This window comes from Armatimonadota bacterium (assembly GCA_031459855.1).
Lineage (GTDB): Bacteria > Sysuimicrobiota > Sysuimicrobiia > Sysuimicrobiales > Humicultoraceae > Fervidifonticultor > Fervidifonticultor primus.
In genome coordinates, this window is record JAVKHP010000001.1 from 1,937,415 (window position 1) to 1,995,085 (window position 57,671).

Below are 57,671 nucleotides of genomic sequence, written 5' to 3' on the forward strand. Positions count from 1 at the left end.
GTCAGCCGGCGAGGTCGGTGTCGGGACGACCCGGGCGGGTTATGCCCAGAACGACGGCGATTCAGTCGCGCTGACCTTCCCGGGGAGCGGGGAACGGGTTACGCGAGGGGTCCTGTGTACTCCATGGGGTAAGGGCGCAGGGTTGAGATCGTACGGGCACCACCTTTCGCCTACTCGAACACGCCGGGTTCCCACCACCGGTACACCGCGACTCCGGACGATCCCTGGAAGAACGATTGGAAGCCCGGTGGCATGCGGCCGGGATACCGCAACTCGGGAACAGGGAAGATCTCAGGGTTGTTGTCCCAGTCGAGGAGGTGTGCGATGAACAGCCCGTACCATCGTTGCCCGGCGGCGTCGTTCTTGACCGTGCCGTGGGCGACGACGACCAGGTTGACCTCGTTGCCGGCGCCGGGAATGTAGACGCTCCCTTCGTTGATGGTACCGGCACAGTTCGGCGTGAACACTGCTTGCGGGCATCCGGGTCCTACGGCAAAGGCGAGGGTGTTGCCGCCTTGGGTGGGATCCGCACCGAAGGCCGTGTTGGGACACCGGGTGGGATCGGCGAGCGACTGGCTGGCCGGACACAGGGGCGTGAACGACCCCCGAATCTCGATGGCCGGATTTGGAAGATTGCCGGCGTGCTCCACGAGCACGGTCGCAAACCCGGCGTAACGCACGTTCCCGTCGAACACAAGCCGCGTCTTCGTGTGAATGAAGGCGTTGCGCTGGACGGACAGGTTTGTCCCGGTGCTTGCGAACCCGTTGAAGACGACGCTGAAGTCAGTGGTCGCTGCCGAGGCGTTGTTGCAGGCATCAGCACCAGCAGCGCTCCTGCAGTTGACCACCGGACTCCCGTTGGTGTTGCGAGCAGGAATGACGATCCGGGTCCGCGTGTTCTGATTGGGAGTGCGCCGCCATGCCCAACCCGGCGTCGCGCACCCCGAGGAGCAGAAGTAGAGGGTTTCGTTGGAACGGTCCAGGTCTATCTCCTGCCACTCGCTGCTGGAGCACCCTGACGCGTCCAGACACACGTAGGCCTTGAGGGCATTGGCCGGCACGAGGCGGCCCGGGTCTCCGGTTGGCAGGTAGAGCCGGTTGATCAGACAGCGTTGCTGGTCGGCTGGGGTGTTTTCCTGGCAGGCACGCGACGGATCGGGGTACTCGAGCAAAGGTACGCTCGTGCCCGTGCTGAAGCCGTGGACCTGATTGCTGTACTGCGGCGACCACCCGCCCGTGGCGTGGACCGCCATCATCGGCTGGTTGGCGAGCCCGATCGTCCAAGAGTTGCCCTGACCGGTGATGGCGCCGTTGACGTACACCCGGTTGTTGTAGGGAGGGACGTCGCAGGGCACGCTTGGAGGACTGCAGGCCTCGTCGACCGTCGGGTGCGGACGGTCGTTCAGGATCTGCCCGTCGCCCTGCATCTGCAGCCCCACGCATACCCCGTCCTCCACGGTGCAGCTGGCCACGTAGAGGGAGCCGTGGAGACGGAACGTGCCGTTGCCACCGCCGCCCGCCCCCAGGTTGATGGCGGTGTTGGAGAAGTTGATCAGGTCGGTGCCGGGGTTGAACTGCCCCAGCAGCGCCTCGATCCGGCGGGATGCTCCCGGCACCCTGCCCGTGGCGCGAATCCAGATGCAGGACCTGTCGTCGCAGCCGGCGGCGGTCGGGTTGGGCACGCCGCAGGCCTGTCCGTCGGAGTACCGGCAGAGCTCCACCGTGATCGTCGACGACGTGCTGCCGGGAGGAAACCCGCGACCCTCGACGTCTCCGTTGTCCTGGAGGAAGAACCAGGGAGCCGTCGATGGGCTGCCGCCCGTGGCGCCACTGGCGTCGCTCCAGTCGGCGTCCTGGCGCAGCCTGGCGATCCCGATCTCGATCCCGCTCTCGGCCAGCCGGAACGCCTGCGCCGACGCCTCGGAGGCTCCGGCCACCTGGTACTCGTTCATGGCGATGGCGACCAGCGTGCCCGAGATGATGAGGACCAGGACGATCGTCACCAGCACCATCGCCAGGGCCACCCCGCGCTGGCCGGATCGCCGTGGGTCGGCACCGCGTGGAACAGGCATGGGAGGACCTCCTTGCGCGTCTACCGTCAGAATCTGTACTTGCGGACGACCGCGTCCATGGTGAACCGGAGCGGTGTACCGGGTGCGTCGGGCCCGCGGGCCACGTCGAGCACGATGCGCACGCGACGGATCTTGGCGCGGTCCGTCGGCGAGGCACTCAACGCCTCGTACGGGAGCTCGGTGTTGCCGGCGTCGAAGTACCTGAAGGTCAAGCCGGTGACGGTGATCGCCCGCAGCCCGCGGGACGAGAGCGGATCGCCCGCGCAGGCGCCGGTGGGCTGGACGCTGGCCCCGTCCACGACGAGCACCGTCCCATCTGCGCGGCAAAACCGGTTGTACTCCGGCATGTCGTCGTCGCTGGTCCGGTCCGTGCGGAACGTCACGGCGTCGGGGGCGGCTTCGACGAACAGCTCGGTCTCGTTGGCGCTCAGGCCAAATCCCGCCATCCGAATGCGCCGGACCATCCACTCCAGGACCAGCCGGGCGTTCTGATTCGTGTCCTGGATGTCCTTGCCCGCGAGCATACCCTGGAACGCGGTGTTGAACAGCGAGAACGACGCCAGGAGCAACACGCCCAGCAACGAGAGGGCGATCAGCACCTCGAGGATGGTGTAGCCGGCGCAGCGCCGCGACGCTGGTGGCACGTGGGCCCGTGGGACGGTCACTCTGGACTCCTCGCGACGTCGGCCCGGAGGAAGAACGCTCCGGGCGGTTCGCCCGGGGTTGCGGGCGCGTCGGCGGGCCTTCGGTACACGTAGATGGTGATCCTCCGCACGCCGCAGCCCGATGCGGCCTCGTAGTCCCGGATGACGATGTCCGCCGCCGCGAACAGGCCCGGCAAAGGCGGTTCGTCCGGTTCGCCCCCGCCCGCGGGGGTAATGCGCCGGGTGGCGGGCAGCGGCGGGGGCGCTCCCGGCACCGTGCAGGTCGCTGCGTCGCGCAGCCGATGGTAGGGAAGACCGCGGAGGTACTCCATCTCGGCCTGCGCGTACTCGATGGCGAGGGTGCGCGCCCGGGCAGGGCGCTCGTATCGCCCTGGGGCGAACTGGGTGATGCCCAGGACACCCAGCGCCTTCGTCAGGCCGCCGATGATCAGTGCCACGACCGTGACCAGCAACATCGCGACCAGCAGCTCCACGAGGCTGAGTCCGCGCTCCGTGTGGGTCGTCATGGCGACACGATCTGCACCCGTCCGGTGACCGGGTGGACCTCCACCCTGCGCGTCCGGTCCGCCGACGTCACGAGAATGCTGGTAGGGCTGCCTTGTTGCAGCCTGCCGGCGCCGGTGAACACCACCGTCTGTTGCTCCACGGCAACGTCCGGCGGGAACGGATCGCTGACTCGCACGAGCGTCTCCCCCACGCCGGTGCACTGGGGGATGAGACGCACTTCTGCCCGGGAGGGCGTGGTGATGAGCTGGACACAGCTGCCGCTGCCCGACTCGGCCACCGCCTTCTGTTGCGCGAAGCGGAGCAGGCCCGCCAGGTCCTCTGCCACGCGCACCACCCTGCGGTCACGCACCGCCCTGGTGTAGAGTGGGAACGCCAGGGCCAGCACCAGCCCCACGATGGCCAGGGCGATCGTCGCCTCGAGCACGGTCATGCCCGCGACGCCCCGTGGGATCGCACGGGGGGCGCGCAGGGTGGATTCGGTACCGCCACTGCCACATCGTCTCATCGGCCACACGCTGCGGGTACGGCAACGCCAGGAGTACTGCCGACACGCCCGGAAACCCTCTTCGGCGATCCAGCCGGCCCGGGTGCGGGCCCTGAGACTTTGCGCCCCCGAATTGCTTCGGGTTAGCCGTTGTCGGAGGGACGACTATGATGCCACCGTATGGAATAATGCCCGCCGCGTCCGCCCGTCAGTCGGCTTTCATGCCTGCCTCCTCTCCCGGCATTCCTGTCTGTACCTTCCGGGTCCCGCGGAAGAGGTCCGCGTACGGCCAGTCTGCTCTCGGGTGCCACACCTGGTAGACTGGATGGCGTGCTGCCACGCAGCGCGCCGTGACGCCCCGACGGTTGTGGCGAGGGTTTGGAGAAGTTTTCGGGAGGTGATGGTCATGGCGAACAGAGCCGCCGGCGGTGCCAAGCGCCAGCGCCGTGAGGCTGCCCGCGAGGCGCGACGCCGGGCCCACTCATAGGCGCCTACCGAAACAAGGGGCCCGAGAAGGTGCCCGACTGACCTCCGTCCGGAGACCAAGCGCCCCTCGGCCTACCCTCCCCGCCGTGTGCGCGCATACCGCAGCAGCCCCTGGGCGCTCTGCTGCGAGGCCATGATGAGCTCCAGGCGGTCGGCGTCGCTGTCCGCCCGCGTCAGCGCGCCGGTGGCCGACAGCGTCCGCGCGCCGCCAGCCCCTGCCGCCGCCCCATCGGCACCCTCCGCGGGCGGTGCCTCGCGGCCGCCGGCCGCCACGGCCTGCGCGAGCCGGGCCAGGATGGTCGCATCGTCCAGCCCGGCGTCCACGGCGTCGAGGGCCAGGCGCTCGAGCGTCTGCAGTTGCGCGGCCAGCGCGGCCAGCAGGTCGTCGGCCCAGTCGTGGGGGCCGAAGTGGGTGAGCAGCAGGCGCCCGGGCCGCAGGCCGCGGAGCCGGGCGATGGTCGTAAGCCACGCGGGGATGTCGAGTTCCGGGGGCGGGGTGGGCGCGCGCACGCTGCGTGCCCCGGGCAGGGCCACGCCTGCCGCATCGCCGGTGAACATCTCGCCCCGAGCCCGGTCGTGGTAGACGAGGTGGTGGCGCGCGTGTCCGGGCGACTCGATCGCGACCAGCTGGCGCGTGCCCAGCATCACCGTCGCGCCGTCGCGCAAAGGACGGATGCGGTCGGCGGGCACGGGCACGACCTCGCCGAAGAGGGGGCCGAGCAGCGCGCCGTACAGCCTGCCGGCGCTCGCCAGCAGCCGCGAGGGCTCGGCGAGGTGCGGGGCGCCCACGGGATGAACGTAGACCTCGAGGTGCGGGTAGCGCTGCACCAGTGCCCCGACCGCGCCCGCGTGGTCGAGGTGGATGTGCGTGACGGCCACCGCCTGCAGGGCTGCCGGGTCGAGGCCGGCCGCCCGCACGCCGGCCAGCAACGTCTCGAGACGCGAGGCGGGCCCGGTTTCGATGAGCGCGGGGCGCGGGCCCAGCAGCAGGTAGGACCCGACGGCCTGGGCCGTGTCCTGGTACAGCGTGTCGATGAGGACGAGGTCGTCGGCGAGCCACTGCACCGGTGTCATGATTTCACCATAGCACATCAGCACGTCGCGTTGGCAGGAACGTCGCGTCGCATGCGCGACCCGGGCCATGGGTGCACCACCGCCCGTCAGCACCTCCCGTGAGCCAGCTCACATGCGTCGGCGTCCCCGGGGATCGCCGCACGGTCCATGTGCACCAGCGCACGGCGGCAGCTCCCGTGAGCCCGGGGCCGCAGCGGCGCCGCGCTATTTCCGTTGCGGGCAGAATTCCCCATGCTATAATGGCCTGGAGTGTGGGCCCCGGTGGTCGGGGCCCGTTGCGTGTTGGAGGGAGCCGGGCATGGAACGGGTTGCGCTGAAGGCGCAGGTGCGGGACGGCGTGGGCAAAGGGGCCGCCCGCGCGCTCCGTCGCCAGGGCATGGTGCCGGGTGTGCTCTACGGGCAGGGCCGCGCCCCCCGGCCCGTGGCGGTCGACGCCAGGGCGCTGGAGGCTGTGTTGCACACCCACGCGGGGCGGAACGTGCTGATCGACCTGGAGCTGGTCGGCAACGGCGGCGAGCCCACCACCGTCATGGTGAAGGAAGTGCAGCGCGGCCTGTTCCGGCACGAGCCGATCCACGTCGACTTCCACGCGGTGTCGCTCACCGAGACCCTCCAGACACACGTGCCGGTGGTGCTGAAGGGCACGCCGAAGGGCGTGGCCGAGGGAGGGACCATCGAGCACCACCTGCGCGAGGTGCTCGTTGAGTGCCTCCCGACCCAGATCCCGGACAGCATCGAGGTGGACGTCAGCGCGCTGGGCGTCGGACGGTCCCTGCACGTGCGCGATCTCACCCCGCCCGAGGGCGTCAGGCTGCTGACCCCGGCCGACGAAGTGGTGATCACCGTCGTCGCGCCGCGCGTGCACGAAGAGGCGCCGGCGGCTGCCGAGGCAGCTGCGGCGCCCGGAGGGCCGGCGCCGACCCCAGCGGAGGCCCCTGCGGAGAAGGGACCCGAGGCGGGGCGGTAGCCGTTCTCACGCGGCCTGCAGCGGCCCGGGCCGGGCGCGCACCCGGTGCCCGGACCAACGGGGCCCACGGCGGGCCGCGGTGGCGCGACGCCATCTTGCGGTGCCTCGCCAGCGTCGCCGTCGCGGTGCGGTCCTGAACGCATGCGGCTCATCGTTGGGCTGGGGAACCCTGGACGCCGCTACCGCGGCACGCGGCACAACATGGGCCGCGAGGTCGTCGAGCGTCTGGCCGCGACGTGCGCGATCCGCGTGGACATGGAGGAGGGCTGGGCGACGACCGGTCGGGGGACGATCGACGGCCAGCGCGTACTCCTGGCGTGGCCGGAGACGTACATGAACGTCAGCGGGCAGGCCGTCGCCGACCTGCGCCGCCGCCACCGGATCCCCGTGGACCACCTGCTGATCGTCTGCGACGACCTCGACCTGCCGCCTGGCACCATCCGCTTACGCGAGCGGGGGAGTGCAGGTGGGCACAACGGGCTGCAATCGGTGATCGACGCGCTGGGGACTGCGGCCTTCCCGCGCTTGCGCGTGGGTATCGGCCGGCCGCCGGCGGAGGTGGATCCTGCCGACTACGTCCTCCAGCGGCCGACGCCGCAGGAGCGCGCGCTGCTCGACGATGCGGTGGCGCGCGCCGTGCAGGGCATCGTGCTGTGGGTGCGCGACGGCCCACAGGCCGCCATGCGGTTTTGCAACGTGCGCCGCAGCGCGGTGCCGTCGCCGGGTGCGGGCGGACGAGCGGGATAGTGGCGCGAACGTTGTGGCGGCGAACTGCGACCGTCCCCGGTGCGCGGGGATCAGCGGGGCACGGCCTCGGGGCTGGAACCTGGCGGCGTCCCCGTCCCGGGTACCCGGGGTAAGCGGCGGGTGCGTGCGCGGCCGGGATCGTGGCGCGCACGGTAACGAGGAGGTCTGCTGATGCGCCAGCACGCCGGGCGTCTCCCGCCCGGACAGTACGTGACCGAGAAGTGGCCGGTGCTGCACTACGGCAGCGTGCCGCGTGTCGATCTGGCCCGGTGGGACTTCCGGATCTTCGGCCTCGTGGAGCGGCCGGTCACCCTGTCCTACGAGGAGTTCCGGGCGTTGCCGACCACCGCGGTGACGTGCGACATCCACTGCGTGACCGCGTGGAGCCGGCTGGGCGTGACCTTCGAGGGCGTGGCCGCCAGGACGGTGCTCGGGCTGGCCACGGTGCGGCCCGAGGCCCGCTTCGTGATGGTGCACGCCGAACAGGGCTACGAGACCAACCTGCCCCTGGAGTACCTGCTGGCCGACGACGCCCTGTTCGCGTGGCGGGCCGATGGGCAGGATCTGACCCCCGAGCACGGGTGGCCGCTGCGCCTGGTGGTGCCGCGGCTGTACTTCTGGAAGAGCGCCAAGTGGGTGCGCGGGCTGGAACTGCTGGCCACCGACCGCGCGGGCTTCTGGGAGCGCAACGGGTACCACATGCGGGGTGATCCGTGGCAGGAAGAGCGCTACGGGTCGCCCTGGTAGACGCGCGCCCCGGCAGCTCCCCGCGCCGATCGCGCACCGGTCCGTAGGACAGCCCGGCCGCGCCACGTGGGCCTCGTGCCCGTGGGCGCGGTCGGCGCCGCAGGCGGGTGCGCGTATCGAGGCTGGGTTCCAGCCTGTGGATACCACGGATGTGGGCACCGCCGTGCGATGACTGACAGCGACCTGGCACCCGCCGTCGCGTCTGCCCCGCCGGGTGCGGCTGCACCGGCAGACGCCCCGCCCAGGGGTCGGCGCGACCCTCGCGCGGCGTTTGCGGTGCTGCGGCTGCGCGACTTCCGGCTGCTGTGGAGCGGCCTGTTCATCTCCCACGTGGGCTCGTGGATGCAGTTCACGGCCCTGGGGTACCTGATCGACGACCTCACGCGTGCGCCGGTCTACCTGGGGCTGCTGGGGCTCGTGCAGGCCGTGCCCCGGCTCCTGTTCGCCTTCCTGGGCGGGGTGGTCGCCGACCGCCTCGACCGGCGCGCGGTGCTCCTGGTCACCAACGCCGCCCTGATGCTCTCGGCCGCGTTGCTGGGCGTGCTGGCCGTGACGGACCGCATCCAGGTCTGGCACGTGCTGGTGATCGGCGCGTTCAACTCCTTCGCCAACTCGTTCGACATGCCCGCGCGACAGTCGATGGTGCCCAGCCTGGTCGGCGAGCGCGACCTCATGGCCGCGGTGAGCCTCAACTCCATGGCGTTCAACGGCTCGGGCATCGTCGGGCCGTCCATCGCGGGGGTGGTCATCGCCGCCGTGGGCGTGGCCGGGTGCTTCTTCGCCAACGCGCTCTCGTACGTTGCGGTGCTGGTGGCGTTGCTGCGCATGCGGGTGCCCCCACAGCGCAGCCAGGCGCGTGCGTCGGTCGGCCGCGACATCCGCGAAGGCCTGGCCCTGCTGGTGCGTCACCGCCACGTGCTGACGGTGCTGGGCCTGGTGGCGGCGGTGAGTTTCTTCGGCCGGCCCTACATTCGGCTGATGCCCGCGCTGGCCCGCGAGGTGCTGGGCGTGGGCCCCCAGGGGCTCGGGGTGCTGCAGGCTGCGCCGGGCCTGGGGACCGTGCTGGCGGTGCTCGTGATCGGCGCGCTGGGCGATGCGCCGCGGGGCCGGCTGCTCCTGCGCGCCGGCGCGGCCATGGGCGCGCTCGTGGTGCTGTTTGGCCTCTCGCGATGGTTCCTGCTGTCGGTCGTCCTGCTGGTGGCCGTGGGCACCGCCCAGGCGGTGGCCCTGGCCGCCGCCAACACCGTGCTGCAGACCACGGTACGGCCCGAACAGCGGGGCCGCATCATGGGCCTCTACGGCATGGTCACCTTCGGGATGTTCGCGCTGGGCACGCTGCCGGTGGGCGCGCTGGCAGGCGCGGTCGGGGTCGGCGCGGCGCTGGCGCTGGGCGGGCTCGTGGTCGTGGGGGTGGTGGGGCTCGTGGCCCTCCTCACGCCGCAGGTGGCGCGGCTGTAGCCGTCGGGGGCGTGGATCGCGGAGGTCATTGTGAGGCGGTCCTCCTCACGCCTCACGTGGTGCAGCTGTAGCGGTCGGGGGCGCCGCGCGGTCGTCGGCGGCGTGCTCGTCGCTGGCCTGCGCGGGCGTCCACACCCGGTTTGGCTCGATGATGTGCACCACCCGCCATCCGCGCGCCTCCAGGGCCCGGGCGATGAAGCGCCGGTGGCACCGCCAGGGCAGCCGCTCGCTGCAGACGACCGCGGTGGGCGCCGCGCGGGCCAGGCGTTCGAGGTCGGCCAGGCCTGCGGCAAATGCCGGGGTGGCCGCGTAGGCCTCGTACCCGCCGGGCCGGTAGCCGCCGAGCGCGGGGCCCAGGTGGACGTAGGCGATGCCCGCCTCCCGCAGGAAGGCGGCAAACGCCTCGCGCACGAACTGCGGGAACCTCCGGCTGGTGGGGAACCGCCGCACGTCGGCGATGCAGCGCACACCGAACGCGCGGCAGCATGCGACGAACTCCTCGGGCGTGCGGGTGCTGGTGCCGAGGGTGAAGATCACGGGGGCGCGGCCGGGGCCCGCGCACCGGTCAGCGCGCTGCCGAGGCGCCTGCAACTGTGATGCCATGCGTGTCACCTCACCGTGCCTGACGGCACCGGCAGACGCCGCGGTGTCACCGCCTTGATCCCACGGATCGATGAGTTATACTAAGTTATACCATGGCACAGCGGGTCACGAAAATCCTCGGGGTGTCCCTCTCGCCCAGGCTGTACGCGGAAGTTGTGCGGACAGCGCGCAGGCTCCAGAAGACGAGGAGTGAGTTGTTCCGGGAGGCGTGGGAGGCGTACAAGCGTTCCCTGCTGGAGCAAGAGTTCCGCAGGCTCCAACGGGTGGCCCGGCGTCGGGCTCGGGCACTCGGCTACGAGATCCGCACCGAGGACGACGTCGACCGCATCCTGCATGGCGGGTAGACCGAGCCGGGCGGTCCTCGACACCAACGTCTACATCTCCGCGCTCTTTGGCGGCAATCCCGAGGATGTCTACCTGGCGGCCCTCCGGGGGCAGTTTCGCTTGGTCACGTCGCCGGCGATCCTCGTCGAACTCGCGCGGAAGCTGCGGGAAAAGTTCAGGCTCCCCGAGTCGGACATCCGCAGCTACATTACGCAGATCGGGCGCCACGCGGACGTGGTGCGACCCAGGGAACGTCTGCGGATCCTCGACGATGGACCGGACAACCGTGTCCTGGAATGCGCCCTCGAAGGGAAGGCGGACGTGATCGTCTCCGGTGATCGACATCTCCTGTCCTTGGGAACCTATCGCGGCATCCGCATCCTCCGCCCGGCAGAGTTCCTCCGCCGCCTGGAGAGCCACGCCGCAGACGTTTCACCTGGGGACACCCCGGAGCAGGGGACGCGTTAGGCCTCCACCCGTCCGCATACCAGCACCGCGTTGATGCCGCCGAAGCCGAAGGAGGTGCTCATGACGTAGCGCACGCGCTGCCAGCGGCCGTGGTGGGGGACGTAGTCGAGGTCGCACGCGGGGTCGGGGTCGTCCAGGTTGATCGTGGGCGGCAGGTAGTCGCGGGCGAGGGTCAGCATGCAGATGGCCGCCTCGATGGCGCCGGCAGCGCCCAGGGCGTGGCCGTGCATGGACTTGGTGCCGCTGATGGGCAGGCGGGTGGCGTGCGGGCCGAAGACCGCCTTGATGGCCCGGGTCTCGGTGGGGTCGTTGAGCGGCGTCGAGGACGCGTGGGCGTTGATGTGCTCGATCTGCGCGGGGGCCAGCCCGGCGTCCTGCAGCGCCAGGCGCATGGCGCGGATCGCCTGGACGCCGTCGGGCAGCGGCGCGGTCATGTGGTAGGCGTCGTTGGTCGAGGCGTAGCCCAGCACCTCGCCGTAGATGCGGGCGCCCCGGGCCAGGGCGTGCTCCAGACGCTCGAGCACCAGCACGGCGGCGCCCTCGCCCATCACGAAGCCGTCGCGGCCTCGGTCGAACGGCCGGCAGGCCGCCGCCGGCGCATCGTTGCGGGTGGACATGGCGCGGATCAGGTCGAAGGCGCCGAAGATCATCGGGGTGAGGGGGACTTCCACGCCGCCGGCCAGCATCACGTCCACCTCGCCGCTGCGCACGAGCCGCGCCGCCTCGCCGATGGCGATGGTCCCCGAGGCGCACGAGTCGCTGTTGGCGCTGCTGGGGCCACACAGGCCGAGGTCGATGGCGATGTTGCACGACGCTGCCCCGCCAAACACCGACAGCGCCAGGGTGGGCCGCACCCGCCGGATGCCTTCCCGCAGGTAGACGTGGTGCTGCTCCTCGGCGAAGGCCGCCCCGCCCAGCGCCGTGCCGATGAAGACGCCGGCGCGGTCGCGGTCCAGGCACGCTAGGTCCAGGCCGGCGTCGGCGACGGCCTGCCGGCCGCAGACCACCGCGAACTGCGCGAAGCGATCCAGGCGGCGCGCCTGGCGGGCATCCAGGTGCTGGAGCGGGTCGAAGTCGACGACCTCGGCGGCCACGCGGCAGTGGAAGGGCGAGGCGTCGAAGCGCTCGATCAGGCGCACGCCCGACCGGCCTGCCACGATGCCGTCGAACAGCCCGTCGGCCCCGTGTCCGATCGGGGTGATGGCGCCGATGCCGGTGACGGCCACGCGGTGGGGCATGGCCCTACTCCCCCGTCGAGCCCACCACCCCGGGCGGTGGCGAGGGCGGCCCGTCGGCTGCCGCGGACGGGTTGTGGCCTGCGTGAGCAGCCATGGCTTCCGCCCGTGCCTTGACGGCAGCCAGCGTCTTGCGCGCGATGTGGTCGATGAAGATGGGGCCGACGATCAGGTCGCTGACCCAGCGGCCGATCACCGGCCACCGCAGCACGAGGTCGTGGACGATCTCGACCTCGACCGTGCTGCCGACGCGCGCCAGCCGCCAGACGACGTGCATGCCGGTGGTGAGCCCGCCGATGTGGCGGAAGGTGATGCGTCCGTGCGCGGGGTCGGCGTCCTGCACGGCCACCCAGCGTGCCGGCCAGCCACGGATCCGTCCGCCCATGGCGAAGACCAGCCGTCCCGGCGTGCGCTCCAGCACACGGCACCACCGGTAGTCGGACAGCAGGCGGGGCCACCCCTCCACGTCGCGGGCCAGCGCGAAGACGGTCTCGACCGGGGCGGCGATCACGGCGCGGTGCACGGTGTGCATCAGGGCCGCACCGCCTCCAGCAGCCAGCGCGGGGACAGCAGATCGGCGGGCGGCCGCAGTTCGCTCACGACCGCCAGCACCCGGGCGGCCAGCGGCGGGCGCGCGGCCAGCCGGCGGACGAGCCCGGGGAGCAGGCGCGGGCGGCGCACCACCCACTGGAGCAGGCGGCTCGTGCGCCAGACGTCGCCGAAGGCGCGCAGGCGCGCCTGGTCGTAGGGCGCCAGCGCCTGACGTGTCGCGGGACCGACGCTCAGGGCCTGTACCGCCGCGGCAGCCGCCAGCTCCGCGCCCCGCAGGGCCAGCGCGATGCCTTCTCCGGTCATCGGATCGATGGTGCCGGCGGCGTCGCCCACCAGCAGCAGCCCGTCGGCGACCGCATCCCGATGTGCAAAGCCCAGAGGACCGACGGCCACGAACGGCGAGACCCTGCGGGCACCCACCACCAGGGGCGCCAGCGCGGGCAGCCTGGCCACGGCGGCGGCGAAGGCCGCCTCGGCTGTGCGGTGCGCGCGTAACCAGCCGGCCGGCACTGCGGCGACGACGTTGGCCGTTCCGCCGCCGTAGATCGCAGCGCCAGCGTACCAGGTGGCCCCGAGGTGGAGGTCACCCCGCGGCCCGTCGACGCCCACCCTCTCGAAGTATGCGCCCACCGTGTACCGCGCGCCCGCAGGCGGCGTGAGCGGGCCTGCCCACCGGGCGGCAACCGACCGGAGGCCGTCGGCGCCGACCACCAGGCGGGCCGCAAGCCGCACGCGACGGCCGCGGTAGCGGCCGCATGCCGTTGGTGTCGGACCCGGGTGCACCGCGTCGATCCGGCATCCCTCCATTACGTGGGCGCCCGCCCGCGCGGCCGCTGCCAGCAGCAGCGCATCGAGCCGCGCCCGTGGCACCAGCAACCCGCGCCCTGCAGCGAACGGTGCCCAAAACGCCGTCCCGTCCGGGCCGGCGACGAACATCCCCGAGAGCGTCACGCCAGCAGCCGCGACGTCTGCGGCCAGGCCCAGCCGGTCGAGCGCGGCCACGGCCGCCGGGTTGAGGTATTCGCCGCAGGGCTTGAACCGCGGGAAGACCGCGCGGTCCACGAGGGTGACGCGCAGCCCCGCCCGCGCGAGCTGCAGCGCGGTGGCGCTGCCCGCAGGCCCGGCGCCGACGACGACCACGTCGGTGTCCACGGCTCAGCCCCCGTCCTGTCCGCCCGCGGCGGCATGCGCCGCAGCAGGCCACCGCACCAGCACCGCCCGCTGCAGGCGGTGCCGGCGGATCTCGACGCCGCGCACCCCGGCGGCCGCCACCAGCGCGTGGAGTTCCGGCCAGGTGAACGCCCGCAGCACCGACAGCGGGCCGTCGTGCCGGGCCAGCCGGTTGCGCGACAGCAGCCAGACGTCGGCCAGGGCGCCCAGGTACGCGGGCCACGAGCGCAGCACGTCGTTGACCACGAAGCCGCCCCGCGCGACGCGCGCGATCTCGCGCAGCACGCGTACCGCCTCCTCGAACGTGAAGTGGTGGAGGGCCAGGGCACACGTCACGATGTCGACGCTGCGGTCGGCGCACGGCAGGGCCAGGGCATCGCCGCGCACCAGCGCGACCTCGGGCCAGGCGCGCACGAGCTGGCGCGCGACGGCCAGGACCGCCGGGCTGCGGTCGAGGGCGACCACACGCAGCGCCACCTGTCGCCGGCGGGCCCACGCGGCCATCACGGCCGGCACGTCGGCGGAGCAGGTGGCCACGTCGAGGACTGTCAGGGGGCGCCGGGGCAGCAGCGCCACGAACCGGTCCAGGTAGCGGGCGATCAGGGCGTAGCCACCGTACCAGCGGTTGGTGCGCCGCACGGCCGCCAGCAGCCCCGCGAACTCGTGCGGGTCCTGTCCGGGGGTATCCAGGAACTCTGGGGTCTCGCGCTTGGGCGGATAACGCACGCGCTCGGTGGCCCTCCGGCACGACGACCGTGCAGCCGTCAGTGCGCCGCGCGGGCCCGCGGGGGCACGGTGCGCGAACCCGCGCGCTGGCTCCTACACTAGCAGGCGTGTTGCAACGGTTGCGTAACGTGCTCGTCTTCGGCGACGGGCAGCCACGCAGGGTGCCTCCACTAGCAGCCGTTGCGTAACGGGGCCTCGGTGCGCGCGGGCGACGCGGGAGGCGGTCAGGGTTCGTCCGGCCGCAGCGCCACCAGCACCGACGAGACCGTGCGCTCGCCGCCGCGGGGCAGCGCGCTCACCACGCGCCCGCCCACGACCAGCGTCGCAGAGCCGCCGCCGTCCAGGTTCATGGCGTCGCGCGCTCCCAGGCGCACCAGGAGCGTCGCCAGTCCCGGCAGGTCCATGCCGGCGCTGTCGCGTCCGGGGCGGTCGACCGTCACGAACAGGACCTTGCCGGTGCCCGTGATCGCCACCGCCGAGCGCGCGGTGCGGACGCGGACGAAGGCCGCCGAGAAGCGCTCCCAGGCGTAGGGGATGTGCACGCGGCCGTCGCGCACCAAGCGCGGCCCGCCCTGCAGCCCGTGCACGATCCCTTCGGGACTGAGGCGGAGGTCGAGGGTGAGGGGTTGTCCGATGCGGATGTCCTGGAGCACCGTCTGCTGTGATTCCGCGGCGGCCAGGGCGTAGCCGTCCGGTGGGATGACCGGGCGCCCGCGTGTGAACGTGACGACCCGTCCCTCCCGGACGATGGCCAGCAGGGCCTGCGGGGGGGTCAGCGGCCCGAACTCCGGTGTGTAGAGCGCCGGACCCCACCAGCGGGGCGGTCGGTTGATGGCGGAGATGGGCACGGCCAGCCCGGTGTCGGTCACCACGCGGCCGCTGAACGCCACCTCGCCGATCCAGGGCCGGCCCGCGCGGTCAACGGCGAAGACCGACCGGCGGTCCAGCGGCGCCGACAGGATGCGACCATCGATGACGATCAGCCCCAGGGGCAGGCCCGCAGACGAGTAGAACGACCCGTTGATCGCGGCCACGGCGGCCAGGCGCGTGGCCGCGAGGCTGGTCGGCTCGGTGGCCTTGATGGCCGCCCCGCCCAGCGCCGGGCGGATCTCCAGGGCCTGCGGGTCCAACGTCACGACATGCACGGTGGCGTGGCGCCGGCCCGCGGGGACGCGGAGGCGCGCGTACGCCGCGCTCTGGGGCACCGGCACGCTGCTCCAGGCTGGCGGAAAGACCGCGACGGTCAGCCGGTCGGTGCCGGTGTAGACCCTGTAGCGGGCAGGCTGGCGCAGCCCGATCTCGAGTCGGACGACCTCGGGCGTGAGGCGGCGTACCAGCACCCGGTCCACGGCGCCGTGGCCGACGGTCACGAGGCGTTCGGCGTCGCCCTCCACGGCCCAGAGGTCGACTGCCACCATGTCGGCGGTGGCCGCCGTGCGGTAGCGTACGGCACCAGAAAGCCGGGTGACGACGTAGACCGCCTGCCCGTTCGACGACCACGCCACGTCGAGCAGGCGCGCGAGGCTTGCGGCGTGGACGGGGCGCGGGCAGAGGAGGACCGCCAGACCGACCAGCGGCCCCAGGACAGCCAGAGCGCGTCGCGCGGTGCGACGAATCGCCACGGTCAGGTATGCGGCGCTGTCGGGCCCACGGCCATGACGGCCCGTGTGCGCCGTGATACGCGGTGCGGCGTCCAGACTCCTGCCGGCAGCCTGCACGTCCTCGCGCCGGCGTGGCGTGCGGCGGCCCGCGCCCCGGATCGGGGCTTGCGGCGGCAGCAGGCCAGCGCAGCAGGCCAAAAGAAAAGCGCCCCGGCCCACCGAGCCAGGACGCTTCCCGCGCATCGCGCGGTGTGTTACCGGGACATCCTCCACGGGTGGGCCGGGGACATCGGTTGCATCGTCGGCCTCACCTCCTTTCTGGTCAGCCACCTGGACACGGTGGATGATGGGTGGAGCATAGCACGGGCGCTCCAGCATGGCAACACCGGCGGTAGCCCGGCAGCCGCGAGTGCCGTCGTCTGGCAGGCGGGGTCACAGGGTGCACCCGTGGCACCCGCCCGGGAGCGTTCGAAGGGTGTCGCCCACCGTCGCCCTACCGGTGTGTAGCGGATCGCGCGGCACGCGTCGCTGAAGACGTAGGGCCCCACCATCGCGCGGGCCGTGTCGGAGGACGTGGTGGGTCTCCCCGAGAGGGCGTGAGCCCCAGACGCTCACGGTCGGTGCTCACCGCGCCCCCGCCGCAACACGATCGCCACGTCGCCCGTCCGCTGGCGCTCCTCCACGACCACGACGTAGAACCGCTGGCGCCGGCCGTCGACGAGGTAGCGCGTGTAGAGTCGACCGTCGCTCTTGCGCGACTCGCTCTCGAACGCGCTGGTCCACCCCGCGATCTGCAGCGTCTGGTAGAACGCGCGCACCTGTTCGTAGCGCGCCTGGGAGCGCAGCTCGACCTGCTCCCACAGCGCGCGGGGAAAGCCGTGGGCTTCCCCGACGAACGCCGCCGTGCCGACGACCGTGGCGCCCGGGAAGAACCGCAGGTCGCCCAGCGCCTGTCCCCGTCCGCGGCCGCACGCCGCCAGGACGACCGCCAGGAGGAGGATGCCAGCGGTCGACGGCGCACGCGACACACGCAGGACGTGGGCGGGACATCCTGTCCGCTGCGTCACGGCACGGTTGCTGGCGACACCGGCCCCGGGCGGCTGCGCACGCAGGACGTGGGAGGGACGTCCTGTCCGCGCCGCCTTTCCCGTGTGCCGCACCGAGGGACGGGCGTCCGACGTGCCTCGGTCACGGACCGAACCGGAACTCGATCTGGTCGCCGTCTTTGGGCACGTACGCGTGGGCGTCGTCGATGGGGTTTCCGTTGACCAGCACCGCCACGCGGCCCGTCCGGCCGTCAGGGCAGCGGTCGCCGGTCGTGTAGGTCTTCCCGCGCACGGTGAGGGAGGTGTTGGTCACCTCCATCCCGACGCTGCGCAGGAAGGCGCCTAGGGTGGCGTTGCGGCCGGCTTCCTCCGGGGTGGCCGGGTGAATGTGGATCACGTCGTCGCCGTGGGTGTGGACGTTGCCCGGTGACGGGGGCAGCGGAGGCGTGCGCTCGCCGCACAGCACGATCCGGAACGGCGCGTGCCAGTGGTCGCCGACGCGCGGCAGGCGCGCACCCGGCCGACTGCCCAGCGCGATGAGGACGCCGACGACGGCGACCAGCGCCACGGCGGCTGCGGCCCACGGCGCCGGGCTGCGGCGCGGGGCCACCAGGGGCTTCTTCGCCTGCCTGGGCCGGCCCCTGCCCGGCCGCGGATGGTCAGGCACCGCCGTCTCCTGCCGCGCGGGTAGGGGCCGCGGCGACCGTGCGCGTGCAGATGGGGACGTTGGTGGAGACCAAGTGTGCCACGACCACGCTACAGCGTCCCTTGGCTACACGGGAATGCCCATCATCTGCAGCTGCAGCCGGCCGTCCTCGGTGACCCGATCGGGCGTCCACGGCGGCGTCCACACGAACTCCACGGACACTGACTCCGCCCCGATCGCCTGTAACTTGTTCTCGATCTCGGCGGCGATCATGGGACCCACCGGGCAGCCCGGTGCGGTCAGGGTCATGGTGATGCGGACCTGTTCGCCCTCGACCTGGAGGTCGTAGACGAGCCCCAGGTCCCAGACGTTGACCGGGATCTCAGGATCGAAGACCGTCTTCAAGACGTCGATGACGCGTTCGCGGGTGATCGCGTCGTCCATCGCGCATTCCTCCGCACGGGCCCGGCAGGCCGCGGAACTTGGTTCATTGTACCGGCCTGGCGCGGGCGGGGTCAAACGGCGAGGGGGATAAGAGCCTAACCCTGCCGGGAGTTCCCCCTACAGTTCGCTCGTCGGGGGTTTGTGCAAGGGGTGGCTTCATGCCTCCCCTGGTGGGAGTGTGGGGTGACGTGGGTGTGGTGGGGCGTGTGGTCTGGTGGCGCGGGTGGCCTCTGCCGTGGGGGTGTGACGTGGTGACGTGGCAAGGCGCACGTGGGGTGGTCTCTGCCCTCTCCCCCTGGTGGGTCACTGTGCGGTCGCGCCAAGCGTGCCCCGTGGAGGTCGCGGTCTATTGGGCCTCCCCCCTGGGCCGGCGCGGGGGGGCTTGGCGGGACGCGGCGTCCTCGGGGCGCCACCCCCTCGGGAGGCCGACCGTGGGTCGGGCTGCCCGCGACCCGCACTAGCCGGCTGGGCTTGGCCGGAACGAACAAAATTGCGTGTCTCGTCGCTTCAAATGTCGACATCGACTGTGTAATTGATCCGTCCTCCGTTGGGAATCACGTAGGAAAACACTCGCTCTTGCCGCACGAAGTTCTCCAGGGTTCCAAACATCCGGCGGATATTGGTCAAGGTATACTGAGTAGGATTGCGACGCCCCTCGATGAGTTTGTAGGGGGGCGTAGGTATCGTCATTCGCGGCCAGCAGAAAGCATCAGCGATCAAGTCGGCAAGCGCTTGAAGATTATCACGGCATTGATTAGGGTCCGGAAACTGGCACTGATACCCACCTAGCCCCAAGTGGCGCGAGGTGACTTGCCCCCTTCCACGTGTAAACCCTACCCGTTCGATAGCGGGGAAGACTCGATCGCGCATGGTTTCCTCAAAGGATTCTGTATCGATGCGGCTCAGCGTTGCCACAAGTTGCGGATGGGGAATCCAGTTTCTAACCCAATCGTGGACGTTCCTTGGATATCTCTGACCGTTGATCCACGAAGAATCAGGGAGCCAGAGAAATGCCTCTTGGAACGGATCGCAGACGGGTCCAAGGTCAACATTGTGTAGCCAAAGCAAGAAATGAATCGTCCCCAACGGATACTTGTGCGGGAATGTTCTGCCATCGCAAAGACTACAGGCTTCTCCGTGATCTCGGGCACGACCGCCTCCGGCACGTCCAGTGACACCTCGAAAGAGGTTGGGGTTCACCGATTCGCGATGTTCGAGGATGTTGCCAGTAGCGGACTCTAGCAAAATATGGTGACCTATGCTTCTAATTTCGGCGCGACTAACGTCGAGGTCGAGCCAAACTGCGTTGCGCAGGCACCTCGGACTGATCTGGTGCGAATACCAGACTTTGTGATAATCGACGTAGAAACCAGCGACATCCCACGCGAACAAATGGTGCATCAGAACGCCGCACATTACCGAGTCCAAGTCGTCGCCGAGAACCATCTGGAGGCCTTGCTTTGTCAGCCACGGGTGTCGCTCAAGGATTGACCCGCGCGAGAACTTGTCAAGGACATAGGGTTGGGTCAACAGCGTGACCTCCTGGCATTTCTAAGAGTGTTACCCTTCAGACTGAGTTTTCTCCTCGCCTTCGACTTGACTCTGGCGGGAAGAGGCGATAAACTACAAAAAAATGCGAAAAGAAGCAAATCACTCAATTAGCCAGCAGACAGAGGGAGGAGACCTCCTGACGTTAGAGGAGGCAGCACGATTTCTCAGGCTGTCGCGGCATACTTTGTACAAGATGGTTTCCGCAGGTCGCATTCCTGCCCTACGCGCCGGGCGCCAATGGCGTTTCAGCAAACGACATCTTGAGGACTGGCTTAGAGACAACGCGAAAAGGCGGAGGGACTAATGAACAAGATTTTTCTCAAGAGCTGCGAGAGAATGGATGAATTGCCAGATGGGAGCATCGCTCTTACGGTGACCAGCCCACCTTACTGGAACGCTATCGACTACGACGTTCACACAAAGAGCAAGGGCGCCAACTATCGCTACCGCCAGAACGTGCCATACGAAGAGTATCTTGGATTTCTGCGACGATGCTTCACGGAGGTCAAGCGGGTCACGAAAGACGGAGGCTATTTGGCCATTGTGGTGGGTACCGTCCTCCTAAATGGCAAGCACACGCCTCTACCTTTCCACCTTGTGGGTCTTCTGGAGGAAATCGGTTGGGAATTCCATCAGGATATCATTTGGCACAAGTGCACTGCAGGTGTGAAGCGTGCGGGCTCTGTTATCCAGAAACCATACCCCGGTTATTATTACCCCAACATCATGACAGAGTACATCCTGATTTTCCGGAAACCTGGCGAGTCCAAGATCTACAACGCGATCTCTACGGAAAGGAAGGAAGAGAGCAAGATTCAAATTGATTCAGTCTTCACAATGGACACGGCAAACAACGTGTGGCACATTGCACCTGTGCCGCCAGGTCAATACAACCACCCTTGCCCGTTCCCCGAGGAGATTCCTTATCGACTCATTACCTTGTACTCCTACAAAGGCGACACTGTTCTCGACCCCTTCGTTGGGGTGGGCACCACTCTCAAGGTTGCCCATAACCTAGGCAGGAGATGGATTGGCTACGAGATTATTGAGGAGTATGTAGAGGAGTCCTACCGCCGCATCAACCAGCCTTTGCGCTTACGCAAGCAATTGATTGTGTCATTTGATAAGATCTCGCACGGCGTCAAGATACCCGCCAAGAACCCACCTAGGACCCCGTTCACTCGACCATGGCGGAAGAAACGGCAAAAGGGTCTTGAACCCATACGGCTCTTCTAACTGGCCCCGGGCTTGACCGAGCCCCCATCACAGCCAACAATAGAGGATGTGAAGTGAAGTGAAGTGAAGTGAAGTGAAGTGAAGTGAAAGTGGGCGAAACCTGTCACCGGCGCTACATGGCGGTGGGCCTGATCATCGCACGGGGGCGAGGCCATGTTGTCCACCGCAGGATTGCTGCTCTCGCTGATAACACCGTTTGTCGTTGCGATTCCTTCTCAAGTACTCCTCGCCCAGGAGCTGGAGTGTCGGGTATCAGAATGGCTACCTATTGGTTTGGCGAGGCAAGGTGGATACGCTTTCAATTACCAGTCGGGCAGAGGTCCAAACTGCAGGGTGTATCGCTTGCGTAATATGCCCGGCGGCCTCCTCACCCCGGTTCGGTGGAGGGACCGCGGAGAGATTTTCATCGATCAAAACCTCGCTGCTTGTACAAAGGAGACGCGCACGTGCCCCTGGATGGAGGCCATAAAGATATCATCGCGGGCGGTGACCGGGCGGACGACAATATCCTACGGCGTCAACAAGGACGAATACAGTGACTATCCTGACGCTTATCGACGCGGGGAACTTGCGGCGTTCGCACCTCTCGTGACCATTCTGCGGGGGATAACCGCTAGCGCAGCAGGGGAGCCAGTGGAGATCGAGATCCGCGTAGTTTCGACTGTGCAAGCGGGGGCTGTTCTGAGGCTGCAGTATGAAATCATGCTCATTCGCAGTTCGGTGGGTGCCTTCGAGTATGTAGCGCCAGGGAAAAGGCCGGAAGGGTTCGGTATTGTATGGGAATCCCCCACCAGCTCATGGTTTCTTGATTACATAGGATCCGTCAGACGATTGGCTATAGGTTCTCCACGTTCGGTCGCAACTTCCACTACTGCCCCTCTACTCGTTGATTCGTCCCGACTCGTGGTCATGCAAAGGGACAGGGAGATTCTCGCCACTACTGCGCCCGCGTACAAACCTCGGGAATGAAGCGTACGATCTGGGATGAGGTAAGGAGAGTCTTCAGTCTCGTCGAGTGGATATACAACTTGGTCAATGTCCTGACCAGTTTGTCGATGATCACGCTCCTCCCTTTCACCCTTACGACTTCGCGAACGCTGCGGATTTACATAGTGTCGTTCGGTCTGTTGGGCGGCGCGCTCGGTTACTTGTTCACGGTCACGGCATGGGCAGGGAAAGGGAAGAAGCGTTGCCTCGAACAGCGTAAGAAATTCATAGTCCTCGCTCTCTTATCGCTTTTTTTCTACGCCTGCATGCTGATTGTGTTGGGTCCGGAACCCGCGGCTCGATACGCTTTCTTCGCGGCCATAAGGGAATTCCTCATGAAGGTAATGCTTCTTGCCAATCTGCTTACTGGGGTTGGTGCGGCATTGACAGTTTACTTTCTGGTCAGCGTGATAACCATCTCTTCTAGCAAACTGGCCACGACTCCGAAGTCTAGAGACTGAGGCACAGGTGTGAGGCGCAGCCGAAGCGGTGCCGCCCGGTACTCGGTAGACCGCTAGTTTCACGGATTTTGTTGTCGTTTTTCGCCCTCAGGAACAGGAGCGAGACGGCACCTGCTGTAAGTAGCCGCTGAAACGCCTCAGCCGAGCGGGAGGCGATGCCCGGTCGGGTTCAAGCCGCGAGCCGCAGTGCTCGCAATACCGCCTTTCGGGTGACGAGAAACTACCGCACTACGTACGCTGAACCATGCCGGCTTCCCCCCAACCATCTCGTGTTTCGACAGCTCTTCGCAGCGCCTCCCAGTGCCTGGGATGCGGCACGTACAAGCCACGCCGGATCAGGGACGCATACCGCAGGGAGATCCCTGCTGCACGGACGATGCGCTCTAAGGGCACGGAGCGCAGCAGGGGCAGGATCTCCCGCCGGAACACCTCAGGGTCTGGGCGAGGGTGGGTCTCGTCCCACGCCCGCGCTTCCCGACGGCGCCGGCGCAAGGCTTCAGCCCGGCGGCGCGCGGCCTGCCCGCCATGCGAGGGATCGACGCCCGTGCGGCGCCGCCGCGCAAACTCCCGCAGGCCGGCGGCCACGATGCGCTCTGTCTTGTCCTGCTTTCCGCAGTCGTCACAGAACATCCGGCCCCGCGCCTCCAGCACCACGCCACACCTGACGCAGACCGTGTACTCCAGCCCCGGAAGCGCAGGGGCGTTCGGCGCAGCCTTGCGTATGCCCTCCCGGCCGGCACTCCGGTTCGCCTGGGTGAGCGGGGTCGGCAGCCGCCGGCGGCTGCCTGCGGTCTCGGCCAGCAGCGCGGCCACCCGCTCGGCCCAGGGCGCCACCGCCTGCGCCCACCGCGGCGAGGTCGCAAGCAGCGCCCGGCTTAGGGGCAGCAGCACCCGCACCTGGCCCCGGCTTACCTCCTGGAAGTCCCGGGCGCTGAACACCCTGGTCCGCAGCAGGTCGAGCACAAAGGCGTCTACTGCCGGCCGCACCGGCTCCATGAGGTCCAGGCTTAGCGACGCCCGGGCGGGCTGGTCGGCGTGCAGGATCCCTAGCCCTGGGTCCAGCCCCACGGCCTGGCAGGCGATGGTGGCCTCGGCTTCCAGCAGCGCGTAAAGGAGGTTCAACAGGGCATGGGCGGGGGTGGCCGCAAGCCTGGGGGAGCCAGTGATGGGGGAGATGCGGGGCCCCACAGTCTTCCAGTGCTCCGGCACTCGCCGGGCATCTGCCGTGGCCCAGCGCACCGGCAGCGGCCTCCAGGCCTCCCAGTAGAGAGTGCCGGCCCTGGCCTCGACCAGCCGCAGCCGCTCCAGGGTGTCCGCCCGGTGCAACACGTCCAGCTGCTCCCGGACGGCCCGTTGGGCGTCGGGGTTAGGAAGCTGCGCCAGCACGTCGGCCTGGGCCGCCAGCTTGGCGCTCAAGAGCTCGCGGGTGATCCGCACCCCGGCCTCGGTGCTGGGTGCCAGGGCCTGGGCCCGGCGCAGCCGGGCATCGTCCAGGCCCCGGGGGCCGCTGGAGAGCAGCACCGTGCCGTCCAGGTGCACGCAGATAAGCCCGGCGCCCACATCATGCAGCCACCGGAGGGCTTCCAGGGTCATGGTCCCACCGCGCCCGAACAGGACCAGCCGCTGCAGGCCGGCGGTCGCCCGGTGAAATCGTGCGGTGCGCCGCTCGTCACACCACCCGTCCTCGCAGACGAGGTGCCGGCGCCTCGTAAAGACCCGGAGGCCGTAGCCTGAGAGGACCAGGACCCCATTGCGGGGCGTGGGGGGTGCGGTGGGCTGCGCCCTGTGGTATGCTCCTGCTGGCATGCAGGACCACCTCCTGTGTGCCGGGGTGCCCGCGCCTTCCTGGGCTGCCACGCTGTGGAGGCGCGGGCTTCCTACTTGGTACTGCTTTCGTGTCTCCTCCCGGTCTTTCTCGCGCTGTCTTTGCGTTTCCGTGCAAGCCATAGCACGAACAGGATAAGCAGGCGCTCCTCGGAAGGAATCCCCTGAAGCTTCTGCTCCCATTGCGGGAGGCCCATGATTTGGGACAGCGACAGGCGCAGCAAACCGAACTCCTCATTACCCACATCATGTGGCTCAGCATCTTTGAGCAGGCCGCGCCACCTCCGCACATTCAGCGGCCACGCGATGTCCGACCAACGGCGGCCGGTCTGTTGTATCGCTCGCGTACCTGCCTGCTCCTGGGCGTACCGCGCGGCCTCATCCAACGCTTGCGCGATCATCCTAAGCTTCCGTCTCGGCTGCTTGCGGTTCATCTCTCCGGACAGGCGGCGTAGAGCCCTCAGCGCCTGGCCCGAGGTAATTCCCAAGTTGGCAATGTACAGTCGCAGCACCCTCCTGGCGAGCGATCGAATCCCTTGCTTTGCGAGGTCGTGCGCGTACTTCACCAGCGTTATGGAGTCATCGGGATACTGTCCTTCCACCGGCTCCGGGACGATCCCAGCCTTCCGAAACAGCTGAAGCTGGTACCAGGAAGTTGGGTACCCTTCCTCGGCTAGGCGTCTGAGAAGCGCGGATTGGCTAAGCATCCCGAGCCAGCGGTAGGTAACAAACCTACAAACAATTCTGCCAGCATGTGTGGAATTCGTCAAGGTCTGAGACTAGTGTGGGGCCGTAGCGTGGCTATACGATATCCACAGACCGTCGGGTCCGTGCGCCGCCAGACGGTCAGCCGCGCGAGGCCAAGCCTGGCTAGGCCCGGCGCGGCGAAGCGAGGCGAGGCGAGGCATGGCACGGTCTGGCACGGCACGGCGTGCTGGGTGGGGCCACGGGGCCGAGCGCCTCGTGGCCCGCATTCTTCTTTGGGGTGCGTACGACTACAAGGGGAGGTGAGACGAGTGACACTCACCGCAGAACGGGTACACCGCAGAGCGCAGTTCGCGGAGAGCCAGGGTGGATCGTTGACCTTCCGTAGGCGCCGAGTCGACGCGGCATTCCTTCGGGCGTTGTTGGAGCGAGCAGGTGATGCCACGTGGCTGTGTAGTGGAGGGGTCTACCTGCACGAGGACGCCAGCCGCGTGGCGTGGGCGTTGCGTCGATGGTTCAAGGTGAACCGGCCCGACATGCGCTTGTCGGTCCGGTTGGAACCCGTAGACGGTGGCTGGCGTCTATGGGCGTGCGTGCAGCCTCGCACACCTGGGCACCCCGAGGATCAGCCATGAGCGACGGGAACGTCGTTGAGGTTCGGGTAGATCACCTCGTGGTGGACCCGACCGTGCAACCCCGTATGCGCGGCGTCACGCAGCAGCACGTGGCGCTCCTGCACGAAGGGCTGGCTGCAGGAACGCTGCCGCCTATCACGGTTACGCCACGACGGGATGGGCAGTTCGTCGTGATTGACGGCGCACACCGGCTTGAGGCCTACCGCAAAGCCGGCGTGAAGACCGTGCCTGCGCGCGTCGTAGAAGCTGCGGGCTACTGGGAGGCGTTCTGTGCCAACCGCGACCACGGCCTGCCGCTGACCATCGAAGACCGCAAGCGCGCGGCAGTCTGGCTCAAGCAGCATCGTCCCGAGCTCAGCGTCCGGGCGATTGCGAAGGAGGTCGGCCTCGCCGTGAGCACCGTCCAGGGCGCGCTCTGCCAGCGCCGGCGGATCCAGCGCGGCGGTGGTCTGGCCGTACAGCGACCAGACCCGTGGCGGCGTTTCCTGCGGGCACTGGCGCAGCTCTACGAGCGCCGCGGCGACGACCCGCGCTTCGTGGACAGCCTCGCGCAGGACCTCGTGGATCTGGTGGAGGGCACCTCCGACCCCGGCTTGGTGTGGGATGCGCTCCTCGACTTCGTTGCAGCCGTGGAGCGGGCCTGGGAGTTGACCGAGCATCTCTATCCGGAGGAGGGCACGAACAACACGCCCCGGGCGTCGTCCCGGGGCTGATGAGAGGACCGTGCCGTGGTATCTCAATTACATTCTCCACGTACACCCCATCGCACGTCAAGAGCCCTCCGGGGGCTTCGCGGCCAGGTCGTCTACCTAGCCTCCGCGGTCGCGTTGTACCGCACGCGCCACTACGACCGGGCCGAGCAGCTGCTGCGCGAACTTGGCGCTGGCCTCGTGATTTCCGCGCGCGAGCGTTTCCCGAACCACGGCGCCTGGCTGCGGGATTTTCCCCAGGTCCTCTCCCAGGTGAACGCCGTCGTGGTCGCGTTGGGACCCGACCGCATCGTCGGCGCGGGCGTCGTGCGGGAGGTCGTGGAAGCGACAGCGCACGGGCTCCCGGTGCACTTCCTGACGCCGGACGGGACGTTTCGGACGCTGCGCGGTGCGCACCTGGTGGTCTTACACGGCGTCAGCCTCCGCCGGTTCGCCCGCGTGGAGTTCCCGGCCGGGAGAGAGGCGTAATGCGCCGCGTGTATCTCGCCGCACCCTGCGCAGAGTACGCGCCGGACGTCTACCGACGCGTCACCGACATCTTCCGGCGGCGTGGCGCCGAGGTCGTCTCCAGCCGCGACCTCTTCCCAACGCCCGCCGCATGGCAGCGCGGGTGGCGGCAGGCGTTGGACGGGTGCACGGACCTGCTGGTGCTGCTTGGGCCCCAGCGTGTGCTCGGGGCCGGCTCGCTGTTGGAGGTCGTCGAGGCGCGCGCCGCTGGCAAGGGCATCTGGTTCGCCCAGCCCACCGGTGCGATTCGCCCGCTGCCCGGCGTTTGGCTGCAGTTTCTCCCGGGTCGGTCCCGAGTGCGGGTTGCCCAAGTCAACTTTGAGCCACGTCGCAACAGGCAGCCGCCCCGGAAACCCGGGGCGGCCGAAGGAGGAAGCTGACCGTGAGCCAGGTACTCACGCTTCGATCTCGTTCTACCACACGCAAGCCTACTGTGTATCTTTCCGCCACTCAGGACCCGGCGCTGCGTGAACACGAGGTCCTCCAGGCGCTCAGCCGCCTGCGTCCCCCGCAGGTGTTCGTGCGCGGCGGCCGCCTCGTGCGGGTTGTGGCGACGACGCACGGTGCGCAGCTCGACGAGCTCGACGAGGCCGCGTTGAGTGGGATATTGCAGCGCAGCGTGACGTTCGTCCGCGTTGATCGCCACCGGGTCACGTATGCGTACCCACCCCGCGAGCTCGTGCGCATGATCCTGCGCCGGGGCTCCTGGCCGCTGCCGGACTTGGTGGGCATCGTGCGCTGCCCGGTGGTGCGGCCTGATGGCATCATCGTGCTGCGCGAGGGGTACGATCCGGCTACTTGCTTGTACTACGCGGCTGGCGACCTTGACGTGCCGTGCCCCCCGGATGACCCCACGCCCCACGACGTTGACCGCGCACGGCAGCTGTTGCTGGAAGAGCTGCTTGGCGACTTCCCCTTCGCCGACGACGCCAGCCGTGCCAACGCCCTGGCGCTGCTGCTGTCCCCGCTGCTGCGCTTCGCCGTCGCAGGATCCACGCCGCTCTTCCTCGTCAGCAAGCCCACGCCGGGAACAGGGGCGACGCTGCTTGCCCGCGCCGCCGCGCTCATCGCAACGGGGCACGACGCAGTCACCAACCCGCCCGAGAGCGAGGAGGAAGCCCGCAAGCTCATCACGAGCGTCCTGCTGGAGGGCCGCCAGGTGGTCGTGCTGGACGACGTCGGCAGCCTGAAGCTGCGCGCGCTGAGCCACCTGGTCACGACGAAACGGTGGAGTGCGCGGCTGTTGGGTACGAACCGGGTCTGCGAACTGTTACAATCTGCGACCTGGATCGCCACGGGGAACAACGTGCAGCTTGGCGCCGACCTGGCGCGCCGTGTGGTCTGGATTCGGCTGGACGCGAAGCACTACCGCCCCTGGGAGCGCAGTGGGTTTCGGCATCCCGACCTATTGCGCTGGGTTCGCGAGCATCGCGGGGAGCTGATCTGGGCTCTGCTGGTCCTCTGCCGCGCCTGGTGGGCAGCAGGCTGCCCGGAAGCAGAGGTACCCACGATGGGCGGGTTCGAGGCCTGGGCCCGCCTTGTAGGGTCGATCCTGCACCACGCCGGCATTGAGGGGTTCCTCGCCAACCGCCAACAGCTTTACGACCTTGATCAGGAACACGCCGGCTGGTTCGAGTTTTTTGTAGTCTTGCAGGAACGAGCGCCTGCGCGAGGGTGGCGGAGGCCGTGCGCACGGAGCTGCTGGAGCTCGAAGACCTGCGCTCGCTACTTCGGGATCATCCGAACAAAGTGGCCCTGAGCCGCCAATGCCGCGTGAGCCGGCAAAACATCTACCGCATCATCTCCGGGGACCGCACCCCGTCCGAGGCCCTCCGCGCCCGCCTCCGGGCCACCCTCGCATCGAACACCACCGAACAGTCAAGCCCACCCCGAGGTGGCACATGGGGTGCGGAGTCCAATGGACGGGTTGCCGCCAGAGGCGGGCGCGAAGGATCCGTGAGTGAGATGGGACGTTAGGCTGATCAGCAGTGTAGTATACTGTCAAAAAATAAGGGGTGAGCAGTCTGGCGGAGACCAAAACCGGTTGGGCGGTTCCGGTCGATGAGTCACCGGGCCCCGGGGATGTTAGGCCGACGCAGGTGGGGTGTTAGGTCGGTACAAAATGAGTTCGGCAGCAGGGTGATGCGGCCATGAGGACACAGTTTCTCGCAAATGGCCTTTGGCGCCGGTTGTCCTCGATGGCCAAGCGCACCAAGGGCCAAGTCGCTGTGCCATACTTCGGGACCGGCGGGGCGGATCTGCTTCCGCTTCGGCGCGGAAGCCTGCTTGTTGTGCGATTTGACACCGAGGCGATAAAGACCGGGCAGACGAACCCTTCCGAAATCATTCGACTACTCAACCGCGGGGTCGAGGTTCACGCCTGTCGCAACCTCCATGCGAAGGTGTTCGTTTTTGGAGACACGGCGGTGATCGCCTCCTCAAACGTGTCTCGCTCCGCTGCGAATCACCTGATCGAAGCCGGGCTTGCGACCTCCTCGCCGGCTCTCGTCAGCGCGTCACGCCGATTCGTTGAATCCTTGCGAGGTGACCCGATCGGATTGGAGTTCGCTCGGAGGATGAAGAAGCTATACCGTCCGCCTCGTGGCGGGCGGATCCAGCGTGGTGCTGGTCCAACTGCAGGTGCACCGCTTCACTCCCGGATGTGGGCCGTTCCCCTCGTGCGCGGCTCCTTCGAAGAGGAGGATCGCCTCCAGCGAGATGAGGCGCGTGAAGCAGCTAAGCGTAGGCGCGAAAACCCGCGAGCCACCAGGATCGAGGACTTCCTATGGACAGGCGACAGTTTCCTGGACAGGCTCCACCTCGGCCACCGCGTCGTCATGGTCACTGATGAGGCCAACGGCAAGCGCATGGTGTCGCCGCCCGGCCGCGTTCTCGCCATCAGGAAGTACCGTGTTCGGAACCAGTCTCGTGCCATCATCGCCCTTGAAGTACCGAAAGACGCACGCAACCGCAGCATCCAGCGTGTCGTCCGATCCATTGGTCCAACGGCCAGGATACTGAGGAAGCTCGCTTCACCGCGCGAGATCCGAGATGGAATGCTGGCCATGTCGCTGGCAAGGATGTGGTCATCGTGAAAAGTCGTACCGAACATGCCGCTTCAGCGGACGGGGCGCTCGCGTTGCTCGCGCTCCCGCCGCTGAGCAACTGGAGCAGGGGGGAGAGAAAGTGGAGCGATCTGTTCAGATACTTCGGCTTGAGCTAGAGGGTAAGTGGTCCGCGGACGAGCTGGGCGAGGCCTTGGTCAGTATCTCGAATCTCTACGATCTGCGGTTTTTCCTTGAGCTGCTACATGAGGATCAAGAGGACTGGGTGCGCTTCTACGAAGAGCTGATGCGCTTTCCGCCGTTCAGACGCCGTTGACGGAAGCGCTTTGTGTACTGGGGACCTAGCCCATGGGCACCCTGGTTCCCCAGCTCCTTCCCTCCGGTACTTGACGACGTTCAACTTTCGCAACTCTGGCAGCTGCTTGAGCCTGAGGAGCGTCTTGCGGTTCGGCGTATCAACTACGCATCTCCTGGCGCAACCGACTTAGCGGGCATCGGCACTGTGGTCGGCCACATCAAGGACTTCATCCTGAAGCTTATCGAACGCCGGGATTCCAGGCGGAGGCGGGAACTGGACGAGGAACGAGCAGCACTGGAGAACGAGCGCATTCGGCTCGAGAACGTCAAGAGCTTTGTCGCTCTTGCACGCGACCTCGGCTACTCGGAGACCGATCTTCGTCATCTTATACGATACGTTGACGGAAAGCAGGATATTCTCGTTCGCCTCATCGAACAGCGCAAGCTGGTAGGGGTGTCGATGCCGGAGACGACAGACTAACGATGACGGTCAGACACGCCGATGCAGCGGCCGGCGGAGCCGGTCCGCTACATTGCTACATTGTTAGACCACAACGCAACCTTGGCCCGAATAGTGGCTCCGCGGGCAGCGGGACGAGGCAGCCCGCCCCCGGGGGTAGCGCCCCGCCCCGCAGCGCCCCAGGGCCAGGGCCCCGCGCACGCGACCCGAGACGGGGGGCCAAGCGGCGACCCCCCACGGGGCACGCCCCGCGGGACCGGATAGTGACCCACAGAGGGCAGAGAGCAGACGCCGCCTGAGGGCCCGCCCATCACGTCACCACGCCACGCCCCACGACCCACGGCACACCAACGTCCCACGACCCGCAGCACCCGCAACCCACGGCTCACGCCCACCCAAGGGCCCAAGACCCTTGCGCAACCCCTTGACTGTCGCCTCTAGGGGGAACTCCCAGCAGGGTTAGGCTCTTATCCCGTCAAACGGCGAGGGGGATAAGAGCCTAACCTTTCCCCGAGTGGCCTCTGGAGGTCGCTTGTCACGGGTCGCGCAAGGGTTTCTGGTGGTGTGCCTCTGGGGGCGGGGTGTGTGGGGTGTGTGGCGTGGTGACGTGATGGGCGGGCCCTCGGGCGGCATCTGCCTTCTGTAGGTCACCGTCTAGTCCCGCGGGGCGTGCCCCGTGGGGGTCAAGGCCCGCGGGGCGCGCCCGGATGCCGTGCGTGGTCGCCCGCATAAACAGATGGCAGGGAAGGACAGGTGGGCCATGGGACGACTGCGGTGGGTGCTGTGGGTGCTGGTCATCCTCTTCTTCCTGTTGGGCCCGGCACTGGCCCGGTGGTACACCGACTGGCTGTGGTTCCACGAGGTGGGCTACGTCCGGGTGTTCTGGGTGCCCTTCCTCTCGCGGCTGGCCGTGACCGTCGCGGTGGGCGGCGCGCTGTGGGTGCTGGGGTACGCAAACCTCCGGCCGGTGCTGCGCGCGGGCCGGGCCGAGGTGCTGGAGCTGATCGACCGTGGTGGCGGCCGCTACCGCGGGGTGCGGCCGCGCCGGGGCCCTGCAGGCTGGTGGGGGTGGGCGCTGGGCGTCGCCGCGGCCCTGGGCGGGCTCGCCGCCTCGCGCCAGTGGGTGGCGCTCCAGCAGTTCGTCCACGCCACGCCCTTCGGGCAGGTCGACCCGCTCTTCGGCCGCGACGTAGGCTTCTACGTCTTCCGGCTGCCGGTCTACCGGCTCGTCGCCGACGGGCTGTTCACGTGGCTGGTGCTCCTTGTCGTCGGAGTCGCCGTGGGGTACGCCTCGGCCTACGGGCGCCTGGTGCTGCGCGGCGTCTGGCTCGCCCCGCCGGGGGTCCGCACGCACCTGTCGGTCTTGCTCGGGGCGGTGGTGCTGGTGCGGGGCGCGGGGTTCTGGCTCGATGCGTTCGACCTGCTCTACTCGACGCGCGGGCCGGCGTTTGGCGCCTCGTACGCCGACGTGCACGCGGTGCTGCCGGCGCTGCGGGTGCTGGCGGCGCTGTTCGGGGCCTGCGGGCTGCTGCTGGTGGCCAACGCCTGGCTGCGCACCGTGCGGCTGGCCCTGGCCACGGTAGCGCTCATCGTGGTGGCGTGGGCGGTGGGCCTGGTGGTCTACCCGGGCGTCGTGCAGGCGGTGCGGGTGCGGCCCAACGAGCTCACGGCCGAGACGCCCTACATCCGGCATGCCATCACGGCCACGCTGCGCGCCTTCGGGCTGGACGGCGTGCGCGAGCGCGAGTTCCCCACCGCGCCGCTGGATGCCGCGGCCATCGCCCGCCACCGCGCCACCGTGGAGAACGTCCGGCTGTGGGACTACCGGCCACTGCTGCGCGCCTACAGTCAGCTCCAGAGCTTCCGGCGGTACTACGTCTTTGGCGATGTGGACATCGACCGCTACGTCATCGACGGGCGGCCCCGCCAGGTGATGCTGGCCGCCCGCGAGCTGGCCACAGCCCAGCTGCCGCCGCAGGCCCGCAACTGGGTCAACCGCCACCTGGTCTACACCCACGGGTACGGGCTGGTCATGAGCCCCGTGAACGCCATCTCCGAGGAAGGGATGCCCGCGTTCTTCGTCCGCGACATCCCCCTGCAGACGATCCCGGGGCTGGTGATCACGCGGCCTGAGATCTACTACGGCGAGCTGACCACCGACTACGTGGTGGTAAACACCCGGGTGCGCGAGTTCGACTACCCCCAGGGCGACGACAACGCCTACACCCGCTACGCGGGCCGCGGCGGCATCCGCCTGGGCTACCTGCCCCGGCTGGCGCTGGCCTACCGGTTCGGCGACCTGAAGCTGGCGCTCTCGACCGACATCGACACCGGCAGCCGGCTGCTGTTCGCGCGCCAGATCACGCAGCGCGTGACCCGCATCGCGCCGTTCCTGCGCTACGACCGCGACCCCTACCTGGTGGTGGTCGACGGGCGGCTGGTGTGGGTGATCGACGCCTACACCGTCACCGACCGCTACCCGTACGCCGCACCCTTCGGCGACGTCAACTACATGCGCAACAGCGTCAAGGTCGTCGTGGACGCCTACGACGGCACGGTGACGTTCTACGCGGTGCAGCCCGACGAGCCGATCCTGCGCACCCTGGCCGCCATCTTCCCCGAGCTGTTCCGGCCGGCGGCGCAGATGCCCCCGGCCCTGGCTGCCCACCTGCGGTACCCGGTGGACCTGTTCGAGGTGCAGGCCCAGGTCTACGCCACCTACCACATGCGGGACCCGCAGGTCTTCTACAACCGGGAGGACGTGTGGGCGATCCCGCGGGAGATCTTCGGCAACGAGACGATCCGCATGGAACCCTACTACGTCACCATGCGCCTGGCCGAGGGCGCGGCACCCGAGTTCGTGCTGATCCTGCCCATGGTGTCGGCGGGCCGCGAGAACATGATCGCCTGGATGGCGGCCCGGAACGACCCCCCGCACTACGGGGAGCTGATCGTCTACCGGTTCCCCAAGGCGCGCACGGTGTTCGGCCCGTTGCAGGTCGAGTCGCGGATCGATCAGGACCCGTTCATCTCGCAGCAGCTCTCGCTGTGGAACCAGCAGGGCTCGCAGGTCATCCGCGGCAACCTGCTGGTGATCCCCATCGAGGACGGGCTGCTCTACGTGGAGCCGCTGTACCTGCAGGCCGAGCGCAGCCAGCTGCCGGAGCTGAAGCGCGTGATCGCGGTCAGCGGCGCGCGCATCGTCATGGCGCCCACGCTGGACGAGGCGCTGGCCGAACTGTTCGGGACGCGGCCGCCGCGGCCGGCACCACCGGCGCTCGGGACGCCCGGCGCGCCCGCAGGACCGGGCTCCGGCGGGACGGTGGGGCCGCCCCCGAGCGCCTCCCCCGGCGGGCCGCTGGCGAGCGGCGCGGAGGCCGCACGCGTCCGGGCCCTGGCTGCGGAGGCGCTGGCCACCTACCGGCGCGCACAGGAGCGCCTGCGGGCCGGCGACCTGGCCGGCTACGGCCGGGAGATGGAGCGGCTGGGGGCGCTATTGGAGCAGCTGCGGCAGGCGGCGGGGCCGTGAGCGCGCTAGGTCCGTACGCCCGCGCCCAGGCGCGCGCGGCGCACAGCGTACCGTTCCACGCGCTCGTGCACTACGTGCACGCCAAGGCCCACACCGGTCGGCATGGTTATCGTGCCGTCGTCGTTCAGCACCACCGGCGGGTCGATGAGGTCTTCCTCGAAGTAGCGGTCGCTGGCCGAGATGTCGCCGGGCAGCGTGAAGTTCGGTAGCGACGCCAGCGCCAGGTTGGCGGCGCGGCCGGGGCCGGTCTCGAGCATGCCGCCGCACCAGACCGGCACCCCGCGGGCCTGGCAGAGGTCGTGGATCGCTACCGCCTCGGTCAGGCCCCCCACGCGCGCCTGCTTGATGTTGATCACCCGGCACGCGCCGAGGTCGAGGGCGGCGCGCGCGGCCCGGGCGTGGATAATCGACTCGTCCAGGCAGATCGGGGTGCGCAGCTGGGCCTGGAGCGTGGCGTGGTCGACGATGTCGTCTTCTTCCAGCGGCTGCTCGATCAGCAGCAGGCCGTGGTCGTCCAGCGCCCGCAGCAGCGGCGCGTCGTCCAGCGAGAACGCCGAGTTGGCGTCGACCTGGAGCATGATGTCGCCGAAGCGCCGGCGGATCTGCTCCACCGGCTCCAGCACCCACCCCGGCTTGATCTTGATCTTGATGCGCCGGTAGCCCAGCCCCAGGAAACGCTCGACGCGCTCCAGCAGGGCGTCGATGGTGGGCTCGATGCCCAGGCTCACGCCGACGGCGACGCGGTCGCGGGTACCGCCCAGCAGGGCGGCGAGGGAGACGCCCTGGGCGCGGGCGTGGAGGTCCCACAGGGCCGCCTCCACGGCGGCCTTGGCCATGTGGTGCCGGCGGATGTAGGCCACCTGCCGGGCGAACTCGCGCGGCGCGGGGGCCGGCTGCCCCAGCAGCGGCGGCACCAGGAACCGTTCCAGGATGGCCCACGCCGTGTCCACCGTCTCCTCGTTGTACAGCGGCGCGTGGTCGACGGGTGCCTCGCCCCACCCCTCCAGGCCGTCGGCCCGGAGGCGCACCAGCAGGCACACCTTGGTCGTCGAGCGGCCGAACGACGTCTCGAACGGCCACCGCAGCGGCATCTCGATCTGGTAGAGCTCCACGGCGTCAATCCGCATGGGCCCCTCGCGTCAACACGTAGTCCCCGCGCAGCCGGTCGTCCGGGCGCAGGAGGAAGTCGACGGCCCGGTAGCCGCGTGCGAAGTAGTGCTGGAACACCTGGCGCGTGGCCAGCCGCCACGCGTGGGCCAGCCCGCGGTCCCGGGCACGCAGCGCAGCGAAGTCGGTGGGGATCTCGACGAACAGCACAGGCGCCTCGAGGTCGAGCGCCGCAGGGCGCGGTGCGACGCCCGCCGGGTGGGGCGCGGCCTCCAGCGCGCGGGACGCCTCGCCCCAGTCGCGTTCGACCGGGCGGCCCGCTGCCGCGGCCTCGACCCGGGGCGACCGCAAGGCCCAGTCGACCTCGAAGCGGTCGCTGTCGAGCCCCCGGTTCAGCTGGTCGGGCATCTCGCCGTAGTAGTTGACGAAGTACCGCTGCGCGGTGACGCCCAGCTTGTGCAGGTTGAACCGGGCGTTGACGCTCTGCAGCGGATCGTACGTCCAGACCATGTGGTCGAAGCCCGCGTCCAGGGCCGCCTGCCGCTGCGCCAGCTTGAGCCGGAAGCCGATGTCCTGGAGCTGGCGGCCGCCCAGCACGCCCGCCATGTGCGAGTAGAACAGCGGGCGGCCACTCCGCCAGGCCGGGAACCCGTAGCAGAACCCGACCAGCGTGCCGTCGGGCTCGAACGCGCCCAGCACGACGCCGCCGGCGCCGATGGCCGCCACCAGCTGGTGGACCGGCACGACCTCGCGCTCGGGCATCCCCCAGATCTGCATCTGGAGCTCCTCGACCTGCCGGAGCGCAGCAATCTCCTTGAGCGGCCTGATGGTGATCTCCGACACGGCTCGTTCCTATGGTACGGGTTCGCCACGCAGGGTTCCTGCGCGGCCTCCGCGGCCCCTACGCCTGCCGCCACATGCGGTCGCGCAGGTCCAGCAGCGCGGCGCTGAGCGCCACCGGGTAGCGCGGCGCCTCCTCCAGCCCGCGCAGCTCCTCGGGCAGCGCGGCCAGGCGCGCGGTACACCGTTGCCGGATCGCCGGCAGCGGTTCCGCCCACAGCCGCCGGCCGCCCTGCATGACCGGCACCAGGAGGGGCACGTGGTCTGGCGGCGGGGGCTCGTCGTGGAGCGCGATGAGGTCGGCGGCGGGTTGCCCGTCGGCGTCCAGCTTCCGCCAGACCTGCTTGCGGCCCGGGAGCGTGGCCTTGCCGGTGCTGAGCTTGATCCGGAAGCCCTTCTCGTCCTCCACGAGCTTGTAGACGCCGCCCAGGCTCGGCGCGTCCGCCGAGGTCCCGAGTTCGGTCCCCACACCGAACGCGTCGGCGGCCGCGCCCTGGTCCAGCAGCTCGGCGATCCGGTACTCGTTGAGGTCGCCCGAGAGCAGCACCTGCACCTCCCGCAGGCCCGCGGCGTCCAGCGCGGCGCGCACGGCGCGACTCTGGGCCACCAGGTCGCCGCTGTCGATGCGCACCGCGCGCAGCCGTCCGCCGCGCGCGGCCAGCTCCCGGGCGACGACGATGGCGTTGGCGACGCCCTGGAGGGTGTCGTAGGTGTCGATCAGGAGCACGGTGTTGTGCGGGAAGTCCTGGGCGAAGGCCCGGAACGCCGCAAGCTCGTCCGAGAACGACATCACGTAGGAGTGGGCCATGGTGCCGGTGACGGGGATGCCGTAGAGCATCCCGGCCAGGACGTTGGACGTGCTGGTGCACCCGGCCAGGTAAGCGGCCCGCGCGGCCTTCACGGCGGCGTCGGTGCCGTGGTCCCGGCGGGGCGAGAAGTCGGCCACGGCGCGCCCGCGGGCGGCCAGCACCACCCGCGCCGCCTTGCTGGCCACCATCACCTGGAAGTTGATGGCATTCAGCAGGAACGTCTCGATGACCTGGGCCTCGATGCGCGGCGCCGTCACCTCCAGCACCGGCTCGGGCGGGAAGAAGATCTCGCCCTCGGGGATCGCCCGCACGTCGCCGGTGAACCGGAACGCCCGCAGGTAGTCGAGGAAGGCGTCGCTGAACAGGCGCAGGCTGCGCAGGTACGCGATGGCCTCGTCGGAGAAGCGCAGGTCTTCCAGGTAGGCCAGCACCCCGTCCAGCCCGGCGCTGACCAGGAAGGCGCGGTTGGGTGGCAGCGCGCGGATGAAGAGGTCGAACGTCGCCCGGTCGTTCATGCCGTGGCGCAGGTAACTGTCGGCCATGGTGAGCTCGTACAGGTCGACGAGCAGCGCCACGTTCTCGGGCGTGACGTACCCGACCCCCGCGGGCCGGGCCGTCGGGCGGGCGTGCGGGCCGTCGGTCAGAGCCATCGGAGGCGTCGGAACACTGCCAGCATGATGATAACACTGGCCGCCATGGCCCCCAGGGCGGCGGGGAACCCCCAGGGCCAGTCGAAGGGCGGGTAGGCGCGTTCGAAGTTCATGCCGTAGATACCCGAGATCACCGCCAGCGAGGCGAACACCGCGGTGATCACCGTCAGGACCTTCATCACCTCGTTGAGGCGGTTGCTGGTGAGGCTCAGGTAGACGTCCAGCGCGCCCGCCAGCAGGTCGCGGTGCGTGTCGATCTGCTCGGTGATGCGGAGCAGGTGGTCGTGGACGTCGCGGAAGTACGCGCGCAGCGCCGGGGCCACCAGCGGCAGGTCGTGGCGCAGCAGGACGTTCATCGCGTCGCGCTGGGGCGCTGCCACGCGGCGCAGGTGGAGCAGGGCGCGCTTGGCCTGGAAGAGGCGATCCATGGTCCGCGGGCCCGGCCGGGTGAACAGCGCGTCCTCCAGGCGCTCGGTGTAGGCGTCCAGCGCATCGAGCACCGGGAAGAACGTGTCCACGGCGGTGTCCAGCAGCACGTAGAGCAGGTAGCCGTCGGCGGTGCGCACGTCCGGGGGGGCCTGGGCCAGCCGGTGGCGCACCTCCTCCAGCACCGGCGCCGCGCCGTCGTGCACCGTGATGACGAAGCCACGGCCGTAGAACGCGTCGATCTCGTCCAGCACCACGCCGTGACCCGGGGCGCGGAGGCGGGCGGCGTGCATCGTGACGAACAGGTAGCGCTCGTAGTCCTCGACCTTGGGGCGCTGGCGGCGCTTGAGGGCGTCCTCCACCGCCAGCGGGTGCAGGTCGAACAGGGCCGCCAGCCGCGCCAGGGCCTCGGGGGGCGGGCTGGTGCCATCGACCCACAACACCTGACCGTCCCGGCGCGCCAGGGCCTCCAGGGGCTCGGGCGGGTCGACGACGAGCTCGGCGCCGCGCAGCACCACCACGCGAAACGGGTCATCCGCAGGCATCGCAGGGGGAGTTCGGCCGCCGCTGCTGCGTTCCTGTGGCTGCCCCCGACGTCCGGGGGCCGCGCGGCCCGTGTCGCGCGGCGGGTCGGGGCCCTCCGGGTGCGAGTCGCCGCGGGCCGGTCCGCCGGCGCGGCGGTCAGGTCGCTTCCGGGCAAGCGTCCTCATGGTGTCGCGATGGTGTCGCGTGGTGTTGCGCCTCGCGGGGCGGCGCTAGCCCGCGGCGGGCTCGGGGGGCATGCCGGCCACGATCATGCGGATCTGGATCGCGCGGATGAGGTCGGTCTTGCTGAGGATGCCGACCATCTCCCGGTCGCGGCCGACCACGACCAGCCGCCCGAAGTTCCGCTGGCTCATGCGCAGGAAGGCGTCGAGCGCGGTGGCGGTCAGGGCGATCGTGCCGACCTCACGGGACATGACCGCCTCCACGAGCTCCTCCGGCGCCTTGCCCTGGAGGTCTGCCAGGTCCACCATGCCCACCAGGCGCCCGGCCCGATCCACCACCGGGTAGCCCAGGTGCCGCTCCCGCAGCATCACCTGCAGCAGGTCGGCGATGCGCATGTCCGCGGGCACGGTCCGGACCTCGCGGGTCATGACGTCGGCCACCGGCACGTCGTGCAGGATCTCCGCGATCAGGGCGTGCTGCGTCTCGCCCGCCACGGCGATGTAAATGAAGAAGGCGACCAGGAGCAAGAACAGGTTGCCGCCCAAGAACCCGACCAGGCCCAGGGCCACCGCCAGCCCGCGGCTGACGTCGGCGGCGATCTGCGTGGCCTGCAGGTGGGGCATGCGCAGACCCAGCAGCGACCGCAGGATGCGTCCCCCGTCCAGCGGCAGGGCGGGCAGGAGGTTGAAGAGGGCCAGGGCGACGTTGGTGTAGGCGAGGTAGCCGACCACGAACTGGCCCGCAGCCGCATCGGCCGGCACGAGCCCCAGCACCAGGCGACACGCCGCCGCCACCAGCAGGCTGGTGGCGGGGCCGGCGGCGGCGATGATCGCCTCGGCGGCGCCGCGGCGCGGGATCTCGTCGAACTGCGCCATGCCGCCCAGCAGCCACAGGGTGATGTTGCGCACCCGCACGTGGTAGGCACGGCCGACCACGGCGTGGCCCAGCTCGTGGACCAGCACGCTGCCGAACAACCCAACCGCGGCCGCCAGCCCCAGCGCGTAGGGGGTGGCGCCCTGTTCGAGGGGGCCCGGGTCGATGGGGAGCCGGAGCAGCCGCACGTAGACGCCCACGCGGCTGCCGATGAGCCAGGCCAGCAGCGGCAACACCAGCAGGAACGTCGGGTCCAGGCGCAGCGGGATCCCCAGCAGCCGGAACGGCAGGCGGTAACTGCGACGGAACATAGGGGGCCTCCTTGGTCAGGTGCGCAACACGTCGTCAGGCGCGCACCACGCGGGTCAGAACGGCCAGCCCCGTGGGGTTGGCGCAAGCGCTACCGCAGCGTCGAAAATTATAGCGACTTCGCCCGCCGACGCCAGCCACGTTCGTGGCGGTAGGGGTCGTTGGGCATTGTCGTCTTCGATGGAAGCCTGCTGCGGGTGGCGTGATTCACGCCCTTGACGGCGGCGGCGTCGGCTTCGCATAGTGGAACACTGCGAGCCACGGTCGACCGTGGCGCGTGCGCTCACGTCATCGCCAGGAGGTGGTGCTTGGTGGCAGTCGAGGTGGGGCAGGCAATACCGGACGTCACGCTGGTCAGCGCCGATCGGAAGGCCGTGAAGCTCCGGGAGCTGCTGGGCAGACCCATGGTCCTGCTGTTCTTCCCCGGGGCCTACACCACCACGTGCACCAAGGAGATGTGCGCCTTTCGCGACCACCTGGCCACGTTCAACGCGCTGGACGCCCAGGTGGTGGCCATCAGCGTCGACTCGCCCTTTGCGCAGAAGGCGTTTGCCGATCAGCACGGGCTGACCTTCACGCTGCTCTCCGACTTCACCCGCGAGGCGGTCAAGGCGTTCGGCGTGGAGGATCCGAACTTCGCAGGCGGCCTGCTGCCGGGCGTGGCCTGGCGGTCGGTGTTCGTCGTCGACCGGACCGGCGTGGTGCGCTGGAAGTGGGTGGCACCCACCCAGGGGACGGAACCCGACTACGCAGCGGTCGAAGCCGCCGTGCGGAGCCTGCACTGAGCGCAGCGACCCGGCGGAGGTGCCCCGCGTGGGCGCCCCGTTCGTGGGCGGGCCGTGCGGTGCACTGAGCGCAGCGACCTGGCGGATGGGCGCTGTCGCCGAATCGGGCGGTCACCCCGGACGCGTGGCCCGGGCGCGTGCGGGCGCCGTCAGGCGCCCGCCCCGGCCGGCAGCAGCGGCAGCTGCGGCGTGGTTTCCTGGTCGGCCGGCGCGTCGCGGGGCCGGGAGAGCCTTGCGGCCCGCACGCCCAGCAGACGCACGGGCCGGTCGAGGGGCACCCGGCGCAGCAGGTCGACGGCAGTCGCCGCCAGCACGGCGGCGTCGTCGGTGGGCGCGGGCAGGGTGCGCGAGCGCGTCAGCGTGCGGAAGGTGTCGAAGCGCACCTTGAGGGTGACCGTCGCCGCGCGGTAGCCCTCGGCACGCAGGTCCTCGGCCACCTGGCGCGCGAGCGCTGTGACGGCGCGGCGGATCGTCGCGGGCCGGCGCAGGTCGACCTGGAACGTGCGCTCGCGGCTGAGCGAGCGCGGCTCCCAGGCCGTCACCACGGGGCTGTCGTCGTGGCCGCGGGCCACCTCGTACAGGTAGCGGCCGTGGTGCGGCCCGAAGGCCTCCTGCAGGACCTCAAGCGGCAGGGCGGCCAGGTCGGCCACGGTGCGCACCTGGAAGCGCGCGGCCAGGGCCGCCGCGGTCTTGGGGCCCACGCCCCACAGCACCTCCACCGGCAACGGGCCCAGCCGCGTCGGCACCTCGTCCTCGGTGATGACGGTAAGGCCGTCGGGCTTCTGGAGCCCCGAGGCGATCTTGGCGAGCAACTTGTTCGGCCCGACGCCCACCGAGGCGGTGAGGTGAAGGTCGTGCCTGATGCGGTCTTTGATACGCCGTGCGATGACCTCGCCGGGCTCGGGGAGGTCGCTACAGTCGAGGAAGGCCTCGTCCAGGCCCAGCGGCTCGACGCGCGCGCCGGTCTCGCGCAGGATGGCGTGCAGGCGCTCGGAGACCGCGCGGTAGGCGGCGACGTCGACGGGCAGGAAGACGGCGTGGGGACACAGCCGGTAGGCGGTGCGCAGCGGCATGCCGGACCGGATGCCGTAGGGCCGGGCTTCGTAGGACGCGGTGGAGACGACCCCGCGCTGACGCGGGTCGCCGCGCCCGCCGACCACCACGGGCTTGCCCCGCAGCTCGGGCCGCCGCAGCTGCTCGACGGCCGCGAAGAACGCGTCCATGTCCACGTGGAGGATGGTCCGAGCGAGCCTTGGCATCTCCAGGACAGTGTTCGCGGTCCGTGCAGCGCGCCTCCTACGTGCTGGCGCCGCGGACCGCGTGCAACGCGGGGACGGTACCCGCGGCGCGGGATGTGAGACGGCATCCGCCGCGAGGGGAGTGAAGCGATGATCCGGTTCGACGGCAAGGCGATGCTGGTGACGGGCGGCACAGCGGGCCTGGGGCTGGCGACGGCCCGCCTGGCGCGCGCGCTCGGCGCGCAGGTGGCGATCGCCGGGCGCGATGCCGCGCGTGGGGCGGCCGCCGCTGCGGCCCTGGGGCCTGACGTCCTGTTCGTGGCCGCCGACGTGGCCCGCGAGGACGACGTCAGGCGGCTGGTGGAGGAGGTCGGTGCGCGCTTCGGCCGCCTGGACGTGCTGGTGAACAGCGCGGGGATCCTGCGCCGGCGGGCCGTCGACGAGGAGGACGTGGCGGGATGGGACGAAGTGATGGCCGTCAACCTGCGCGGGACGTTCCTGTGCTGCAAATACGCCCTGCCGCTGCTGCGGGCGCGGGGCGGCGCCATCGTGAACATCGCCTCGGTGCTGGCCTTGCGGGCACAGCAGGGGCGCAGCCCCGGCTACGACGCCAGCAAGGCAGGAGTCGTGGCCCTGACCCGGGCTCTGGCAGTGCGCTACGGACCAGACGGCGTGCGCGCCAACGCCGTCTGTCCGGGGTTCGTGGAAACCGAGCTCAACCGCGACGTCTGGGGGACGTGGACGCCGGCGCAGCGTCAGGCCTTCGTGGAGCTCTACCCGCTGCGCCGGCTGGGGACGCCAGACGACGTCGCCGCCGCCGTGCTGTTCCTGGCGTCGGACGCCGCGGCCTGGATCACGGGCGCGACACTGGTGGTCGACGGCGGCCGGTCAGCGTCGTGAGCGACGCCCAGTGCCGCCGGCGCCCGGGCAGGGGTGCTCCGGCGGCGAACCGAAGTGTTTCGGGTCGCGCGCGGCCGGCGCCCGCGGCCGCGGCGTGGTGTGGAGCGTGAACCCGATGCGCGATGTCGTCGTGAGCACCCTCCCCAACGGCCTGCGCGTGCTCGTGCAGGAGGTCCGGACCGCACCGGTGGCCACGTGCTGGGTGTGGTACCGCGTCGGCAGCCGCAACGAGACGCCCGGATGGACTGGCATCTCCCACTGGGTGGAGCACATGCTGTTCAAGGGCACGCCGGCGCATCCCGCCGGCACGCTGACCCGGCTGATCGACCGGCTCGGCGGCCGGTGGAACGCGTTCACCTGGAAGGACTACACCGCCTACTTCGAGGTGCTGCCCGCCGCGCACCTCGAGACCGCGGTGCGCCTGGAGGCCGACCGCATGACCAACACCGTCTTCGACCCCGACGTGGTCGCCGCCGAGCGCACCGTGATCATCGCAGAGCGCGAGGGGCAGGAGAACCTTCCCGTCTACACGCTGCGCGAGGAGGTGGAAGCGCTGGCGTTCAAGGTGCACCCCTACCGCCAGCCGGTCATCGGCTGGAAGACCGACCTGCTGGCGATCACTCGGGACGACCTCTACGCCCACTACCGCGCCTACTACCATCCCGGGAACGCGCTGGTGGTGCTGGTGGGCGACGTGGACGCGGCGCGCGCGCAGGCCATGGTGGCCGAGGCGTTCGGCGGGCTACCCCCGGGTCCGCCGCCGCCCCCCGTGCGCGCGGCCGAACCCGTCCAGGAAGGCGAGCGGCGGGTGGTGCTGCGCCGGCCCGGCGGCGCCACCGCCTACGTGCAGATGGTGTACCACGTGCCCGCAGCTGGTCATCCGGACCTGCCGGCCCTGCTGGTGCTCGACGGCGTGCTCTCGGGGTTTGGGAGCGCCATCCCGTTCGACGGCAACGCCGGCGGGCGCAGCAGCCGCCTGTACCGGGCGCTGGTGGACCGCGGGCTCGCCACCGAGGTGAGCTCGGGCCTGACCCCCAGCATCGACCCCACCCTGCTGCGGATCAGCGCCACCGTGCGGGCCGGCGTGGACCCTGCGGCTGTGGAGGCGGCCATTGACACCGAACTGCGCCGGCTGCAGGACATCCCGCCCGGCGCCGACGAGCTGGCCCGCGTGCGCCGCCAGGCCCAGGCCCAGTTCGTGTACCTGCGCGACGGGGTGTTCCGCCGCGCGCTGGCCCTGGGCGTCTATGCCACGGTCGACCGCGCCGAGCGGCTGTGGGAAGTGGCCGACGGCGTGGCGGCGGTCACGGCCGACGATGTGGCGCGGGTGGCGCGGACCTACCTGACGCCGCTGCGGCGCACCGTGGGATGGTACCTTCCCGACGTTGCCGTTGCGCGCGAGGTGGCGGCCTGATGGCTGTGGCGGCCGCGGCGGTGGTGCGACAGGTGCTGCCCAACGGGCTCACGGCGCTCGTGCGCGCAACGCCGGGAAGCGGGTCGGTCGCCGTGGTGGGCCTCGTGCGCGCCGGTGCGCTCTTCGACCGAGACCGGCCCGGGCTGGCGCGGCTGACCGGGACGGCGCTCGTGCACGGGACGCTGCGCCGCAGCGCCCAGCAGCTCGCCGACGAGCTCGACGGTCTGGGCGCGACCTTGGTGGTCACGCCGGGGCTTGAGGTGACGACGATCAGCGGCCGGGCCCTCCCCGACGATCTTGGGACCTGGCTGGCCCTGGCTGCGGAGGTCCTCATGGAGCCCGCGTTCCCCGCCGACGAGGTGGCGAAGGTGCGCGGCCAGCTCGTGACCACGGCCCGGGTGAACGCCATGGACACGCGCCACGCGGCCGAGCGCCTGTTCCGGCGGCTGGCCTTTCCCCCGGATCACCCGCACAGCCAGCCGCCCGACGGCGACGAGGCGGTGCTGGCGGCGCTGGGGCCCGACGACCTGCGCGCGTTCCACCGCCGGCACGTGACCCCCAACGCCACGACGCTGGTCATCGTCGGTGACGTGGACCCCGACCGCGCGGCCGACCTGGTGGCCGCGCGCTTTACGGCGTGGCCGGCCGGCGACCCCTGGACGCTGCCGCCGGTCCCAACGTCCGCGCCGCCTGCAGCGCCCCGGCGCCAGGAGGTGACGCTCCCCGGCAAGACCCAGGCCGACCTGGTGCTGGGCACGGTCGGCACGAGCCGCACCGCCCCCGACTACTACCCGACGATGATGGCCAACCTGCTGCTGGGACAGCTCGGCATGATGGGGCGCATCGGCCAGGAGGTGCGCGAGCGCCAGGGGATGGCGTACTACGCCTTCAGCGACCTGCGCGCGGGCTTGCTGGCGGGCCCGTGGTGGGTCCGGGCGGGCGTCAATCCCGCACACCTGGAGCGCGCCGTGGAGGCGATCCTGCACGAGATCTCCGGGCTCGCCCGCGACGGCCCGACGGCGGACGAGCTGGCCGACGCCCGCGCCTACCTGGTGGGCTCGCTGGCGGTACGCCTGGAGACCAACCAGGGGCTCGCGCAGGCCTTGGCCGAGATCGAGTTGTACGGCCTCGGCCTGGACTACCTGGAACGCTACCCGGCCATCGTGGCGGGCATCACCCGTGACGCGGTCGTCGAGGCCGCGCGCCGCTTCCCCACCGACGCCTACACGCTGGCGATCGCCGCGCCGGAGCGCTCGTGATGCGCATCGGCATCCTGGGGGGTACGGGAGACCTGGGCTGCGGGCTTGCCCTGCGCCTGGGGGCCGCCGGACATGAGGTGGTGCTCGGCTCGCGCTCTGCGGCGCGAGGCCAGGAGGTGGCCGCACGTCTGGGCCAGCCCCTGGTGCATGGCGCCGCCAACGCCGAGGCCGCACGCGACGGCGACGTGGTGATCGTAGCGTGTCCCCACGAGGGCCACGCGGCCCTGGTCGCCGACCTGGCGCCGCTGCTGGCCGGCAAGGTCGTGGTGGACGCGGTCGTGCCCCTGGGCGCCGGCCTGACCTATGCGCCTCCACCCGACGGCTCGTGCGCCCAGGAGGCGCAGCGGCTGGCACCCGACGCGAAGGTCGTCGCCGCGTTCCACTCCGTCTCTGCGCGCTTGCTCGCCGAGGTCGGCCGCCCGCTCGACCAGGACGTGCTGCTCTGCGGGAACGACGATGCGGCCCGGGCCGTCGTGCTGGACCTCGTCGCGTCCATCGGGGCGCGCGGCGTGGACGCCGGGGACCTGCGGTGGGCGCCGACGCTCGAGGCGCTGGCCGTGCTGGTCATCAACCTGAACGTCCGCTACGGCCGACGGCACCTGGGGATTCGCATCGCGCACCTGCCGGCGGACGCCCGGCCCCGGGTGCGGCCGGCGCGGCCCGCGCCATGAAGACCGTGCTGGCGTGGGCGCCCGAGCCGTTCCCCGACATCCGGCCGGGCGACGACCTGCTGGCCGCCGTCGTGGCGGCGCTGCGCGGCGCGGGCCTGGTACCCACAGACGGCGACGTCGTCGTGGTGGCCCACAAGGTCGTCTCGAAGGCCGAAGGGCGCGTGGTCGACCTGCGCCGCGTGACCCCGTCGGCGCAGGCGCTGGCCCTGGCCGAGGCGGCGAAGAAGGACCCGCGGCTGGTGGAGGTCATCCTCGCGGAGTCCAAAGCGGTCCGCCGCGTGCGGCCGGGGCTGATCATCGCGGAGCACCGGCTGGGCTTCGTGTGCGCCAACGCCGGCGTCGACCATTCCAACGTCGGCCTGGGGGACGACGTGGTGGCCCTGCTCCCGGCCGACCCGGACGCCTCGGCCGCACGCCTGCGGGCCGGGCTCCAGGAGGCGTTCGGCGCCGACGTGGCCGTCATCGTCAACGACAGCCACGGTCGGCCGTTCCGGCAGGGGACGACGGGGACCGCCCTCGGGGCCGCGGGCCTGCGCGTGCTGCGCTCGTACGTGGGGGAAGAGGATCGGTATGGCTACGTCCTGCGGGTCTCCATGGAGGCGGTGGCGGACGAGTACGCGGCACTGGCGAACCTCCTGCAGGGACAGGCCGCCGAGGGCACACCGCTGGTGCTGATCCGCGGGCTCGACCACCGCGGCGCGGGTCGGGCGGCCGAGCTGATGCGGCCCGAGGAGGAGGACCTGTTCCGGTAGGGGCGCCCGGGCCCGCGCGACGGCCCCGCGCGACAGCTCCAAGAGGGGGAGCACACCTGTGAAGATCGCGTCCATCAAGACCTACACCCTGTCGGCCTCGCTGGAGCGGCCGCTGCTCTTTGGCATCGGCGCGTTCGGCACGTTCACGGCCACCCTGGTGGAGGTCCGCACCGACGAGGGCCACGTGGGGTGGGGCGAGGCGATCGCCCGCAAGGCGCCCGAGGTGGTGACCACGGTCATCCACCGGCTGCTGGCCCCGCTGCTGCTGGGCCGCGATCCGCGCGATCTCGAGGGGCTGTGGGACCTGCAGTTCGAGCAGCTGCGGCGCTGGGGGCACTCCCGGGGGTTCGTCCTCGAGGCGCTGAGCGGCATCGACATCGCGCTCCACGACCTGCTGGCGCGCGCAGCCGGCCTGCCCCTGTACAAGTTCCTGGGCGGGGCCGGGCGGACCACGGTGGCCTGCTACGCGTCGTCGGTCTACTTCGCGCCGATCGACCAGATGGCCGCCGAGGCCGCCGCCCAGGTCGCGGGCGGGCATGTGGCGATCAAGGTCAAGATCGGCCGGCCGCCGGAGCTCGGCGGCCTGCGCGCCGACATCGCCTCGGTACGCGCCGTGCGCGAGGCGGTTGGGCCCGCGGTGGAGATCATGCTGGATGCCAACGGCGCCTACGACGCGGCCACCGCGGTCCGGGTCGCCCGGCAGCTCGAACCGCTGGACATCGCCTGGCTGGAGGAGCCCGTGCCCCCGGACGACGTCTCGGGCTACGCGCTGCTGCGCCAGCACACGGCGATCCCGCTGGCCTGCGGGGAGTCGGAGTTCGGCGTCTTCGGCTTCCGCGACCTGATCGAGCGGCGGGCGATCGACATCCTGCAGCCCGAGATCGCGCGCATCGGCGGGTTCGTCGGCGCCCGGCGGGCCGCGGCGCTGGCCCACGCCTACAACCTGCGGATCGCGCCGCATACCGGCTTCTCCGGCGGCGTCGCGCACCTGGCGGCGCTGCACCTGGCCGCCGCGCTGCCCAACGTCGCCACCTACGAGTACTTCTACGCGCCCAACGCCCTGCGGGACCTGTTCGTGCACCCCTTCCCGGCGCCGCAGCACGGCACGGTGGCCCTGCCGACCGCCCCGGGTCTGGGGTTGGACCTGGACTGGGACCGCGTCCGCCGCTACGAGGTGCCCCTGACAGCGCACACGTCGAGCCGATGATCGTCATCGTCACCGGCATCTCGGGCACCGGCAAGCTCCGTGACGCCGGCGGGGCGCCGGGCTACATAGCGCGGGTGGTCGACGAGGGCAACCAGCGCATCCAGCAGGAGCTGCGGGCCGGGCGCTGGATCTGGCCGATCCGCCGCCTGCGCTACGTCGACCTGGGCGGGCGCATGCTCGAGCGCGCCCGTGACCTGGGGCTGGACGTGCGCACCGAGACGATCCTCGACATGGCGCCCGAGGCCCTCCAGGAGCTGCGGGCCGTGGTCTTCACCGAGGTCGTCAACGACCCCGCGCTGTGGGAGCCCGACCTGTGCACCATCCTCGTGACCCACGCCTGTTTCTGGTGGAAGGGACACCTGATCCCCGGCCTCGACACCTACTACCTGAAGGTGCTGTTCGACGAGACCCGGCGGCGCCAGCCCGCCGAGGAAGGCGCGGTGCAGGAGGTGCTCCCGGGGCTGCGCCTGGCCCCACCCGTGCGGCCCGAGGGGATCTTCTACGTCACGGTGATCGACAGCATCTACCAGATCCACCGCCGCCTGGAAGAGACCGAGCAGTGGCGCGGCAAGCTGGAGGCGAGCGACCTGATCGCCTGGCAGGAGCAGGAGGTCTTCGTCTCCAAGATGTTCGCCGCCTACGAGCGCGTGCCGCACTACCTGGTGGCGCACGACGAGCCGATCTGGACCCTCTTCGACCTCATCTGCAAAAAAAGGCGCCGCGTCTACCTAGGCTACCCCATCACCAACCTGCGCCGCGAGGGCCAGACCGCCCTGATCGCCCTGGCCCGCCAGTTCGGGGAACGCCTGCGCCGCCACTTCGTCGTGTTCGACCCGCTCTCGGTGAAGGACGAGGAGGCGGCGGCGTTCGGCCAGCTCGACGACGCGGAGTTCGCCCGGCAGTTCTCGGCCGAGCAGCGCGCCGAGCTCGAAGCCTGGGCCGGGTCCCTGGCGCAGTTGCGGCGCTGGGCGCAGCGCCTCGACGACCGCACCCGCCTGGCCCTGGGCCGGGCCACCGTCGTGCGGGACCTGCGCCTGATCGACCAGTCCGAGCTCAACGTCGTCTTCTACCCGACCACCCAGATGTCGTTCGGCGTGCTCTCGGAGATGATCCACGCCCACACCACGGGGAAGAAGGTGTACGTCCTCTACCCGTTCAAGAGCATCTCGCCGTTTCTGGAGTTCTACGCCACGGCGGTGCTGAACCCGGGACCCGACGAGCCCGACCCCCAGACCCCCGACGAGGTGGCGGCGTTCATGGGCCGTGCGGCCGACCGGCTGCTGGACCTGCTGCTGGCCGAGGAGGGGCAGGGGGCGGTACGGGGTACGTAGGGCCCGGACCAGGAGCGGGCACACCTGCGCACGCGCTGCCGGACGGCACGTCCGTCGCCATACCCGAGCCATCACGAAGAACAGGAGGGTGGCCAGGGCGAACCGCAAGCTCGCGCCGAAGAACGGCGCAAGTTCCCTGTTGCTCCAACTGACGGCGATGAAGTTCGCGCCCCCGATCACCATGGCAACGACGAACGCCGCGTAGGTTCTGCTCTTGAGCGTCCGGTGCATGGGCTCCCCGCCTTCTCCCAGCGATGCGGATGTGTGGCACCGACGCAAGGCCCTGACCGTCCTCGTCTACCGCCGGCGCCGCAAGAGCGCGGACTTGGCCCGAGCTACCGGCGAACACGCTGGCAAAGGCTCGCTCCTCCGTTCGGCAGGAGGGCGAGGTTGCGCCCTGCAGCAGTTCCACGTTGGAGCGCCGAATGATGGCCACAGGTGTTTCGGTGGGCGCTGGCGTTCCTCCTGGTGGTACGTGTCGACGTTCCTCCTGTGGGTGGGTTGGGCAGTCCTGATGGAGATCGCGTGGCACGTCCTGCGCTCCAGGTCCACCGTGCGCGGGGCGCCTAGTCCTCCTGGCCTGCGTTGAGACGGCGAAACCGTTCGATCTGTGCCGGCAATCCGACCACCGTCACGCGGTCCCCGGGTATCAATACCGCGTCCGGCGGAGGGTTCCAGTGCTCGGGCTCTCCCGCACGCTCGATGCAGACCACGGTGACGCCGGTGCGCTCGCGGATCCGCGCCCGCCGCAAGGTCTGGTGGGCGAGCGGCCCGTCGACGATGGCGACCTGCGCGGCGCCCGGGAGCGTCACGCCAGCGGGGACCTCGGCCGGTGGGGTTCCGGGCCGGTCCACCTCGCGCATGCGCCGCAGGTACGCCCGCACGTCCGGGGACGGGATGGCCAGCCGGTGCAGCGCGTGGTCCACCAGGGTCAGGCCGGCCTCCACCTCCGGCAGGATGACCTCGGTGGCCCCGGCGGACAGCAGCAGCGCCCGCTCGTCGTAGGAGTGGCCGCGGGCGAGCACGGCGGCCTCGGCGCGGAGCGCCCGTAGCCGGGCCAGTGCCAGCGCGCCCTTGACGGCGTCTGGGATCGCCAGCACCACCAGTTTGGCCTGCGCGGCGCCGGCCTGACGCAGCGCCATCTCGTTGGCCGCGTCCCCGAGCACCGCCGGGATGCCTCGATCCCGCAGCGCGCGGACGACCGTGGGGTTGAGGTCCACCACGGCGAACGACAGGCCGAAGCTCTCGAGCGCCTCGCCGACGGCGCTGCCCACCCGGCCGTAGCCCACGATCACGGCCGCCGGCGCCGGGGCCGTCGGAGCCGTCTCGACCGCCGGCGCCCAGCGGTCGGTCCAGCGCTCCAGCGGCCTGCTGCGCCGAAAGACCAGCGCGTTGACCAGCAGCGTGATCAGCGAGGCCGCCAGGATCGCGCTGTAGGTCCGGGCCGAGAGCAGCCCCACCTGCCGGCCGAGCTGCGCGATCACGAACGAGAACTCGCCGATCTGGGTCTGGCCCAGGCCCACGGCCAGGGCCACCGGGGGCGGCGAGCCAAACCCCAGCGCTACGGTGGTCCAGACGACGGCCTTGACCACCATGACCACCACCACCATCAGGAGCAGCAGGCCCGGGTCGTCCACCAGCGCCCGGACGTCGACCAGCATCCCCACGGACACGAAGAAGACGGCCACGAAGAGGTCGCGCAGCGGCAGCAGCCGGGCCAGGGTCTCGGTGGCATAGTCGGATTCGCTGATCACCAGCCCGGCCAGAAACGCGCCCAGGGCGAGGGTGAGCCCCAGGCCCGCGGAGAGCGCGGCGGTGCCCGCCGCGATGGCCACCGCCACCAGGACGAGCAGCTCCGGGTTCTGGCTGTGGGCGATCCACCCCAGCATCGTCGGCACGATCCGGTTCGCCAGGAGGAAGAACGGCACGAGCACGGCGGCGCCCCGTACCAGGGCCCAGCCGAGGTCCTGCGCGGGGACCGGGCCGCCTGCCGCCATGGCCGGGAGCAGGAAGATCACCGCCACCACGGCCAGGTCCTGGGCCAGCGAGATGCCGATCGAGGCGTGTCCCACCGGGCCCTGGAGGTCGCCGCGATCGGCCAGCAGCCGCGCCAGGGCCATGGTGCTGCAGACCGCCAGCGCCAGCCCGGTGACGACGGCCTCGCCCGCGGGATAGCCGCGGCCCGTCAGCGCCCAGGCGGTCAGGCCCACCACCGCGGCCATCCCCAGCGGCGCGCCCGCGACGGCCAGGGCCCGCACGCGCCACAGCTCGCGCAGCGAGAACTCGATCCCCAGCGCGAACATGAGTAGGACCACCCCGAACTCCGCGAAGAGACGGAACGTGTCCGGGGCGCCGACCGTTGGGCCCAGGAGCACCGTCACCGCCAGCCCGCCGGCGATGTACCCCAGGAACGTGGGCTGACGCACCATCTGCGCGAACCCGCCCCCGGCCACGGCCGCGGTCAGCAGGAGGGCGAGATCCCGGAAGAGGGTGCTCTCACCCATGCGCGATGGGGGAGGGCGCGTGCGGTCCTGCACGAGGACAGGGTGCGGTCCCGCGATGGTGCCGTGGTGATCCTGCCTGGGGCACTAGCAGATCCCCCCAGCAGCCCGGATCGCGGCGCGCAGCTCGGCTACGTCCACCGCGCGGGGCGGGACGCCGCGGCGTACCGCCAGGGCCGCCGCGGTTCCGGCGGCCTGCCCGGTGGCGTAGCAGGTGGGGATCACGCGCGTGGAGCCAAAGGCGATGTGGTCCACGGAGATGCACCGCCCGGCCACCAGCAGCTGCTCCGTGGCCTTGGGCACCAGCGCCCGGTAGGGGATGTCGTAGAACGGCGCCTGCACCTGCTCGAGCCGTGTACGGGTGCCTGTGGGGTCGTGGATGTCGATCAGGTACGAGCCCCGGGCCACGGCGTCGGGGAAGCGGCGGCCCTCGCGCACGTCGTCTCCGGTGAGGACGTACTCGCCGACGATCCGGCGCGTCTCGCGCACGCCCAGCTGCGTCCCCATCTCGAGCAAGCGCGCCTGCGCGAAGCCCTGGCAGTGCCGGCGGATGAACTGCACCAGCCACCACGCCTGCCGGCGGCCCTCGAGTTCGCCCTGGGTGAGGCTGCGGGGGTCGGTGCCGTCGACGCCCAGCACCCGTGAGACGTTGACGCGCCAGACGCCCGGTTCGGGCTCGCGGTAGAAGTTCAGGTACTCGCGGGGCAGCGTCCACTCGCCGCGGGCCTTGGCGTCCTGCACGACGCACTCGTACATGCGCTCGCCGGGGTGCACCCGCGCGTGCTCGGCGACCCAGGCCGCCACCGCCTCGTCGTCCACGCCGCCCAACCGGAAGAACATCGTGGCGGGCTGCATGCGCCCGTCCTCGGGGCGGCCCTTCATGTACTCCGCGCCGGCGGCCGCGGCCACGTCGCCGTCGGCCGAGCAGTCGACGACGGCCTGCGCGCGGACGATCCCCAGGCCCGCCTTGTTCACCACTACCACGCCGCGCACGCGGTCGCCGTCGCGCAGCGTGTCCACGAACGTCGTATGGAAGAGCAGCTCCACGCCGGCCTCGACCAGCAGCTCCTGCGCGGCCAGCTTGAGGGCCTCGGGGTGGAACGGCGTCACGTGGGCGTGGCCGATGGCGATGTAGGCGCCCCACCAGCCGGCCTCGCGCACCTCGCCCGGGTCGACGGCGCCGCCCAGGGCGAGCATCCGGTCGACGACCTCGCGGAAGATGCCGCCCACCACCGGCTGGTGGCCCTCGGTCGTGTACGAGGTCATGAAGGGGCCCACCAGGCCCGCGGTGGAGGTCCCGCCCAGGAACCCGTAGCGCTCCACCAACAGCGTGCGGGCGCCGGTGCGGGCGGCGGCGGCGGCCGCCGCGATGCCCGCCGATCCGCCGCCCACGACCAGGACCTCGGGGGTAGCGATCACCGGGACGGTCCAACTGAGGCGTTCGGTCTCCATTGCGCGTGCGCTCCTCGCCGGGGACAGGATGCGTACCGCACCTATTTCACCACAGGCGGGGGGTGCGTGCACGGGAGCGCGGGCCGGCAGGGGGTGGCTTGACGCCCCGTGCCCAGTTCCCCACAGGCGGAGATCGTGCGCACGTGGGACCGCTGCTGGCGCACGGTGGAGGGCTCGCGTCGTTGCCTGCGCCAGGGGCCCAGACCGCGTCTCCGGATCCCGTGGCGGCCGTCGCGGTCGGGCCGCGGCGGCGTGGGGCGATCACGAGGACATCTGCGCGGGTGCCGTCGAACCTGCCTGCAGTCAGGCGCAGTACCGAGCCACGAGACGGCGAGGGGGCTGCGCAGCCACGCTCCGTGGGTCACACGGGCAGGGCGGGGCGAGCCAGTCAGCAGCGAGGAGGCGAGATGCTGCGCATCGATCCCTGTGCGAACGTGACCGAGGCCGACTGCCGGGCACGGCGCGGGCACAAGTGGACCAAGTACGGCGACGACGTGCTGCCCGCCTGGGTGGCGGACATGGACTTCCCGGCGCCCGAGCCGGTGCGCGAGGTGTTGCGGTGGAGCGCTGAGCGGTCCGCGCTGGGCTACGAACGCCCCGAAGACACCCAGGAGGTGTACGATGCGGCGGCCGCGTGGCTGGCCGCCCGGCACGGCTGGGCGCCGGCGCCCGACGCCATGACCATGCTCACCGACGTCATCCAGGGCCTCGCGCTGGCCCTGTTCGCCTTCACCGAGCCCGGCGACGGCGTCATCGTCCAGACCCCCATCTACCCGCCGTTCCTGACCACGGTGGCAGCCATGGGCCGTCGGCTGCTGGACAACCCGCTGCGTGACCCCTGTGGCGAGGCCGCCGTCGACGTGGAGGGGTTGCGCCGTGTGGCCGCCGACCCCGGGGCGAAGCTCCTGCTGCTGTGCAACCCGCACAACCCCACGGGCCGCGTCTTCCGCCGCGACGAACTCGAGGCTATCGCCGCGGTGGCCCTGGAGCGCGACCTGGTGGTGGTGGCCGACGAGATCTGGATGGACGTGGTCTATCCCGGCGCGCGGCACCTCCCGTTCGCCTCGCTGGGCGCCGACGTGGCCGCGCGCACGCTGACGCTGCTCTCGGCCACCAAGGCGTTCAACATCGCGGGGGTGCGCTGCGCGCTGGCGATCTTCGGCAGCCCGGCGCTGCGCGTCCGATTCGAGGTCCTGCCCCCGCGCCTGCGCGGGGTCCCCAGCGTGCTGGGGCTGCGGGCCACGGCCGCGGCCTGGCGGGAGGGCGGCCCGTGGCTGGCGGCCGTGCTCGAGCAACTCGACGCGAACCGGCAGACGGTGGCGCGGTTCGTGCGCGAGCGACTCCCCGCCGTGCGGCACCGCACGCCCGAGGGCACCTACCTGGCCTGGCTGGACTGCACGGCGCTGGGGCTACCGGCTCCTGCGGCGGCGTTCTTCCTCGAGCGTGCGCGCGTCGCACTGAGCGACGGCGCGGAGTTCGGGGGGCCGCCCTCGTGCGTCCGGTTGAACTTCGCCACGACGCCGGCGTTGCTGGGCGAGCTCCTGGAGCGGATGGCGCGGGCGGTGGACCGGTAGGGCCAGCAAGTGTGCAGCTGTTAAGCGGGCGTACTGGCTCGGTAGCTCCGAAACACAGGGGGCTTGGGAAGACTTCCTGGCGAACCTCGCCTGCCGCGGGGATGAGTTGCAGCGCCTATGGCCACCAGGGCTCCCCGGTCTCGGCCGCGCCGACGGACATGAAGAGAACGAGAACGCCGTCGGCGAGCGCCCACACGGTCACCAGGAGCAGGAGCGTCGCGAGCGTCGCAGCGGGCTGGGCAAAGGCGAGCGCACCGTGTAGGAACACGAAGCTCATGCGACCGCAAGACGCCGTGATCGCATCCGTCGTCCGCTCTTGGATGGTACGCCGCTAGGCCACTTCTCCCAGTAGCACCTTGACGACCTGCATCGCGCGAGGGTGTTTCTCCATAGAGGTTCTAACGTCTCTGACTGTAGCCCACCACCTAAGTCGAGTCCTGCATCATGCGCAGGAAGGCCTCCACCACCCGCGGATCCAGTTCCGTGCCAGCCTGCTCGGCGATGTGCGCCAGGGCGCGGGGCCGGCTCCAGGCCGGGCGGTAGGGGCGCTCGGACGTCAGGGCGTCGAACGTATCGACCACGGCGAAGATGCGCGCCGCCAGCGGAATGTCCTCGCCCTTCAGCCCGCGCGGATAGCCGGTTCCATCCCACTTCTCGTGATGGCAGTACGGGATGTCCAACGCCGGCCTCAGGAACTCGATGGGCGAGAGTAGGTCGTAGGCCATCTGGGGGTGCTGTCGCATCACAGCCCACTCGTCGTCGTTCAGGGGGCCCGGCTTCATCAGGATGGCGTCAGGGACGCCCATCTTACCGATGTCGTGCAACAGCGCCCCACGGCGCATGTGGGGCAGGTCCTCCTCGCGAACCCCAAGGGCCCTCGCCAGTTGCAGGGCCATGTCGGTGACCCGTCGGGTGTGGTCGTGGGTCTCCCGGTGGCGCAGATCCAACGCGCGGGCCCACCCCTCGATGGTGGCGTCGTAGGCCACGGTCAGCTCCAGGCTGGACCGTTGGGCGCGCTCGAAGAGTTGGGCGTTGTCGATGGCGATGGCGCCCTGGCCGGCCAGCGCGTCCAACAGGTCCAGCCACTCGGCGTCGGGGGTGAAGGGCGCCCGGTGAAACCCCTCCAAGACCCCTTTGATCTCCGCCTTGGCGACGAGCGGCACCGCGAAGTGCGTCTGGAATCCTTCCACGTCCAGCAGCGCCGTCTTGGTGTAGGCCGGCGCCTGCGTCGGGTGCGTGACGATCACCCTCTGTTTCTCAAGGGCCGCGCGGCCGGCCACGCCCTCTCCGAACCGCAGCCGGCCTCCCGCATACGCGCGCGTCCGGAACCCCCGGCTTGCCGCCGGTTCCAGCAGGTTGAGGCGGGGCTGCGCCAGCAACACCCCGGCGGCGTCCAGGCGAAGCTGGATCACGGCCTGATCCAGCAGGATGTCCAACGTCAGGCGGAGGTCGAGACTGCCGCTGATGGCCCGGTCCACGGTGCGCAGCGCCTGCAGGTGGGCTAGCCGGCGGAGGGTCTCCTCGTGCAGGCGCATCCGGCGCAACGCGGCGCCGGCCATCTCGGCCAGAGCCAGCAGAAGCGCCATCTCCTCGGTCGTCACCTCCCTGGGGCGCGGAACCGCCACGAACAGGACACCGACCACCTCGGCCTCGACGCGGATCGGGACGCACGCACCACCCCACCCCGGCGGCACCCCGGTCACGGTGGCGCTCAAAGGGTCGCGGGCGAACTCCGGGCTCCGGTGAGGTGCACCGGTGGCAAAGACCGTGCCGGCGATGCCTTCGCCGGGCCGCAGCGGCGCATCGTGCAGCCCCGCAAACCATCCGCGGGTCACCGCGCTGCGCAGGTGTCCGGCGGCACGGTCGTAGAGCGAGACGGCCCCGCTGTCCGTCTCCAGGATGGCCAGGGTCTCGTCCAGGAGGATGGGCAGGGCGGCGTCCGTGGTGTCCGCCGTGCGGAGGGCAAACGACACCCGGAGGAGAGCCTCCAACTCGGCCAATCGCCGTTCCTGCCGCTCTTGAGCTCGCCTGCGGTCTGTGATGTCGAAGCCGGTGGCGAGTCCCGCCGGCTGGCCCTCCCAATCGATCAGGCCAGCGGTGAAGTCCACCCAGCGCTCTTCGCCATCCTTGCACACGATCTTGAACTCGTACCGCTCCGGGACGTTCTCCCCGCGCTGTCGGGCCAGGCCGCGGTCGCGCACCAGGTCCTGGAACTCCGGGTGCACCACATCCCAGAATCGCTGGCCCAGCAGTTCGTCAAACGAGTATCCGGTGAGCACCTGGGCGGCGCGGTTGGCGTAGACCACACGCTCGCCCTGGTAGATGACGATGGCGGTTGACGTGATGTCCGCCAGACGGCGGAACCACTCCTCGCGCTCGCGCAGCTGCTGCTCGATGCGCCGACGGTCGGTGACGTCCTCGATGGCCAGCAGGATCATGGGGGCCTTCTGACCGCGGCGGAACATGCGTCTGGCGTTGAGCAGCATGGTCCGGCGGCCGATGTGAGGGAAGTCGTGCACGACCTCGAAGTCGTCGAACGACGTGTTGAGGGGAAGGATCTCCTCCAGTAGCCGCCGCAGGGCGGGAATGTCCCACTGTCGGTTCCCCAGCTCGTAGAGCCGCCGCCCCTCTGTTTCGGCGGGCGTCGTCTGGAAGACCCGGTAGAACGCCCGGTTGGCGGTCAGGACGCAGAGCTCGGGGTCCAGGACGAGCAGCGGCTCGCGGATCGTAGCCACGATCGCCCCGGCCAGCCCGCGACCGCCACCTGGGATCCGTCTTCCCGATTCGGTCACTGGCGCGCCTCCTGGTGGGAGGTGGGAGAGGGGAATGTTCAGAGCGTCGTGGGCGGAGATTCCTGACCCCGCCGGCGGACCAGC

51 protein-coding genes and 1 riboswitch are annotated in these 57,671 nt (G+C 70.3%); of the genes, 24 read left to right on the forward strand and 27 right to left on the reverse strand.

Annotation, left to right across the window (positions count from 1 at the left end; all coding sequences use genetic code 11):
- Positions 1-170: 170 nt before the first annotated feature.
- The 5 genes from QN157_08820 to QN157_08840 form a co-directional block, all read right to left on the reverse strand.
- Positions 171-2,072 carry a hypothetical protein gene (locus QN157_08820; protein ID MDR7555696.1) on the reverse strand — a complete coding sequence of 634 codons (1,902 nt, stop codon included), beginning with the start codon at positions 2,070-2,072 and terminating at the stop codon, positions 171-173.
- 26 nt (positions 2,073-2,098) lie between these two features.
- A complete protein-coding gene (locus tag QN157_08825; protein ID MDR7555697.1) occupies positions 2,099-2,737 on the reverse strand; it encodes a prepilin-type N-terminal cleavage/methylation domain-containing protein in 639 nt (212 codons plus the stop codon).
- Positions 2,734-3,243, reverse strand: a complete 510-nt coding sequence (locus QN157_08830; GenBank protein ID MDR7555698.1) for a prepilin-type N-terminal cleavage/methylation domain-containing protein — start codon at positions 3,241-3,243, stop codon at positions 2,734-2,736. Before QN157_08830 ends, QN157_08825 begins: the two co-directional genes overlap by 4 nt.
- Entirely contained in the window at positions 3,240-3,674 is a 435-nt protein-coding gene (locus tag QN157_08835; GenBank protein MDR7555699.1) for a GspH/FimT family pseudopilin, read from the reverse strand. Before QN157_08835 ends, QN157_08830 begins: the two co-directional genes overlap by 4 nt.
- A gap of 135 nt (positions 3,675-3,809) precedes the next feature.
- A riboswitch (cyclic di-GMP riboswitch) is annotated at positions 3,810-3,887 on the reverse strand.
- Positions 3,888-4,286: 399 nt separating this feature from the next.
- Positions 4,287-5,288, reverse strand: coding sequence for an MBL fold metallo-hydrolase (locus tag QN157_08840; GenBank protein ID MDR7555700.1), 1,002 nt, complete (start codon positions 5,286-5,288; stop codon positions 4,287-4,289).
- Between the two features lie 298 nt (positions 5,289-5,586).
- Between QN157_08840 and QN157_08845 the strand changes: the two genes are divergently transcribed.
- The 4 genes from QN157_08845 (at position 5,587) to QN157_08860 (ending at position 9,207) form a co-directional block, all read left to right on the forward strand.
- Positions 5,587-6,255 (forward strand): 50S ribosomal protein L25, encoded by a 669-nt coding sequence (locus tag QN157_08845; protein ID MDR7555701.1) that lies wholly within the window; start codon positions 5,587-5,589, stop codon positions 6,253-6,255.
- Positions 6,256-6,396: 141 nt separating this feature from the next.
- Complete coding sequence (pth, locus tag QN157_08850; GenBank protein MDR7555702.1) at positions 6,397-7,002, forward strand: aminoacyl-tRNA hydrolase; 606 nt, start codon at positions 6,397-6,399, stop codon at positions 7,000-7,002.
- 171 nt (positions 7,003-7,173) lie between these two features.
- Positions 7,174-7,749 (forward strand): sulfite oxidase-like oxidoreductase, encoded by a 576-nt coding sequence (locus QN157_08855; GenBank protein ID MDR7555703.1) that lies wholly within the window; start codon positions 7,174-7,176, stop codon positions 7,747-7,749.
- A 168-nt stretch (positions 7,750-7,917) separates the two neighbouring features.
- Complete coding sequence (locus QN157_08860) at positions 7,918-9,207, forward strand: MFS transporter (GenBank protein ID MDR7555704.1); 1,290 nt, start codon at positions 7,918-7,920, stop codon at positions 9,205-9,207.
- 45 nt (positions 9,208-9,252) lie between these two features.
- Here QN157_08860 and QN157_08865 read toward each other — a convergent pair whose 3' ends face one another.
- On the reverse strand, positions 9,253-9,810 hold the full coding sequence (locus tag QN157_08865; GenBank protein ID MDR7555705.1) for a DUF488 domain-containing protein: 558 nt from the start codon (positions 9,808-9,810) through the stop codon (positions 9,253-9,255).
- Positions 9,811-10,004: 194 nt separating this feature from the next.
- Here QN157_08865 and QN157_08870 point away from each other — a divergent pair, with 194 nt between their 5' ends.
- Both QN157_08870 and QN157_08875 read left to right on the forward strand, forming a co-directional pair.
- Positions 10,005-10,154: a hypothetical protein gene (locus tag QN157_08870; GenBank protein MDR7555706.1), complete on the forward strand. Its 150-nt coding sequence runs from the start codon at positions 10,005-10,007 to the stop codon at positions 10,152-10,154.
- Complete coding sequence (locus QN157_08875; protein ID MDR7555707.1) at positions 10,144-10,602, forward strand: putative toxin-antitoxin system toxin component, PIN family; 459 nt, start codon at positions 10,144-10,146, stop codon at positions 10,600-10,602. Before QN157_08870 ends, QN157_08875 begins: the two co-directional genes overlap by 11 nt.
- Here the strand turns inward: QN157_08875 and fabF are convergent.
- The 9 genes from fabF to QN157_08920 form a co-directional block, all read right to left on the reverse strand.
- The gene (fabF, locus tag QN157_08880; GenBank protein MDR7555708.1) at positions 10,599-11,840 is read right to left on the reverse strand and encodes a beta-ketoacyl-ACP synthase II; all 1,242 of its coding nucleotides are present in this window, start codon (positions 11,838-11,840) and stop codon (positions 10,599-10,601) included. The genes QN157_08875 and fabF overlap by 4 nt on opposite strands.
- A gap of 4 nt (positions 11,841-11,844) precedes the next feature.
- Complete coding sequence (locus tag QN157_08885) at positions 11,845-12,369, reverse strand: SRPBCC family protein (GenBank protein ID MDR7555709.1); 525 nt, start codon at positions 12,367-12,369, stop codon at positions 11,845-11,847.
- Positions 12,369-13,541, reverse strand: coding sequence for an NAD(P)/FAD-dependent oxidoreductase (locus tag QN157_08890; protein MDR7555710.1), 1,173 nt, complete (start codon positions 13,539-13,541; stop codon positions 12,369-12,371). Before QN157_08890 ends, QN157_08885 begins: the two co-directional genes overlap by 1 nt.
- Positions 13,542-13,544: 3 nt before the next feature.
- Positions 13,545-14,285 carry a methyltransferase domain-containing protein gene (locus QN157_08895; GenBank protein MDR7555711.1) on the reverse strand — a complete coding sequence of 247 codons (741 nt, stop codon included), beginning with the start codon at positions 14,283-14,285 and terminating at the stop codon, positions 13,545-13,547.
- A gap of 224 nt (positions 14,286-14,509) precedes the next feature.
- Positions 14,510-15,907 (reverse strand): phosphodiester glycosidase family protein, encoded by a 1,398-nt coding sequence (locus QN157_08900; protein ID MDR7555712.1) that lies wholly within the window; start codon positions 15,905-15,907, stop codon positions 14,510-14,512.
- A 590-nt stretch (positions 15,908-16,497) separates the two neighbouring features.
- Positions 16,498-16,914, reverse strand: a complete 417-nt coding sequence (locus tag QN157_08905; protein ID MDR7555713.1) for a hypothetical protein — start codon at positions 16,912-16,914, stop codon at positions 16,498-16,500.
- A gap of 160 nt (positions 16,915-17,074) precedes the next feature.
- Entirely contained in the window at positions 17,075-17,599 is a 525-nt protein-coding gene (locus QN157_08910; GenBank protein ID MDR7555714.1) for a hypothetical protein, read from the reverse strand.
- 105 nt (positions 17,600-17,704) lie between these two features.
- A complete protein-coding gene (locus QN157_08915) occupies positions 17,705-18,022 on the reverse strand; it encodes an iron-sulfur cluster assembly protein (GenBank protein ID MDR7555715.1) in 318 nt (105 codons plus the stop codon).
- 507 nt (positions 18,023-18,529) lie between these two features.
- Entirely contained in the window at positions 18,530-19,468 is a 939-nt protein-coding gene (locus tag QN157_08920) for a hypothetical protein (GenBank protein ID MDR7555716.1), read from the reverse strand.
- 408 nt (positions 19,469-19,876) lie between these two features.
- Between QN157_08920 and QN157_08925 the strand changes: the two genes are divergently transcribed.
- Both QN157_08925 and QN157_08930 read left to right on the forward strand, forming a co-directional pair.
- Positions 19,877-20,809: a site-specific DNA-methyltransferase gene (locus QN157_08925; protein MDR7555717.1), complete on the forward strand. Its 933-nt coding sequence runs from the start codon at positions 19,877-19,879 to the stop codon at positions 20,807-20,809.
- Between the two features lie 1,055 nt (positions 20,810-21,864).
- A complete protein-coding gene (locus tag QN157_08930; GenBank protein MDR7555718.1) occupies positions 21,865-22,257 on the forward strand; it encodes a hypothetical protein in 393 nt (130 codons plus the stop codon).
- 228 nt (positions 22,258-22,485) lie between these two features.
- On the opposite strand, the gene cas1 is transcribed toward QN157_08930, so the two are convergent.
- Complete coding sequence (gene cas1, locus QN157_08935) at positions 22,486-24,063, reverse strand: CRISPR-associated endonuclease Cas1 (GenBank protein MDR7555719.1); 1,578 nt, start codon at positions 24,061-24,063, stop codon at positions 22,486-22,488.
- Between the two features lie 71 nt (positions 24,064-24,134).
- A complete protein-coding gene (locus QN157_08940) occupies positions 24,135-24,683 on the reverse strand; it encodes a hypothetical protein (protein MDR7555720.1) in 549 nt (182 codons plus the stop codon).
- A gap of 734 nt (positions 24,684-25,417) precedes the next feature.
- Here QN157_08940 and QN157_08945 point away from each other — a divergent pair.
- The 7 genes from QN157_08945 (at position 25,418) to QN157_08975 (ending at position 33,989) form a co-directional block, all read left to right on the forward strand.
- Positions 25,418-26,134 carry a ParB N-terminal domain-containing protein gene (locus QN157_08945; GenBank protein ID MDR7555721.1) on the forward strand — a complete coding sequence of 239 codons (717 nt, stop codon included), beginning with the start codon at positions 25,418-25,420 and terminating at the stop codon, positions 26,132-26,134.
- A gap of 114 nt (positions 26,135-26,248) precedes the next feature.
- Positions 26,249-26,599: a hypothetical protein gene (locus QN157_08950; GenBank protein ID MDR7555722.1), complete on the forward strand. Its 351-nt coding sequence runs from the start codon at positions 26,249-26,251 to the stop codon at positions 26,597-26,599.
- A complete protein-coding gene (locus tag QN157_08955; GenBank protein ID MDR7555723.1) occupies positions 26,599-27,018 on the forward strand; it encodes a hypothetical protein in 420 nt (139 codons plus the stop codon). The genes QN157_08950 and QN157_08955 overlap by 1 nt, the downstream gene beginning before the upstream one ends.
- 2 nt (positions 27,019-27,020) lie before the next feature.
- Positions 27,021-28,397 (forward strand): hypothetical protein, encoded by a 1,377-nt coding sequence (locus tag QN157_08960; GenBank protein ID MDR7555724.1) that lies wholly within the window; start codon positions 27,021-27,023, stop codon positions 28,395-28,397.
- Between the two features lie 439 nt (positions 28,398-28,836).
- Positions 28,837-29,733, forward strand: a complete 897-nt coding sequence (locus tag QN157_08965; GenBank protein ID MDR7555725.1) for a hypothetical protein — start codon at positions 28,837-28,839, stop codon at positions 29,731-29,733.
- Positions 29,734-30,031: 298 nt separating this feature from the next.
- Complete coding sequence (locus tag QN157_08970; protein MDR7555726.1) at positions 30,032-30,481, forward strand: hypothetical protein; 450 nt, start codon at positions 30,032-30,034, stop codon at positions 30,479-30,481.
- Between the two features lie 739 nt (positions 30,482-31,220).
- Positions 31,221-33,989 (forward strand): UPF0182 family protein, encoded by a 2,769-nt coding sequence (locus tag QN157_08975; GenBank protein ID MDR7555727.1) that lies wholly within the window; start codon positions 31,221-31,223, stop codon positions 33,987-33,989.
- Between the two features lie 5 nt (positions 33,990-33,994).
- Here the strand turns inward: QN157_08975 and menC are convergent, their stop codons facing one another.
- The 5 genes from menC to QN157_09000 all read right to left on the reverse strand — a co-directional run bounded on the left by menC (position 33,995) and on the right by QN157_09000 (position 39,713).
- Complete coding sequence (gene menC / locus QN157_08980; GenBank protein ID MDR7555728.1) at positions 33,995-35,116, reverse strand: o-succinylbenzoate synthase; 1,122 nt, start codon at positions 35,114-35,116, stop codon at positions 33,995-33,997.
- Positions 35,106-35,939: a hypothetical protein gene (locus tag QN157_08985; protein ID MDR7555729.1), complete on the reverse strand. Its 834-nt coding sequence runs from the start codon at positions 35,937-35,939 to the stop codon at positions 35,106-35,108. Before QN157_08985 ends, menC begins: the two co-directional genes overlap by 11 nt.
- A 58-nt stretch (positions 35,940-35,997) precedes the next feature.
- On the reverse strand, positions 35,998-37,395 hold the full coding sequence (locus QN157_08990) for a nicotinate phosphoribosyltransferase (protein MDR7555730.1): 1,398 nt from the start codon (positions 37,393-37,395) through the stop codon (positions 35,998-36,000).
- The gene (corA, locus tag QN157_08995) at positions 37,386-38,342 is read right to left on the reverse strand and encodes a magnesium/cobalt transporter CorA (protein ID MDR7555731.1); all 957 of its coding nucleotides are present in this window, start codon (positions 38,340-38,342) and stop codon (positions 37,386-37,388) included. The genes QN157_08990 and corA overlap by 10 nt, the downstream gene beginning before the upstream one ends.
- Positions 38,343-38,576: 234 nt before the next feature.
- The gene (locus tag QN157_09000) at positions 38,577-39,713 is read right to left on the reverse strand and encodes a CBS domain-containing protein (GenBank protein ID MDR7555732.1); all 1,137 of its coding nucleotides are present in this window, start codon (positions 39,711-39,713) and stop codon (positions 38,577-38,579) included.
- Positions 39,714-40,022: 309 nt separating this feature from the next.
- Between QN157_09000 and QN157_09005 the strand changes: the two genes are divergently transcribed.
- A complete protein-coding gene (locus QN157_09005) occupies positions 40,023-40,496 on the forward strand; it encodes a redoxin domain-containing protein (protein ID MDR7555733.1) in 474 nt (157 codons plus the stop codon).
- Positions 40,497-40,645: 149 nt separating this feature from the next.
- Here the strand turns inward: QN157_09005 and QN157_09010 are convergent, their stop codons facing one another.
- A complete protein-coding gene (locus QN157_09010; protein ID MDR7555734.1) occupies positions 40,646-41,755 on the reverse strand; it encodes a DNA polymerase IV in 1,110 nt (369 codons plus the stop codon).
- Positions 41,756-41,884: 129 nt separating this feature from the next.
- Between QN157_09010 and QN157_09015 the strand changes: the two genes are divergently transcribed.
- The 7 genes from QN157_09015 to QN157_09045 all read left to right on the forward strand — a co-directional run bounded on the left by QN157_09015 (position 41,885) and on the right by QN157_09045 (position 49,268).
- Positions 41,885-42,634 (forward strand): SDR family NAD(P)-dependent oxidoreductase, encoded by a 750-nt coding sequence (locus QN157_09015; GenBank protein MDR7555735.1) that lies wholly within the window; start codon positions 41,885-41,887, stop codon positions 42,632-42,634.
- A gap of 115 nt (positions 42,635-42,749) precedes the next feature.
- Positions 42,750-44,048: a pitrilysin family protein gene (locus QN157_09020; GenBank protein MDR7555736.1), complete on the forward strand. Its 1,299-nt coding sequence runs from the start codon at positions 42,750-42,752 to the stop codon at positions 44,046-44,048.
- A complete protein-coding gene (locus QN157_09025; GenBank protein ID MDR7555737.1) occupies positions 44,048-45,307 on the forward strand; it encodes a pitrilysin family protein in 1,260 nt (419 codons plus the stop codon). Before QN157_09020 ends, QN157_09025 begins: the two co-directional genes overlap by 1 nt.
- The gene (npdG, locus tag QN157_09030) at positions 45,307-45,978 is read left to right on the forward strand and encodes an NADPH-dependent F420 reductase (GenBank protein ID MDR7555738.1); all 672 of its coding nucleotides are present in this window, start codon (positions 45,307-45,309) and stop codon (positions 45,976-45,978) included. The genes QN157_09025 and npdG overlap by 1 nt, the downstream gene beginning before the upstream one ends.
- Entirely contained in the window at positions 45,975-46,730 is a 756-nt protein-coding gene (gene cofE / locus QN157_09035; GenBank protein MDR7555739.1) for a coenzyme F420-0:L-glutamate ligase, read from the forward strand. The genes npdG and cofE overlap by 4 nt, the downstream gene beginning before the upstream one ends.
- A 58-nt stretch (positions 46,731-46,788) precedes the next feature.
- On the forward strand, positions 46,789-47,937 hold the full coding sequence (locus tag QN157_09040) for a mandelate racemase/muconate lactonizing enzyme family protein (protein ID MDR7555740.1): 1,149 nt from the start codon (positions 46,789-46,791) through the stop codon (positions 47,935-47,937).
- Positions 47,934-49,268 (forward strand): hypothetical protein, encoded by a 1,335-nt coding sequence (locus QN157_09045; GenBank protein ID MDR7555741.1) that lies wholly within the window; start codon positions 47,934-47,936, stop codon positions 49,266-49,268. Before QN157_09040 ends, QN157_09045 begins: the two co-directional genes overlap by 4 nt.
- Positions 49,269-49,834: 566 nt before the next feature.
- Here QN157_09045 and QN157_09050 read toward each other — a convergent pair.
- Both QN157_09050 and QN157_09055 read right to left on the reverse strand, forming a co-directional pair.
- Positions 49,835-51,772: a cation:proton antiporter gene (locus QN157_09050; GenBank protein MDR7555742.1), complete on the reverse strand. Its 1,938-nt coding sequence runs from the start codon at positions 51,770-51,772 to the stop codon at positions 49,835-49,837.
- A gap of 84 nt (positions 51,773-51,856) precedes the next feature.
- Positions 51,857-53,221, reverse strand: a complete 1,365-nt coding sequence (locus QN157_09055; protein MDR7555743.1) for an FAD-dependent oxidoreductase — start codon at positions 53,219-53,221, stop codon at positions 51,857-51,859.
- Between the two features lie 407 nt (positions 53,222-53,628).
- On the opposite strand from QN157_09055, the gene QN157_09060 reads away from it, so the two are divergent.
- The gene (locus QN157_09060) at positions 53,629-54,795 is read left to right on the forward strand and encodes a PatB family C-S lyase (GenBank protein MDR7555744.1); all 1,167 of its coding nucleotides are present in this window, start codon (positions 53,629-53,631) and stop codon (positions 54,793-54,795) included.
- A 115-nt stretch (positions 54,796-54,910) separates the two neighbouring features.
- Here the strand turns inward: QN157_09060 and QN157_09065 are convergent, their stop codons facing one another.
- Together QN157_09065 and QN157_09070 are read right to left on the reverse strand one after the other, a co-directional pair.
- A complete protein-coding gene (locus tag QN157_09065; protein ID MDR7555745.1) occupies positions 54,911-55,072 on the reverse strand; it encodes a hypothetical protein in 162 nt (53 codons plus the stop codon).
- Between the two features lie 148 nt (positions 55,073-55,220).
- Positions 55,221-57,587, reverse strand: a complete 2,367-nt coding sequence (locus tag QN157_09070) for a PAS domain S-box protein (GenBank protein ID MDR7555746.1) — start codon at positions 57,585-57,587, stop codon at positions 55,221-55,223.
- Positions 57,588-57,671 lie beyond the last annotated feature (84 nt).

Coding starts and splice junctions, on each gene's coding strand:
- QN157_08820 (MDR7555696.1), bottom strand. CDS start 2,072: ATGCCTGTTCCACGCGGTGCCGACCCACGGCGATCCGGCCAGCGCGGG.
- QN157_08865 (MDR7555705.1), bottom strand. CDS start 9,810: ATGGCATCACAGTTGCAGGCGCCTCGGCAGCGCGCTGACCGGTGCGCG.
- QN157_08855 (MDR7555703.1), top strand. CDS start 7,174: ATGCGCCAGCACGCCGGGCGTCTCCCGCCCGGACAGTACGTGACCGAG.
- QN157_08860 (MDR7555704.1), top strand. CDS start 7,918: ATGACTGACAGCGACCTGGCACCCGCCGTCGCGTCTGCCCCGCCGGGT.
- QN157_08830 (MDR7555698.1), bottom strand. CDS start 3,243: ATGACGACCCACACGGAGCGCGGACTCAGCCTCGTGGAGCTGCTGGTC.
- QN157_08920 (MDR7555716.1), bottom strand. CDS start 19,468: ATGGTTCTCGGCGACGACTTGGACTCGGTAATGTGCGGCGTTCTGATG.
- QN157_09015 (MDR7555735.1), top strand. CDS start 41,885: ATGATCCGGTTCGACGGCAAGGCGATGCTGGTGACGGGCGGCACAGCG.
- QN157_08945 (MDR7555721.1), top strand. CDS start 25,418: ATGAGCGACGGGAACGTCGTTGAGGTTCGGGTAGATCACCTCGTGGTG.
- pth (MDR7555702.1), top strand. CDS start 6,397: ATGCGGCTCATCGTTGGGCTGGGGAACCCTGGACGCCGCTACCGCGGC.
- QN157_08965 (MDR7555725.1), top strand. CDS start 28,837: ATGGCCAAGCGCACCAAGGGCCAAGTCGCTGTGCCATACTTCGGGACC.
- QN157_08875 (MDR7555707.1), top strand. CDS start 10,144: ATGGCGGGTAGACCGAGCCGGGCGGTCCTCGACACCAACGTCTACATC.
- QN157_08930 (MDR7555718.1), top strand. CDS start 21,865: ATGATCACGCTCCTCCCTTTCACCCTTACGACTTCGCGAACGCTGCGG.
- QN157_08835 (MDR7555699.1), bottom strand. CDS start 3,674: ATGACCGTGCTCGAGGCGACGATCGCCCTGGCCATCGTGGGGCTGGTG.
- QN157_09045 (MDR7555741.1), top strand. CDS start 47,934: ATGATCGTCATCGTCACCGGCATCTCGGGCACCGGCAAGCTCCGTGAC.
- QN157_09025 (MDR7555737.1), top strand. CDS start 44,048: ATGGCTGTGGCGGCCGCGGCGGTGGTGCGACAGGTGCTGCCCAACGGG.
- cas1 (MDR7555719.1), bottom strand. CDS start 24,063: ATGCCAGCAGGAGCATACCACAGGGCGCAGCCCACCGCACCCCCCACG.
- npdG (MDR7555738.1), top strand. CDS start 45,307: ATGCGCATCGGCATCCTGGGGGGTACGGGAGACCTGGGCTGCGGGCTT.
- QN157_08885 (MDR7555709.1), bottom strand. CDS start 12,369: ATGCACACCGTGCACCGCGCCGTGATCGCCGCCCCGGTCGAGACCGTC.
- QN157_08955 (MDR7555723.1), top strand. CDS start 26,599: ATGCGCCGCGTGTATCTCGCCGCACCCTGCGCAGAGTACGCGCCGGAC.
- QN157_08925 (MDR7555717.1), top strand. CDS start 19,877: ATGAACAAGATTTTTCTCAAGAGCTGCGAGAGAATGGATGAATTGCCA.
- QN157_08990 (MDR7555730.1), bottom strand. CDS start 37,395: ATGGCTCTGACCGACGGCCCGCACGCCCGCCCGACGGCCCGGCCCGCG.
- QN157_09060 (MDR7555744.1), top strand. CDS start 53,629: ATGCTGCGCATCGATCCCTGTGCGAACGTGACCGAGGCCGACTGCCGG.
- QN157_09055 (MDR7555743.1), bottom strand. CDS start 53,221: ATGGAGACCGAACGCCTCAGTTGGACCGTCCCGGTGATCGCTACCCCC.
- QN157_08840 (MDR7555700.1), bottom strand. CDS start 5,288: ATGACACCGGTGCAGTGGCTCGCCGACGACCTCGTCCTCATCGACACG.
- QN157_09020 (MDR7555736.1), top strand. CDS start 42,750: ATGCGCGATGTCGTCGTGAGCACCCTCCCCAACGGCCTGCGCGTGCTC.
- QN157_09000 (MDR7555732.1), bottom strand. CDS start 39,713: ATGTTCCGTCGCAGTTACCGCCTGCCGTTCCGGCTGCTGGGGATCCCG.
- fabF (MDR7555708.1), bottom strand. CDS start 11,840: ATGCCCCACCGCGTGGCCGTCACCGGCATCGGCGCCATCACCCCGATC.
- QN157_09065 (MDR7555745.1), bottom strand. CDS start 55,072: ATGAGCTTCGTGTTCCTACACGGTGCGCTCGCCTTTGCCCAGCCCGCT.
- QN157_08915 (MDR7555715.1), bottom strand. CDS start 18,022: ATGGACGACGCGATCACCCGCGAACGCGTCATCGACGTCTTGAAGACG.
- QN157_08845 (MDR7555701.1), top strand. CDS start 5,587: ATGGAACGGGTTGCGCTGAAGGCGCAGGTGCGGGACGGCGTGGGCAAA.
- QN157_09050 (MDR7555742.1), bottom strand. CDS start 51,772: ATGGGTGAGAGCACCCTCTTCCGGGATCTCGCCCTCCTGCTGACCGCG.
- menC (MDR7555728.1), bottom strand. CDS start 35,116: ATGCGGATTGACGCCGTGGAGCTCTACCAGATCGAGATGCCGCTGCGG.
- QN157_08975 (MDR7555727.1), top strand. CDS start 31,221: ATGGGACGACTGCGGTGGGTGCTGTGGGTGCTGGTCATCCTCTTCTTC.
- QN157_09010 (MDR7555734.1), bottom strand. CDS start 41,755: ATGCCAAGGCTCGCTCGGACCATCCTCCACGTGGACATGGACGCGTTC.
- cofE (MDR7555739.1), top strand. CDS start 45,975: ATGAAGACCGTGCTGGCGTGGGCGCCCGAGCCGTTCCCCGACATCCGG.